This window comes from Planosporangium mesophilum (assembly GCF_016863255.1).
Lineage (GTDB): Bacteria > Actinomycetota > Actinomycetes > Mycobacteriales > Micromonosporaceae > Planosporangium > Planosporangium mesophilum.
Window position 1 is genome coordinate 56594 of the sequence record NZ_BOON01000017.1, and the last position, 56998, is coordinate 113591.

Here is a 56998-nt window from a genome sequence, read left to right on the forward strand (position 1 = left end):
CCTGGTCACTCCCGCGCCCCGCCCGAGCGAGAGCCTGCCGCCGTCGGACGTCATCCCGTACTCGACCGTCTCCAACCACCCCGCACCGACCCCGACCAGGTAACCCTCATGCGTGTACTCGTCATCGACAACTACGACTCGTTCGTCTTCAACCTCGTGCAGTACCTCGGACAGCTCGGCGTGGAGTGCGTGGTTCGGCGCAACGACGAGATCTCCCTCGAGGAGGTCGGCACCGTCGGGGCCGGCGGCGTTCTGCTCTCACCCGGCCCCGGCACTCCCGAGCGCGCGGGCATCTGCCTGCGGGTCATCGACGAGTACGCGGGGAAGCTGCCGATCTTCGGCGTGTGCCTGGGGCATCAGGCGTTCGGTGCGGCGTTCGGTGCGACGGTCGAGCGCGCGCCCGAGCTGCTGCACGGCAAGACCTCGGTCGTCCACCACGCCGGCGGCGGCGTCCTGGCCGGCCTGCCGGAGCCGTTCACCGCGACGCGGTACCACTCGCTGACCGTGCTGGAGTCGACCCTGCCGCCGGAGATCGAGGTGACCGGTCGTACCGACTCCGGCATCGTCATGGCCATGCGCCACCGGGAGTTGCCGATCGAGGGCGTGCAGTTCCACCCCGAGTCGGTGCTCACCCAGGGCGGCCACCTGATGCTGGCCAACTGGCTCGCCGCGTGCGGGTACCCGGAAGCCCTGGACCGGGCGCCGGAGCTCGCCGCCGAGGTCGAGGCGCGGCGGGTCGCCGCCTTCGCCTGACCGGCCCAGCCAGGGATCTTGGACGCTCAGGCCATCTGAAGCCCAAGTGTCCAAGATCCCGAAACCTACGGCAGCAGCGGCGGCCTGGACGGTGGCTGCGTCGGGGTCGGCGGGTTGCTCGCCGGTGGTGGCGCGGCGGCCCTGCCGACGAAGATCGTGACCGCCGTCTTCGTGGGGTCGGCGGCCTGATCGCCGTCCGGGTCCTGGTTGATCACCTTGCCGACCTGGCTCGGATCGTTGGTCTCCTGGGGGACCACGTTCGCCCGGAAGCCGGCGGCGCTGATCGCCGCCCTCGCCTCGGCCTCGGACTTGCCCACCACGTTCGGGACCTTCTTCTGGTCGCCCTTGGAGACGGTCACCTTGATGGCGCTGCCCGCGTCGACCGCGGTGCCCTCCGCCGGGTCGGACGCGATGACCTGGTCGGCCGGTTTGTCGCTGGACGCGGTGACGAAGGTCGGCTTCAGGTGCGCCTCGTCGAGCTGCTTCTGCGCCTGTGCCCTGCTCAGGCCGACCAACTGCGGCACCCGCACCTGCCCGGGGCCGACACATACCTTGTACTCCACCACGGTGCCCGGCTGGACCTGGGAGTTCGCGGCCGGGCTCTGGTCGACGACCGTGTTCTTGGCACAGTTGAGGTCGTTGACGTCGGTCTGCTTCGGCGTCAGGTTCTGCCTGGTCAGCAGGGTGCTGGCCTCGTCGGGGCTGTGGGTCTCCAGGTTCGGCACGGCGACCAGCTGCTTGTGGTTGGCCACCCAGAGGCCGACGGCGAGCGCGCCGACGGCCAGGACGCCTAACAGCGTCAGCGCGACGGCGACCCAGGTGTTGTTGCGGTGCGGCGGCTGGCCGACCCGGGCGACCGGCCGGGTCGGCGGGCCGGAGCGCGTCGAGGCCGGCGAGCTGATCATGGCTGTGCGCTCGTCGTCGCGCATCACCGGAGTTGCCATCACCGGCCGGCCGGCTGCCGCGCGGAGCAGGTCGGCGCGCATCTCGCCGGCGCTCTGGTACCGGTTGGCGGGGTTCTTCGCCAGCGCCTTGAGGACGATGGCGTCAATGGCCGGCGTGACGTCCCGGTTGCTCTCGCTCGGCGGCCTCGGGTCCTCCCGTACGTGCTGGTAGGCCACGCTCACCGGGTTGTCGCCGACGAACGGCGGGTGCCCGCACAGCAGTTCGTAGATCACGCAGCCGGTCGCGTAGACGTCGCTGCGCGCGTCCACCGCCTCACCGCGGGCCTGCTCGGGCGACAGGTACTGGGCGGTGCCGATCACGGCGGACGTCTGGGTCATCGTGCTCGCGCCACTGGCCAGCGCCCGGGCGATACCGAAGTCCATCACCTTGACCTGGCCGGTCTGCGTGAGCATCACGTTGCCCGGCTTGATGTCGCGGTGGATGATGCCGTGCCGGTGGCTGAACTCCAGGGCCGAGCAGATGTCGGCGACGATCTCCAGTGCGCGGCGGGGCATCAGCCGCCCCTCGGCCCCAAGCACCTCCTTGAGGGTCCGGCCGTTGACGAACTCCATGACGATGTACGGCAGTTCCTCGCCGCTCGGGCCGTGCTCCTCGCCCGTGTCGTAGACGGCGACGATCGCAGGGTGGTTGAGGGCGGCGGCGTTCTGCGCCTCCCGCCGGAACCGCAGCTGGAAGATCGCATCGCGGGCGAGGTCGGAGCGCAGCGTCTTGATCGCGACATCGCGCCCGAGCCGGAGGTCCCGGCCGCGGTGCACCTCGGCCATGCCCCCATAGCCGAGGAGCTCGCCGACCTGGTACCTCCCCCCGAGGGTGCGGGCCTGCGCGGTCATCTCGTCTGTCGTCCTTCGTCTGGTTGGTTCATCATCAGCGATCCTCACGACTGTGGCGGACAGCTGGCGAGGCCGGTCGGGTCACGCGGGTCGCACCCGCTCCCCGGACCGGGCGTCTTCGCATCCTTGCCGGTGAACACGTGCAGCGTCACCTCGGTCTCCTCGGGCTGCTGCCCACAGGGAGAGACCGAGGCGACCGTGCCCTTGCGTCCGCCGGGCCGGTCGTTGTCGATCTTCACCGTGTAGTTGCTGTCTTCCAGGGACGACTTCACGTCGTCGGCGTCCTTGCCGACCAGTTTGGCGCACTCGATGACGGGCGTCTTCTTCGTCGCCGTCGCCGCTACCGGGGTGGACTGCTTCGGCTTCGGCTTCGCCGTCGGACTGGGCGCCTTGCTGCTGGCCACCGGGCTCGGCGGAGCGGCGGTCGGATCGTTGGCGGACTTGTTCTGCAACAGTAACCACCCGCCGCCGACGCAGAACAGCAGCACGATGACGACGGCCAGCACCGCCCACGGGGCGACGCTCTTCTTGCCGGCGGACGTACGGTCGCCGGCGGGCGCCGTGGACGGCGACGACCCGCCGTACGTGTCGGCGTACGTGTAGTCCGCCGCCGCCGGGGCCGGGCCGGGCACGGCGGCGGCGCCCCGGACGTACTGCCCCTGGCGCTGGGCCGGCGCGCTCATCGCACCGGTCGCCGGGTAGGCGGCACCGGGCATCACCCGGGTGCCGGCCGGTGTGGCCGGGCCACTGCCCATCCGCGCGGGCGGGCCGCCGAACGGCGGGGACACCGGAGATCCGGAGACCGGGCGGGTCGGGTCGGCGGGGCCGCCCGACGTGGGGGCCAGTGCGGCGACGGACCCGTTCGCCAGTGACTGCGCCGTGTGCCGGGCCACCTGCGCCATGGCGGCCGCCGAGGCGTACCGGGCGGAGGGGTCCTTGGCCATCGCGCGGTCGACGATCTGACGAACGGCCGGGGGGATGTCACCGGGCAGCGGCGGCGGCGCGTCCCGTACGTGCCGCATCGCGATCTCGATCGGGTTGTCGCCCTCGAACGGGCGCCTACCGGCCAGGCACTGGTAGGCGACCACGCCGAGCGCGTACACGTCGGACATCGGGGACGCGGTCTTGCCTGCCGCCTGCTCGGGCGAGATGTAGGAGGCCGTACCGAGCACCGACCCGGCCTGCGTGAGCTGGGCACCGCCGGCTGCGCGGGCGATGCCGAAGTCGGTGAGCACGAGCGTGCCGTTCGGGCGTACCAGCAGGTTGCCCGGCTTGACGTCGCGGTGCACGACGCCTTTCTCGTGCGCGGCGTGCAGCGCGTCGGCCGCCTGCGCGATGAGCGCCATCGTGCGGGCCGGAGTCAGCCGGTGGACCCGCGCGAGCGTACGGGACAGCGCGTCGCCCTCCACGTACTCCATGACCAGGAACGCGGTGTTGTCCTCGCTGCCGTAGTCGTAGACGTCGACGACACCGGGGTGGTTGATGGTGGCCATGGTGCGGGCCTCGCCGCGGAAGCGCTCGGCGAAGCCGGGCTCCTCCATCAGCGACGGCAGCAGGATCTTGACAGCGATGGTCCGCCCGAGCACCTCGTCGGTGCCGCGCCATACCTCGCCCATGCCTCCACCGGCGATCCGCTCGTCCAAGCGGTACCGGCCGCCCAGGGTGTCTCCGGGGCTCACCATTGTGAATTCCTCACTTCAGCCCCGCTCCTGGATGATCGCGCGCATCACGTTCCCGGCGATCTGCGCCGCGTCGTGGCTGCCGCCCGAGCCGGCCTGCTCGAGGAAGACCGCCACCGCTGCCACCGGCTTGCCATCCTTGATCGCGAAGCCGATGAACCATCCGTGGTCGGGATTGTTTCCGTTCTGGGCCGTACCGGTCTTGCCGCCGACCTGCACACCCGGGATGCGGGCGGAGGTGCCGGTGCCGTCGTTGCTCGCGACGACGTTGATCATCATGTCGCGCAGGGTGCCGGCGTTCTGCTCGTTGAGCGGCCGGCGCTGCTCGTGCGGGCTGGCCACGTACGTCGGCGTACGGTCCGCCGCGAGCTCCTTGTCGATCAGGTACGGGCGCATCTGGCGGCCGCCGTTGGCGACGGTCGCGGCGATCAGCGCGCCCTGGAGGGGAGTCATCTGCACGTTGCTCTGGCCGATCGCGGACTGCGCGACGGTCGGCCGGTCGACCTGCCCGTTCGGGTCCTGCATCGTCCCGGTGTGGCTGGTAGCGACCCCCATGACGTTCTTGGGGTCCTGGTCGAAGCGGACGGGCTCCTCGAAGCCGAAGGCCTGCGCCATTTTCTTGATCGGATCGGCGCCGAGCTGCTCGGCTGCCAGCCGGGAGAAGGCGGTGTTGCAGGAGACCGTCAGCGCCTGCTTGAGCGTGATCTGCTCGGGGCAGAAGACCCCGGGCGCGTTCTGGATCACGTGCGTCGTACCCGGCGCGGTGTAGCTCGTGCCGCCCTGGAGCACGGTCTCGGGCTGCACGCCGTTGGCGAGGGCCGCGGCCGAGTCGATGACCTTGAACGTCGAGCCGGGCGGGTACAGCTCGGAGAACGCCCGGTTGAACAGTGGCTTGTCCGGGTTCTGCTCGAGCTGGTTGAAGGCCGAGGTGGCGGCCTTGGAGTTGTGGCTGACCAGCGGGTTGGGGTCGAACGAGGGCGCCGAGACAGCGGCCAGCAGCGCACCCGTGCTCGGATCGAGCGCGACGACGGCGCCCTTGCGCACCTTGCCCTTGTTCTGCAGCGCCTCGTACCCGGTCCGCTGCGCCCCCGGTGACAGCGTGAGCAGGACGTTGCCGCCCGAGGTCCGCTTGCCGGTGAGCATGGCCAGCCATCGGTCGGCCACCTGGGAGTCCGCGTTGCCCTGCAGGTACGCGTTCTCCAGCTTCTCGATGTCGGTGCTGGCGTTGCTGACCGGCTTGACCCCGACGATGTGCGCGTACTGGTCGCCCATCGGGTACATCCGCTGGTACTTCAGGTCGTCGTCGGTCTGCCGGCTCTGGGCGAGCACCACCCCGCCGGCGGCCTCGATCGAGCCGCGCTGGCGCTGGTACTCCGAGATCTGGACCCGGTGCGTGTTGTAGTCGCTGTTGCGGTAGTCGTCGGCCTTGTACGCCTGCACCCAGTTGAGGTTGACGAACAGGAGGCCGAACAGGACCAGGACGACGACGCCTACCCGACGTAACGGGGCATTCATGCCTTATCTCCATTGTGTCGGGTCGTCGTGCCCGCCTTGAGCATCTCCGTCGGCAACTCCTGCAGCTTGACCGGGCCGCCTGCGCTGGGTCCACCCCCGCGGCCGGAAGCGGAGCCGTCGGCCGGACGCCGCGCCGCGTCGGACACCCGCAGCAGCAGGGCGACGAGCGCCCAGTTGGCGACCAGCGAGGAGCCACCGGCGGACAGGAACGGCGTGGTCTGCCCGGTCAGCGGGATCAGCTTGCTCACCCCGCCCACGATGACGAAGACCTGCAACCCGAGCGTGAACGCGAGGCCGCCGGCGAAGAGCTTGCCGAAGGAGTCCCGTACGCCGATCGCGGCCCGCAGCCCCCGTTGGGCGATGAGCAGGTAGACCACGAGCAGGGCGCTCAGCCCGAACAGGCCGATCTCCTCGCCCATGCCCGCGAAGATGAAGTCGCTCTCCACCAGCGGCACGATCTCCGGGTGGCCCACGCCGGGGCCGGCGCCGAACAGGCCGCCGGTGCCCAGGCCCAGCAGCGACTGCACCAGCTGGTACCCGTTGCCGTCCGGCTCGGCGAACGGGTCGAGCCAGATGCCGACCCGCTGGTGGAAGTTGGCGAACGGACCGCCGATGATGCCACCCAGGACGTACGCGCTGAACGCCCCGCCGCTGAACAGGAGCAGACCGATGATCAGCCAGCTCACCCGCTCGGTCGCGATGTAGAGCGTCACGACGAACATGCCGAAGTACATGAGCGAGGTGCCGAGGTCCTTCTCGAACACCAGGACCAGCAGGCTGAGCAGCCAGACGGTGAGGACCGGCCCGAGGTCGCGGCCGCGTGGGAAGTCGATGCCGAGGAACCGCTTGCTCGCCAGCGACAGCACCTCGCGCTTGCGCACGAGGTAGTACGCGAAGAACACGAGCAGCAGGACCTTGGCGAACTCACCCGGCTGGATCGCGAAGAAGCCGAAGTTGATCCACAGCTTGGCCGGCGCGCCGTTGACGCTCGCGAGCCGGGCGGGCAGGACCGCGGGGATCATCACCAGGACGATGCCGGTGAGCCCGAGCGTGTACGCGTACCGCGACAGCGAGCGGTGATCGCGCACGATCGCAAGGACCAGCATCGCGCATGCGATGGCCAGCAGGCTCCACATGAGCTGGCGGCCGCCCTGGCCGCCGAAGACCGGGATGCTGGTACCGCCGTGCTCCTTGACGTCCGCGATGTCCAGCCGGCGCAGGAACATCACGCCGAATCCGTTGATCAGCGCCACGGCGGGCAGCATCACGGGGTCGGAGTGCGGCGCCAACCAGCGGATCATGAGATGCGCGACGAAGAACATCGCGCCCAGGGCGGCCACCGGGCCGAGGAACCAGAGGGTGACCCGGCCCATCAGAGCTGCCTCGGCGGCCGCCGCGTACAGCCCGACCACCGCCATCGCGAACACCAGCAACCCGAGTTCGGCGTTGCGGCGGCCGCCCGATCGCGAAGGCCGGGTGGGCGTTGCCCCGTCGCCCTGGTTGGTGGGCGGCGGGGCCGGAATGGCGGGGGCGGTCACGACGGTGGCTAGTCCTTGACAGGTCGGGTCAGCGCTTGCGGCAGCTGATCGTCGGCACGGGGGTCTGGATGGTGTCGGGGCTCGAGCTGGTCTCGACGGTCGGGGTGGCCGATGCGGGAGCGATCGGCGCCGGACTTGGACCCTGCGAAGCGCCGGACGGTTCCGTCGACGGGTGCGGCTGGCACGGCGGCAGCTTGTTGCTGTTGTTCGGGTCGTCGCTGGTCAGTTGGCTCAACTTGCGCCGCGCCTCGTCGGCGCTGGTCGCCGGGATGCCCTGCTTGACCGCGTCCTGCGCGCTCTTCGTCAGCTCCTCGAGCGTGGTGGTGCTGCGCTCCTGCTCCGACGACAGGCGCAAACCCGCCACCTGTCCCGGTACGCCGCGGAACACCGCCACCACCCCGTCGTCGGTCGCGCCGACGTAGTACTGCGACTGGGTGTACCGCCAGCCGAACCAGACACCGCCGCTGAGCAGGCCGAGCAGGGCTATCAGCAGCAGCGTGGTGAGCACCGGGTGGCGACGCGGCCGATCCTCCTCGTCCTCGTCGGCGGCGGTCTCCGGTGCGGCCGGGCGCGGACTGGTCAGCGCGGACGCCCGAGCGGCCGGGGTCGAGCTGTCCGCCGACGTCGTGTTGCCACGGTCCCGGGCGGCGGCACCCCCGACGATCGGCGCCTCCTCGACGATGTCCTCGTCGGTCACGTCCGCGACGATCACCGTGATGTTGTCCGGACCGCCACCGCGCAGCGCGAGCTGGACCAGGCGCTCGGCGCACTGGTCCGGGTTGGTGTACTCGCGCAGTGTCGACTCGATCGTCTCGGCGCTGACGACGCTGGACAGGCCGTCGCTGCACAGCAGGTATCGATCGCCGGGGATGGCCTGGCGGATCGAGTACTCCGGCTCGGCGTCCCGGCCGTCGAGGGCCCGGAACAGCAGGTGCCGCTGCGGGTGGGTGTCGGCCTCCTCCAGGCTGATGCGGCCCTCGTCGACCAGCATCTGGACGTACGTGTCGTCCTTGGTCACCTGGCCGAACTCGCCCTCGCGTACCAGGTACGCCCGGGAGTCACCGATGTGGACCATGCCGAACTTGCTGCCGCCGAACAGCATCGCGGTGAGGGTCGTGCCCATGCCTTCCATGGCCGGGTTGGCCTCGACGGTCTCCCGGATCTGCTGGTTGGCGTTGTCGACGGCACCGCGTAACGCGTCGATCATCGCGTTGCCCGGCACGTCCTCGTCAAGGGGCGCCATGGCGGCGATGACAATGTTGCTGGCGACGTCACCGGCGGCCATGCCGCCCATTCCGTCGGCGACCGCGAGCAGGCGCGGTCCAGCGTAGACGGAGTCTTGGTTTCCGCCTCGGATGAGACCGCGGTCGCTGCGGGCCGCGTAGCGCAGGGTGAGGGTCATGGCCGTAACTCGAATGATGTGCGGCCGATCCGGATCGGCACGCCGAGGGGTACGGGGGTCGGTGCGCTGACCTTAGCGCGGTCGAGGTAGGTCCCGTTGGTCGAGCCCATGTCCTCGACGTACCACTGCCCGTCCCGCGGCACGAGTTTGGCGTGCCGCGAGGAGGAGTAGTCGTCGGTGATGACCAGGGTGCAGTCCTCGGCACGCCCGATGGTGATCGGCGTTTCCCCGAGGGTGATCCGGGTACCGGCAAGCGCACCGGCGGTCACCACGAGCTGGCGGGCTGCTCGGCCCTTCTTCACCTTGGCCGGCCGGGCGCCACCCGTCACCGGCCCGATGCCGCGCGGTGCGGCGACGAGACGGCTGGAGCGCGCCCCGGCGAAGAGGTCTCGGCGGATCACGCCGACCACTGTGAACACGAAGATCCACAGCAGCACGAGAAACCCGTACCGAGCGACGGTAAGGACGATTTCAGGCATGCAGTTCTCTACCCGAGCCTGGTGTACTGATGGTCACCTCGCGCACGGCTCCTAACCGTCGGCTCGGAAGGTCAGCGTGGTCGTACCGAGCTGGATCATGTCGCCCGGGTTGAGCGCGACCGCGGAGACGCGCTGCCCGTTGACCATAGTCCCGTTGGTCGAACCCAGATCGGTCAGCACCACCTGCGCGCCGTCGAAGTCCAGCCGGGCGTGGCGCCGGGAGATGCCGACGTCGGGCAGGCGCAGGTTGGCCTGGTCGCCGCGGCCGATCACGGTCGAGCCGATCGACAGCGGGTAGCTGCGACCGTCGGCCGAAACCAGGCGCGCGCTCCGCGCTGGACCGCCGCCGCCGTGCGCCGGGGGCGCGCTGTGCGGGGCGTACGGGTTCTGGTCGTAGGGCGGGTAGCCCGGGGGTGCCTCGTACGAGGGGACCGGCGCCACGTCGCCGCCGGTGTAGACCTCGGCCGTCACCCGGAACATCCCGGTGTCGAGGCCGTCACCCCGCTCGATCTCGACGATGACGTCGCCGTAGACCGTCCAGCCCTGCTCACCGATGAACTCGGCCTGCGACTGCGCGAGCTCCTGGGCCAGCGCCGCGGCGTACGGCGCCAGTCGGCTGTGGTCGTACGGCGAAAGATCGATCACGTAGCGGTTCGGAACGAGAGTCCGGCCGCCGGCCAATATCGCCTTGTGCGCCTCCGCCTCCCGTTGCATGGCGTTGAGGATCTCCACAGGGTGGACCACACCCTTGAAGACCTTGGCAAATGCCCCTTCGACAAGGCCCTCCAAGCGCTTCTCGAAGCGCTGCAGCACACTCACCGGCTCCTCCTCGGGTCCCGAGGTCATGATGGTATCTGGCACGCGCTCTCTTGCGCCCGCACCAACCGGCCCAGCTCGTGCTACTCTTCCGGGGCGCCTACGGCAGCCTAGCCTCTACACGTGCGTTGTGCGCGGTTGGATTAGGCTAACGGATGGAGGAGCCAGATCTTCACCGGTCTGTCTCCCAGCGCGGTCGCCCGAAGCGACGTTGCCAGGGACTGTGGTAGGGTTCCGCACGCCTCGCTTTGAGCGATGCCACTCGGGGAAGTGGCGGAATGGCAGACGCGCACGGTTCAGGTCCGTGTGCCCGAAAGGGCGTGAGGGTTCAACTCCCTCCTTCCCCACCACGCGACAGGCGGCCTCCGGGCCGCCTGTCTTCGTTTGTGGCCACTATTACTTTCAGCCTTTCGGGCGACCTCGGCCGGATCGTCCCGGCTGCCCGTCGGCGGCGGCGCCCACTCTGTCCCGGCGCGGGCCGGCGCTAGACTCACTGGCCGTACTACGCCCCCGAAATCCTGGAGTTGCTCGTGAGCGTCGCCCTGGTGACCGGATCGGCCGGCCTGATCGGATCCGAGGCGGTGCGACACTTCGCCTCCCTCGGGCTCGACGTCGTCGGCATCGACAACGACATGCGTCAGCAGTTCTTCGGCTCCGAGGCCTCGACCGCCTGGAACGTGCTGCGGCTGACCAGTGAGCTGGGCGAGCGGTACACCCACCACAACGTCGACATCCGCGACCGCGACGCGATGGCGAAGATCTTCCAGCGGTACGGCCGGGACATCGCCGTCGTCATCCACACGGCCGCCCAGCCCAGCCACGACTGGGCGGTGCGCGACCCGTACACGGACTTCGACGTCAACGCCGGCGGCACGCTCAACGTGCTGCAGAACGTGCGCGAGCACTGCATCGAGGCGCCGGTCATCCACTGCTCCACCAACAAGGTCTACGGCGACCGTCCGAACTCGCTGCCGTACACCGAACTGGAGACGCGCTGGGAGCTCGACCCGGGCCACCCGTACTACGGCGGCATCACCGAGGACATGTCGATCGACCAGTGCCTGCACTCGGTCTTCGGCGCGTCCAAGGTCGCCGCGGACGTGATGGTGCAGGAGTACGGGCGGTACTTCGACATGAAGACCGCCTGCTTCCGGGGCGGCACCCTGACCGGCCCGGCCCACTCCGCCACCGAGCTGCACGGCTTCCTCGCGTACGTGATGCGCTGCAACATGGAGCGCCGCACGTACCGGATGTTCGGCTACAAGGGCAAGCAGGTGCGCGACGCCATCCACAGCCACGACGTCGTGTCGGCGTTCGAGGCGTTCTTCCGCAACCCGCGCAGCGCGGCCGTCTACAACCTGGGCGGCGGGCGCCACTCGCACACCTCGATGCTGGAGGCCTTCGCGCTCGCCGAGAAGATCACCGGCAACGAGATGATCACCGAGTACGTCGACCAGAACCGGGTCGGCGACCACATCTGGTGGGTCGGCTCCAACGCCGCGTTCCAGGCCGACTACCCGGACTGGAAGCAGGTGTACGACGTACCGATGATCCTCCAGGAGATCTACGAGGCCAACGTCGACAAGTGGGTACGGACCTCATGATCGACGGGGGCAAGCGGAGCGTCCTCGGCGTCCTCGTCAACGTCATCGACTACGAGGCGGCGGCCGCCAAGGTGCTGGCCGCCGCGCGGGAGCAGCGGCCCTTCGCGCTGACCGCGCTCGCGGTGCACGGCGTGATGACCGGCGTGCAGGACCCGGCGCACAACGCCCGGCTCAACGCGTTCGACGTCGTCACCCCCGACGGGCAGCCGGTGCGCTGGGCGCTGAACGCGCTGCACGGCGCCGGGCTGACCGACCGGGTCTACGGGCCGAACCTGACCCTGGAGGTGCTGGGCGGCTGCGCCGACGAGGGGCTTCCGGTGTACCTGTACGGCTCCACGGACGCCACCCTCGCCCGGCTGGTGCCGGCGCTGACCAAGCTCTTCCCCGCGCTGAAGATCGCGGGTACCGAGGCGTCGAAGTTCCGGGCGCTGAACCCCGGCGAGGACGCCGAGATCGCCGAGCGGATCAGGGCCTCCGGCGCTCGCGTGGTGCTCGTCGGGCTGGGCTGCCCGCGGCAGGAGATCTTCGCGTACGCGATGCGCCCGCTGATCGACGCGCCGCTGCTGGCCGTCGGGGCGGCGTTCGACTACCACGCCGGGGGGCTGCGCAAGCCGCCCGCGTGGATGCAGCGGTACGGCCTGGAGTGGCTGTGGCGGCTCGGCCTGGAGCCGGGCCGGCTGTGGAAGCGGTACCTGCTGCTCAACCCGGCGTACACGGCGCGGCTGGCGGCGCAGAAGTTGAAGCTGTGGCGGGCGACCCCGCCGGCGCCGGCGACCGAGCGACCGCCGACGTTCGCCGTCTGACCTAGCGATCTTGGACACTTGGCGGTGCCACGGCACGCCCAAGTGTCCAAGATCGCTACGTTTCTACTTCTCTTCGCCCTTGAGGGTTCTCAGGTGGGCGCGGCGCTGGCGCAGCTCCAGGCGCATCCGGATCGCCCGGTCGGCCGGCAGCAGCATGAGCGCGAACGGCGCGGCGATCCACCAGCGGCCGTAGAGAACCATGCCGACCACGGTGAGCAGCACGCCGAACGCGTACAGGCTGATCAGCCAGTCGACCCGCTTCAGCTGCGGGTGCCGCTTGTGCCACGCGTCGAGGACGCCGAACGCGCCGATGCTAAACATCAGCATCCCGATACCGCTCAATACCGCAAAACCGGTCTGTTGATCCATTGAGCCGCCTTTTTCGCCCATACAAAACGAAGCAGAGACTAGCCACGCAAATGGCTGAGTGACCACCAACTTATGTTGAAGCCCTACCAACCGGTCAGCCGATGGACAGGGCGCCCACCTGACGCAGGTGGCTGCGGGTCTGTTCGTCGCAGAGCGCGCCGGCCACCCCGGCCGCGTACGCGTCCGCGGGCGACACTCCGAGCTGCGCCGCCACCTGGTACTCACGGCCGAGGTCCGTACCGAACATCGCCGGGTCGTCGGTGTTGATGGTGCAGCGCACCCCGGCCTCCCGCAACAGCGGCAGCGGGTGCTCGGCCAGGCTGGGCACGACCCTGGTACGGAGATTCGACGTCGGACAGACGTCCAGTACGAGACCCCGGTCCGCGATCTCCTTGACCAGGGCGGGGTCCTCGACGGCGCGGATGCCGTGACGGATGCGGGCCGCGCCCAGGTCCATGACCTCCCGTACGGACTCCGGCCCGGCGCCCTCGCCGGCGTGCGGTACCAGCGCCAGGCCGCCGTCGCGGGCGATGTCGAAGGCGGTCCGGTACGCGGACGCCGGCGTGGCGGTCTCCATGCCGCCCAGGCCGAGCCCGACGACGCCCCGGTCGCGGTAGCGCACCGCGGTCCGCGCGCACTCCTCAGCCAGGTCCAGGTCCAGGCCACGGTACAGGTCCGGGGTGAACCGGATCTCCACGCCGTACCGCTCGCGCGCCTCCACCGCGCCCTCGACGTACCCGGTGAAGATCTCGTCCCAGCCGACCACGCCGCGCATGACCCGCTCCGCCGGCGAGAAGATCGCTTCCAGGTACACCGCGCCGAAGGAGGCCGCCTCGGCGGCGTAGCCGACCACGACCTCCCGGAAATCCTCCGCGGTGCGCAGGCAGTTGGTGGTGAGGACCCAGACCTCGAGGAAGTGCCGGAAGTCGGTGAACTGGTAGAGCTCGGCGAGCCCTTCGACCGTGTCGGCGGGCAGCGACACGTTGTTGCGCCGCGCGATGTCGAGCAGGGTCGCCGGACGGATCGCGCCCTCGAGGTGTACGTGTAGTTCGATCTTCGGCGCCGTCACGGGATCGGGGAGAGTTCGAGTCGTCGTCACGACTGAACTCTCCCCGATCACGCAGGGCGTTAACGACCGATCAGACGGTTAGCGTCCACGTGTCGAGGTACCCGGTGTCGGCCAGGTACCGGTCCTGCACCTGCAGCTTCCAAACGCCGTTCGCGGCCTCTCCCGAGACGTTGACCGTGTACGTGGTGTCGACGTTGGGTGCGGCGTCGTAGCTCTCCGTCTTCAGCCGGTACGTGCTGCCGTCCGGCGCCACCAGGTCGATGCGCAGGTCGCCGCGGTAGCTGTGCTTGATGTGCACCTCCACCTTCGTCGACGCCGAGGCGTTGCGCGCGCAGCCCGAGATCGTGATCGAGCTGGTCACCGCGGCGCCGCCGTCCGGGATCTGCACGTCGGTGCCGTTGGTGCCCGAGCAGCCCGCGGGCGGGGGCGGCGGGGGCGGCGGAGTGCTGCCGTTGCCCACGTAGAGCAGCCGGTTCGGCGAGCCGGATCCCGGGCTGCCGACGACGTTCGGCGTGGCGTTGTTCACCATCGCGTCGCGTACCTGCTGGGGCGTGTAGCCGGGGTTGGCCGAGGCGATCAGCGCGGCGGCGCCGACGACGTGGGGCGTCGCCATTGACGTACCGCTGATCGTGTTCGTGGCCGTGTCGTTGGTGTTCCACGACGAGGTGATGTTCACACCGGGCGCGAAGATGTCCAGGCAACTGCCGTAGTTGGAGAACGACGCCTTCTTGTCGGTGTTGTCGGTCGCGCCGACGGTGATCGCCTCGGATACCCGCGCCGGCGAGGTGTTGCAGGCGTTCTGGGCGATGCCGAGGGCGTTGCCGTTGCCGGCCGCGATGCCGTAGGTCACGCCGGAGGCGATCGAGCGCTGGACCGCGGCGTCCAGGGTCGAGTCGACGCCGCCGCCGAGGCTCATGTTGGCCACGGCCGGCTTGATCGCGTGGGCGGTCACCCAGTCGATACCGGCGACGACGCCCGAGGTGCTGCCGCTGCCGTTGCAGTCGAGCACCCGTACGGCGACCAGCTGCACGCCCTTGGCCACACCGTAGTTGGCGCCGCCGATGGTGCCGGCGACGTGCGTACCGTGGCCGTTGCAGTCGTTGGCGTTGCCACCACTGGTGACGGCGTCGAAACCGGGGGTCGCCCGGCCGCCGAACTCGCTGTGGCTGGTCCGGATGCCGGTGTCGATGACGTACGCGTGCACGTTCGACGCCGTTGTCGAGTACGTGTAGTTGCCGTCGAGCGGCAGGTTGCGCTGGTCGATCCGGTCCAGGCCCCAGGTCGCGCCGGCCTGGGTGTCGAAGGCCTTGACGACGCCGTCCTTCTGCACGTACGCGACGGACTGGTCGGCGGCGAGCCGGCGGGCCTGCGCCTCGCTGAGATTCCGCACCGCGTAGCCGCGCAGCGTGCTGCGGTACTTGTGCTTGACCTGTCCGCCGTAGCCGCTGGACAGGGTGCTCACCAGCGCGTCGACGCCGTGCGTGCGGGCCACCGAGTCCTTGAGGACGACGATGTAGCTGTTCGGTACGACGACGGCGCTTCCCGCGTCGCGGATGACGCCCTCGAGCGGCGTCGCCGCCGAGGCGGCACCCCCCGTCGACAGCGCCGCGGCCGTCGCCGCGACCGTGGCGAGACCGAGCAGCGCTGCTCGGCGCCCCGGGCCGGCCGCACCCGACCCGGGCCTCGCGTTCCCTGGGAGTCTCATCTCCCGCTCCTCCCTCTGGTGGACCGGTCCGCGCCGAACGCTTCTCACCTGCGGAGAACAGCGTGGACGATCCGGTTGGAGAGAGGGTATGGGGCAAGCTCTTACATGCCTAGATATAGCGATTGAATAATTTGATCACGATAGTGAGACGGGTTTCCAGGCGCCGATGCGCTGAGTTACCGATCGGTAAGCGCAGCCGCAGGTCCGGCGCGCGGGCCGCCACGGTGCGTCATCTCGTGACGGGCAGCGCCGGACGAGCGGCGCTGGGTAGTCACGGTCAGGCAACCAATCAGCAAGGGTGCCGTCGAGGGTCCTACGGCGTGTAGGACGGCTCTCAGCGCCGACCGGCGTGCTGGGCGTAGAGCAGTTCCAGGATCGAGCGGGCGGCCTCGAACCAGCGGTCCAGCCACTCCTGGGGAGGCATGCTGCCCTTGGGCGGCAGTTCCAGCAGCAGCCCCCGGAGCAGCGGATGGTCGGCGAGGGACTCGCTGGTGACGTCGTCGTACCACCTGTCGGAGTCGTCGAGCTCCGGCTCCGCGAGCTGCGGGGCCCGCATCGACGACGCGATCGGGTTGCCCATGTCCAACGAGCCGTTGACCCGGTGGATGGTGGGTACCGACCCGTTACGCCGGCCCGGGCCGTCGCCGTCGCGGTCGTTGATCGGCAGCACGGCGCCGCTGTCCCGGCTCGCCGGACGGTACCCGCTCAGCTGCGCGGCGAACCTGTCGTCGGAGTTCGCCCCGCCGTTGCCGTAGTTTTCCGGGACTGTCGTCATCGCGTCTCGCCTTACTGTCTTGGATCTGCGTCGTCGCCGGTGGACGCACCGGTCCCGGCGGCGGTACGGCCATGGCCGCACCGCCCGGTACAACGACGCACGAGGGCCGCACGACGCGGGACGCGTCTGCCGGAACCCTGGTCAGAGGTCGAACTCCCCATCCCTGGCGCCCCCGACGAAGGCGTCCCACTCGCTCCGGGTGAACAGCAGCACCGGACCGGCCGGGTTTCTGGAGTCGCGGACCGCGATGGCGTCGCCCACGAACGCCACCTCGACGCAGCCGTCCGAGTACGGGCCGCTTCGGTCGCTGCGCCGCCACCGTGCGCCGTCGAGATTGACCCGCAGCCCCTTGGCCTCGATCTCCACCACAGCTCCTCTGCCAGTCCGGACCACCGGAACCGTCACCGTTGAAGCTCATTCCCACGGAAGAGACCCTTACCGCGGCCGAGACGACGACCACCCTCCCGGCTAGTGGCGTCGGTCAACCCGACTCTATTACTCCAGGTGGGCCGGCCCGGCACCTAACGGACGAACGTGCGTACCGGGCGTGGAATGCGCGACCTGCAACTTGCATTGATCATGTTTGTCGTGCAACCTGTGGGTGCGGCACGGGTTACTCACCGTTCATCATCGGTCGATCTCTCGGCCAGCGGTCCGGAAAGACCGCCGGTTCGGATGACGCGGTGGCGCCGGCCGGACGACGCAGAGAACAGGAGTCGGTGTGCTACCCAGGGCGGGTGACGTACTGCGCGTGACCAGGGCCGCGAGCGTGCAGTTCATCGAACCGATGCTCTTCCGGGTGATCCGCGTACACGACTGGCCGACCTACGACGGCTGGGCATGGCTGGACGGATACCAGCTGAACGCCGCCGGTGACGCGGTCGAGCGCCGGTCCATCTTCGTTCAGCTCAAAGGTCTTCAGCCCGCGAACGTGACCCCGCTGGGTCTGCGGTCGCGGGCGAACGTCGCCTAGGCGCCCCCGCCAGCCGGCCGCGAGGCCGGCGGCGTCGGCTGCGTGGTGGGCGGTCGCGTCGGAGTCTGCGTCCGCGTACCGGTCGTCGCGGCCGGGGTTGGAGCCGACGCCACGACCAGGGTCACCCGGCTACCCGCGCTGACCATCGTCCCGGCCGCCGGTTCGGTGGCCGCGACCGTACCGGGACTCACGCCGGCCACCGGCCGCCTGGTCACCGTGTACGTCAGCCCGACCGCGGTCAACTGCTCCCTGGCCGCCGCCTCGCTCTGGCCCACCACATCCGGTACCGCCACCCGCCCGGTCGCCGTCGCGGACGGCGCCGGCGACTCCGCCTGCGACTCCGGCTGCGACGCGGTCTCCGTCGGCGCCGGAGCCGCCGACGGCGTCGCGCTCGTCGCGGGCGTCGACACCGACGGCCTGCCGAGGCCACTGAAGATCAGCCATAACCCGGTGCCCAGCATCGCCAGCAGGATGACAACGATCAGGGCGATCACCGCCGGGCGCGCCCAGAAGCCGGGCGGCTCCGCCTCGGCGGACTCCTCGCGCCACCCCACCGGTGCCGGAGCCGGTACCGCGTCGGGCACGGGTACCGGCGCACGGGCGGCCCAGATCTGCGGCGTCACCCGACGGGTCGCGTCGGCGTCGGCCGGTGTCATGGGCCGCGTCTCGTCGGCCAGCGTCATGGGCCGCGTCTCGTCGGCCGGCCCGTTCGACGCCACCGGCCGGGTGGCATCGGCGTCGAGCGGCACCGTACGCGACTCGTCCGCGTCGGAATCGTCGTCGGAATCGTCGTCGAACGGGTTGAACGTCGATGTCGGCTCGTCCACCGGCATCCGTCGGGTCGCATCGTCCCCCGGGGTCACCTGGGGCGACGGCTGCGTCCCGTCTCCGCGGGGGCCCTCGTCGGCTGGATCGTGCTCATCGGCCATGGCTCTATCTCATCAGAAGGCGTCGAACGACAGGCGGCTGGCGGTCGCCGCGGACCGGCCGGGCGTGATCGACGGGGCTCGCACCCTCCGGCCACTCGGCTGTACTCTGCGCGGCATGGCGGCGCGCGGATGGGCTAAGGCTACGGTGACCGCGATCGGTGTGGCGGCCGGCGCCGGCGCGGCACAGTGGGGCCTGGCGTACGGGCTCAGCGTCGTCGCCTGGCAGCCGGTACGCGCCGGGATCGGTGAAGGCCTCTGGTCGTCCGGGCTGGCCTGGGTGCTGTGGATCGGTGCCACCTCGACGGTGCTCGGTGCCGTCTGCGCGGCTCGCCTCGGCACCCGCGCCGCGGCGGCCGGCCAGGTGGCCCACGGTCCAGGCTTCGTCCTGCGGACGGTGATGGCGCTGGCGGCGGCGATCGGCGCGCTGGTGACCGTACCGCTGGTGATGCTCCCGGCTCGCGCGGCGCAGCGGGCCGACACCTTCCAGCCGGAGGTGACCGCCGGGGCGTACGCGGTCATCGGGGTCGTCGTCGGCCTGGTCGTCGCCGTCGTGGCGGTCAATGTCCGGGTCATCGCGGCCAACATCATGGCGACGACCGCGTGGGTGTGGGTGCTGGTGGCCGTCTCGGTGGTCGACGCGGTGCGCGCCGGCAGGACGGTCGGCACCGCGCAACTGGCCGCGTGGCAGTTCACCGACCGGGGGTGGTTCCGCGACACGGTGTACCTTCCCGGCGCGCTGCTGATGCTCGGTGGGGCCCTCCTGATCGGGGTGGTCAGCGCACTGCCCGCCGACCGGCGTACCGACAACCGGGTGGGCATCGCCATCTCGGGTACCTTCGGCCCGCTGCTGGCGGCCGCGGCGTACTTCCTCACCGCACCGCGCCCGGCCGCCTGGGCGGAGCAGTTGTCCGCGTACCTGTTCGCCCCCTACGCGGTGATCGGGGGCCTTGCCGGGTCCGTACTCGTCGCGGTGCTGGGGCCGTTGCGGCCGCGCAGGCGCCCCGCCGTCGATTCGCCCGCGCCCGCCCCGGTGGACGCCACCGCCGACGAGCCGGAGCTGACGGAGTGGACCGCCACGCTCTCCGGCCGTTCGGAGCCGACCCCGGCGTCGTCGTCCCAGGAGCCCCAGGCTCTCCAGAGGCCGGCAGCGGCACCGGCAGCGGATGAGACGACGGTCGAGATCACCCCGGCTGCGACCGGCCGGGCCACGGCCACCCGGCCGACGGCGACCGAGCCGACTGCCACCGAGCCGGAGGTGCCCAAGCCGCGGAAGCGGCGCGGATCCGGCGCCCGCTAACCGATCGGCCAGGTGTGCACGGGCTCGTTGTCCGCCAGGTTCTCGCTGTAGCGGCGCAGCATCTCGCGCAGTGCCGTGGGGCGGTCCAGGTTGCGGTCCCGCTCCAGTCTGCGGACCGTCTCGGTCTGCCAGACCGCACCGTTGCGCCGGCTCACGCAGCGCCCCTCGATGACGCCGAGCAGGCGGTCGCGGGTCGCCGGGTCGACCCCGAAGCGGTCGAGGCCGTCGTACGCCTTGGGTAACAGCTTTTCGAGTACCAGATCGGTCACGCGGGTCTCACCCAGGCGCGGCCACCAGACGCTCGAGGTGATGCCGCCACGGGCCGCCGTGTGGAAGTTCTGCTCGGCCGCCGAGAAGGTGAGCTGTGTCCAGACCGGACGGTCAGCCTCGGCCAGCTCGCGTACGAGTCCGAAGTAGAACGCCGCGTTGGCGAGCATGTCAACCACGGTCGGCCCCGACGGCAGTACCCGGTTCTCCACCCTCAGGTGCGGGCGGCCGTTCATGATGTCGTACACCGGGCGGTTCCACCGGTAGACGGTGCCGTTGTGCAGCCGCAGCTCACCCAGGCGCGGTACGCCGCCGTCGTTCAGGACCTCGACCGGGTCCTCCTCCTCGGTGATCGGCAGCAGCGGCGGAAAGTACCGGACGTTCTCCTCGAACAGGTCGAAGATCGAGGTGATCCAGCGCTCGCCGAACCACACCCGCGGGCGTACCCCCTGGGCCTTCAACTCGTCCGGCCGGGTGTCGGTGGCCTGCTCGAACAGGGCGATCCGGGTCTCCGACCACAGGTCACGGCCGAACAGGTACGGCGAGTTGGCGCCGATCGCGACCTGCACGCCGGCGATCGCCTGCGAGGCGTTCCAGTGGCAGGCGAAGTTCTCCGGCGCGACCTGGAGGTGGAACTGCACGCTGGTACAGGCCGCTTCGGGAAGGATCGAGTCGGTGGAGGACTGCAGTCGCTCGACGCCCCGGATGTCGAGGGCCATGTCCTCACCGCGAGCGGCGGTGATCTGCTCGTTGAGCACCCGGTACCGGGGGTTGGCCGAGATGTTGTCGAGCACCGTGTGGGCCTGGGTGAGGGTCGGCAGGATGCCGATGAGGACCAGTTGGGCGTCGTGCTTGCGGGCACGCTCGTCGGCGTGCGCGAGGCTCGCCGAGACGTCCCGCTCGTACTCGTCGAAGCCGTGCCCCGCGATCAGCCGTGGCCGGACGTTGACCTCCAGATTGAACTGCCCGAGTTCGGTCTGGAACGAGGAGTCGGCCAGGTCGGCGAGGATCTCGGCGTTGCGCATCGCCGGCTGTGCGTCCCCGTCGATCAGGTTGAGCTCGATCTCCAGACCCGTCGTCGGGCGGTCGGCGTCGAACCGGAAGTCGCTGAGCATCAACGCGAAGACGTCCAGGCAGCGGCGGACCTTCCGCCGATAGCGCGCTCGATCTTCGCGGCTGAAGGAAGCCTGCGAAACGTCCTTGCCCATCGACGAATCCACCCCTGCCGTGTCCTCGGACCTCAACCGTATGAGCGCGTCCACCGGTCCCGCTAGGGGCAAACGGTCCTCGGTTCAGCGCAGGGTGAGCAGTGAGGTGCGGACAGTCGGTGGAATCGGAGGTCACGAACGAGACTATTTGATTACGCAGTTATAACTTTGACAACAATCCCTCCGTCAAGTACCCGCTGGTAAGGTGGTCTTGTGAACGAACTGTTCGATGACCCGCGGATCACCGCCATGGGCCTGCTGACCGAGGCCTTCACCGGACTGACCGCCCGGTTCTCGGAGCAGTTGGCCAGCCACGGCATGTCGATCGTCGAGTTCGAGGTGCTGATCCGGCTGTCCCGGTCGCCCGAGAGCCAGTTGCGGATGACCGACCTCGCCGCACAGACGCAGTTGACCACGAGTGGGATCACCCGCGTGGTCGATCGGCTGGAACGGGGCGGCCTGGTTCGCCGCGAGGCCTGCGCGGCCGACCGGCGCAGTTCGTTCGCGGTCATGACCGACGCCGGCCGGGCCCGGATGGAAGAAGTGCTCCCCGGGCACATCGAGGTCATCAAACACTGGTTCACGAGCCGGCTCACCCCCGAGCAACTGGAGCAGTTGCTCGATTCGCTGCGGACGGTGCGCGACGCGGTACGGCCGGGGGCCGTCTCGGGCGCGATCCGGAGCACCGGCCCGGCTGACACCGACGATGCCGACAAGACCGGTAACGGTTCGGTCGCGCCGTCGGCATGACCGGCAGAAGTACCGGCAGAACTTGATCTAAAAATCGGCCAAACACCTCTATAACGGGCCTGGTTTGTCGACCCGGATCGGTAGTCTTCGCTCTCGGGAGGCACCACAAAGGGATCGGCACGGACGAAGAGGTGGGGCATTTTGGGGGGCCTTCGTCCGTGCCGGACCCGCCCACGCTGGACTGGCTCCCGTCGATGAGTGGTTGGCCCGCGCCCTACCCGCGGACCACCACTTTTCGGCGAATTTCCGAGCAGGACGCGTCAGCGCCGCAGCAGGGCCCGGTCGCGCGGCAGCAGGACCAGGCCACCGCGCTGGCACACCTCGTCGAGCTGGGCCAGCAGCGGCTCCCGGCCGGCCGGATCGTCCGTGCTCGCCGCCACCCCGACCAGCGCCTCAACCACGTCGCGGGCGTCGTGGTGGCCGAGCAGGGCGCCGGCCGCCGACTCGAACAGCTTCGCCGCGTGTGCGCGTTCCCCGCGCGCCAGCGCGAGATATCCACCGATCATCGCGCGGGTACCGTCGGCGGCCTGCCCGGCGTCCGCCAGCGCCGCCCGGATCGCCTCCGCCTCGGCCGCCCCGCCCGACTCGGCCAGCGCCAGCCCGACCGTGCCCTGTACCCGTACCCGCTGTCCCGGGTCGCCCACCTCTGCCAGTAGCTCCAGTGCCCGCCGTCCGATGTCGACGGCGGCCGCGTACCGGCCGTCGAGCCGCGCGACCTCCGCCAGTTTGGCCAGTGCCACCGCCCGCAGCCGGGCGTCGTCGGCCTCGCCCGCCAGCCGCTCCACCGTCTCCAGGCGCTGACGGGCCGTGTCCAGGTCACCGACCCGGATGTCGTGCCACGTCAGGTCGTTGTGCGCGGTCAGGACCTGGCGCCGCCGACCGGTACGGGTCGCCAGGAACAGGCCCGCGTCGGCGTGGCGGCGCGCGTCGTCGTACCCGCCGACCGCCTGCCACAGCCGGCTCAGGCAGGTGTGGGCGGCGATCTGGCCGCCCACGTCGTTCAGCCGGGTGAACGTCTCCAGCGACTGGCGGGCCCCGGCCAGCTCGGCGAGGCCTTCGCCGTGCTCGATGGCGAGCGTCGCGGCGCCGAGTTGCGCCCAGGCCCGTACCGCGGGGTCCGCGCCGGCGTTGCGCGGATCGTCGAGTAGGCGGCGCAGCCACCCCCGGCCCTCCCGGTCCCGACCCCGGAACCGCCACCACCGGGTCAACGAGCCGGCCAGCAGCAGCCCCGTCGACGGGTCGGCGCCCGCCGCGTGGTGCAGTGCCGCGTTCAGGTCACTGAGCAGGTGGTCGAGCATCAGGACGGCCACCGGCATGGCGGGGCCGGCCAGGTCGTCGGCGGTCCTGGCGGCGAGCCGGGCGAAGAGCCGGGCGTGCCGGGTACGCACCTCCTCCAGGTGGCCGCCCTTCGCGCAGCGCTCGAGGACGAAGTCGTGTACGACGTCGAGCAGCCGGAACCGCAGCGGCCCGGTGGCCCGCACGCCGACCAGGCCGAGCCCGACCAGGCGGTCCACGACCGCCTCGACGTCGTGGACCGCGCCGCTGAGCAGCTCTTCGGCCAGGTCTAGTGACCACCGGCCGGCGAAGGCCGCCAGCCGTTCCAGCGCCAGTTGGTCGGTGTGGCCGAGCAGCCGGTAGCTCGCGGCGACCGCGTCCCGCAACGTCTGGCCCTCCGGCCGTCGCTCGCCGAGGTCGAGCACCCGGTGCCCGTACCGGTCGAGGATCTCGGTGAGCTCCAGCACCCGCCCGCGCGCGGCGGCCAGCTCGATGGCGAGCGGAAGCCCGCCCAGCCGGCGCACCAGCTCACCGAGGACCGGCACCTCGGCCGGCTCGACCGGGTGGCGGCGGACCTGCCGCAGCCGCTCCAGAAAGAGCGACACCGCGGGGTACGCGGAGAGCTCCCCGAGGCTGGACGCCGCCCCGGGCGGGGGTACGTCGAGCGGCGCGACCGGCCAGGCGACGACGCACGGCAGGTCGACCGGTTGGCGGCTGGTCACCAGTAACCGAAGTCGCGGGGCGTTGGCGCGCAGCCAGGTGAGCGCGGCGGTGGTGGCCCCGGGCGCCCGGTCGGCGCCGTCGACCATCAGCAGGCAGGGCTCCCCCGCGCACCGTTCGCCCAGCTCAGCGGCGCGGGCGACGCCGAACACGGACGCGGTGCCGGCGAGGATGTCGTCGGCCGCCGAGATGTCGGAGATCGAGATGCCCGCCACCCCGCCGGGGAACAGCCCCGCGACGTGGTGCGCCACGGCCAGGGCGAGGCAGCTCTTGCCCACTCCGGCGAGGCCGATCAGCAGGACGACGTCGTACGCGGCGAGCAGGCCGGCCACGTCGCGCAGGTCCTCGTCGCGCCCGACGAGCGGCAACGGCGGCGGCAGGGCGATCGTACGGTGGAAACGCTCCGCCACCTCGGCGCGGCCGGCCTCGGCACCGGGGTCGTGCAGCCGGCCGCGGGCGGTCTCGATGAACCGGGTACGCGCCGTCGCGGTCAGCCCGAGCGCCTCGGCCAGCAGGTCGACGGTGCCACGCTGCGGCCGTACCGCCCGGCCGCGCTCCAGCTCGCGAACGGTCCGGACGCCCACCCCCGCCCGGGCGGCGAGCTCCTGCTGGGTCAGCCCGGCGGCACGACGGTGAGCACGCAGCACGGCGGCGAATCCGACACCCGCGGCGGGACGGTCATGATCCGGGCTCACGGTCGGAACGCTACGCAGCCGACCAATCGATGCGAACCACTTCGTCCCTGTTACGACGGCAGGATCGACAAAACACGACAGTTTATGAACCCCGCCGCTACATGCCCAGCTCGCGCGCGATGATCATCCGCTGTACCTCGGACGTGCCCTCGCCGATCTCCAGGATTTTCGAGTCGCGCCAGAAGCGGCCGACCGGGAACTCGTTCATGAACCCGTACCCGCCGTGGATCTGGGTCGCCTCCCGGGCGTTGGCGACCGCCGCCTCGCTGGCGTACAGCTTGGTGATGGCGGCCGCCCGCTTGACGTTCTCCCCCGCCACCAGGCGTGACGCGGCGTCGTAGTAGGCCAGCCGGGCCGTGTGCGCCCGCATCTCCATGTCAGCGATCTTGAACTGGATCGCTTGGAAGTCGCCGATCGGGTGGCCGAAGGCGTGCCGCTGCTTCGCGTACTTCACCGACTCGTCGACGCAGCCCTGGGCCAGCCCGACCGAGAGCGCGGCGATGGCGACCCGGCCCTCGTCCAGGGTGCGCAGGAACTGCGCGAAGCCGCGACCGCGCTGGCCGAGCAGGTTGCCGGCGGGTACGCGTACGTCGTCGAAGGTGAGTTCGTGGGTGTCCGAGGCGCACCAGCCGACCTTCGAGTACCCGGGCGCGACGGTGAAGCCCGGCGTGCCCGACGGGACGATGATGGCCGAGATCTCCTTGCGCCCGTCCGGCGTCTCGCCGGTCACCGCGGTGACCGTGACCAGCGCCGTGATGTCGGTACCCGAGTTGGTGATGAACGCCTTCGAGCCGTTGATGACCCACTCGTTCGTCGACTCGTCCAGGTACGCCCGCGTCGCGGTGCCGCCGGCGTCGGAGCCGAAGCCCGGCTCGGTCAGCCCGAACGCGGCGAGGTTCTCGCCGCTGGTGAGCTTCGGCAGCCACTCGCGCTTCTGCTCTTCGGTGCCGAACCGGTAGATCGGCATCGCGCCCAGCGAGATCGCCGCTTCGAGGGTGATCGCCACGCTGGAGTCGACCCGGGCCAGCTCCTCCAGGGTCAGGCAGAGGGCGAGGTAGTCGCCGCCCATCCCGCCGTACTCCTCTGCGAAGGGCAGGCCGAACAGGCCCATCTTGCCCATCTGCCGGACGATCTCGTACGGGAAGGCGTGCCGCTCGTAGTAGTCACCGATCACCGGTGCGACCACGTCGACGGCGAACTCGCGCACGGTCTGCCGCAGCGCCTCGTGCTCGTCGTTGAGCCGGAAGTCGGGCATGGCGTCCACCTGTCTCTCGTCGATCTAGGAGTAGTGGTTGTTCTGCCTTCCCTTTTGTCCCGCCATTTCTCCTGGATCGGCGGGAGGTCGGCGGCGGACCTACGGGGGGTGGCGGGACGGCGGGGTCAGACCGGGGTGACGCCGTGGCGGCGCCGGGAGAAGTGCCGGTCCTTGCCGGCTGCCGCCGCGAACCGGCGGACCAGTTCGCCGCGCAGGTCGTGCGGCTCGACGATCGTGTCGACGACGAGTTCGCTGGCCAGCCGGACGATGTCGATGTCGCGCTCGTACTCCTCGCGCTTCGCCGCGACGAACGCCGCCCGCTGCGCCTCGTCGGAGATCGCGGCGATCTTGTTGGCGTATACCGCGTTCACGGCGGCCTCGGCCCCCATCACGGCGATCTTCGCGGTGGGCAGCGCGATCGTGGCGTCCGGTTCGAAGCCGGGGCCGGCCATCGCGTACAGCCCGGCCCCGTAGGCCTTGCGCACCACGACACAGATCTTCGGTACCGTAGCCTCGCTGATCGCGGTGATCATCTTCGCGCCGTGCCGGATGATCCCCTGCTTCTCCACGACCGTACCGACCATGAAGCCGGGTACGTCGGACAGGAACAGCAGCGGCACGTTGAACGCGTCGCAGAGCTGCACGAAGCGGGTCGCCTTGTCGGCCGAGTCGACGAAGAGCACGCCGCCCTTGAACATCGAGTTGTTGCCGACGACGCCGACCACCTCGCCATTGAGGCGGCCGAAGCCGACTGTGAGTTCCTTGGCCCACAAGGGTTGGATCTCGAAGAAGCTGTCGGAGTCGAGCAGGCCCTTGATGTACCGGCGCATGTCGAACGCACGCCGTTCGCTGGCCGGCACCAGGGCAGCCAGGTCCACGTTGGACGGAGCGTCCGCCGCTTCGGTCTTCGGGGGCTGCTGCGTCCAGTTCGAGGGCAGGTACGACAGGTACCGCTTGATCGTGTCGATCGCGTCGACCTCGGTCTTGCACAGGAAGTGCCCGACGCCCGACTCGGTGCAGTGCACCTTCGCGCCACCCATCGCCTCCAGGGTGGTCTTCTCGCCGGTGACCATCTCGACCATGCGGTCGGAGCCCAGGTACATGCTGGCGTTGCCCTCGACCATCGCGACGACGTCGCAGAACGCCGGGATGTACGCCCCGCCGGCCGCGCTCGGGCCGAAGAGCGCGCAGGCCTGCGGAATGCTGCCGGACGCGCGCACCTGGTTGTAGAAGATCTTTCCGGCCCCACGCCGGCCGGGGAACAGCTCGACCTGGTCGGTGATGCGGGCACCGGCGGAGTCGACCAGGTAGACCATGGGCACGCCGGTGGTGTACGCGCGCTCGATGATCCGGATGATCTTCTCGACGGTACGCGCGCCCCACGAGCCGGCCTTGACCGTCGAGTCGTTGGCCATCAGGCAGATCGGCCGTCCGTCGACCGTGGCGGTGCCGGTGACCACACCGTCCGCGGGCAGCCCGTCGGCGAGGACGTTGGCGTACATCCCGTCCTCGACGAACGAGCCCTCGTCGACCAGCAGCGCGACCCGCTCACGCGCGAACAGCTTGCCCTTGGCCGCGTTGGCGGCGTGGTACCGCTCGGCGCCGCCGGCACGTACCCGCTTGCGCAGCTGCTCCAGCGCTTCACCGTCGAGCGTCACGGACACCTCCCGAGACCGTTACCTGAACGATCGTTAGGGTAACGCATCCGCGGGTGGTTGGCGAGGCGGCGGGCCGCTGTCCGGATACGGCAGGGGGCCGGCGTCCCGATGGACGTCGGCCCCCTGGCGAGGGTGCGGGTCAGTGCCCTACGGACACCGGCCCCGCGGTACGGGTCAGGCGCTCGTGGCCGAGCCCAGGATGCTGACCGCGTTGCCGCTCACGTTGATCGGCGCCTGCACCGACGTCACGATCTGGTTGCCGGTGAGGGCACCGCCGTTGCCACCGGTGGTCATCGCACCCCCGGCGCCGTTGGCCGACGCGCCGCCGGCCGAAGCACCGGTCGACGAGGCGCCGCCCGCCGAGGCGATCCCCAGGATGCTGACCGCGTTGCCGGTCGCGTTGATCGGCGCCTGCACCGACGTCGCAACCTGGTTGCCGGTACCGAGGCCGTTGTTGCCACCGGTGGTCATGTCGCCCCCGGCAGAACCGTTGGCCGAGGCACCGCCGCGGGCGCTGCTGGCGTGCAGCCCGGCCGCCTCGTTGGTCTTCTTGGCGAAGGCGGCCTTCTTGACGTTGTGCGTCTTGGCGAGGTGAGCGGACTGCGTCACGTGCTGCACCGCGTTCATGGTGTTGACCGTGCCGGCGCCGGCGCCGTAGGCCGAGCCGCCGGCGCCGCCACCGGTGTAGCCGCCACCCGCGCTGCCACCCGCGCCACCACCGGTGTAGCCGCCACCCGCGCCGCCGCCGGTGTAGCCACCGCTACCGCCACCGTTGTAGCCGCCACCGCCGCCACCGTTGCCACCGCCGTCACCGGCGCCGGCGCCACCGGCGCAACTGGCCGAGGCGTCGCCGAGGACCGCGATCGCGTTGCCGCACAGGTTGATCGGCGCCTGGATCAGGTTGCCGATCTGGTTCCCCGTGACCGCGCCGCTGTTGGTGCCGGTCGTCATGCCACCGTTGCCGGCCGCCGAACCGCCGGCCGCCGCGCCACCGGCGCAGGAGGCGTCGGAGACGCCGAGCACGGCGATCGAGTTACCGCAGGCGTTGACCGGGACCTGCACCAGCGAGGACGCCTGGTTCCCGGTGAGCAGGCCGCCGTTGTTGCCGGTGGCCATCTCGCCGCCGTTGGCCTTCGCCCGGGCGCCGTTGGCCTTCGCGGAAGCCGCGTTGGTGCCGGCCTTGGCGGCCGAACCACCGGCGGAGGCGGCCGACGAGGACCCGAGCACGCTGACGGCGTTGCCGCTGACGTTGACCGGCGCCTGGATGTTCGTCGCCACCTGGTTGCCGTTGCCCAGGCCGCTGTTGTTGGCGGTGGTCATGGCCTCGGTGGCGGCACCGGTCGCGGTCGCGCCGGCCGAACCGCCGCCGCCCTTGGCCTCACTGAGACCGAGGAAGCCGACGCTGTTGCCGTCCACGGTGACCGGCGCCTGGCCGTTGGTCCCGAGCTGGTTGCCGTCGCCGGCCCCGGTGTTGTTACCGGTGACCGTGTCGGCCTGCGCCGCACCGCTGGCGACGAGCAGGAAGCCGGCGGAGAGCACACCGACGTTGAGCGACTTACGAACCCACGTCTTCATGTTAAGAATGGCCTTTCGGTGATTGTCGTGTCTGTTCGATCCGGATCCACGGAGTGACACCGGCAAACTCCGTACGGGCGCGGAGCATCGCCCGACGACACGCCGGTTGTGGACGTGCGCCCCGATGTTGTTCGAGTTGTGTCAGCGAGGCTGATCCGGACGACCCGACCAGCGGGCCTCCCGGTATCCCGTGATCCCGCCGGCACCGTTCCCGCCGAGGCCGCTGACGTGGTTCGTCACGGCGTCGGTCGAGTCGGACCCGGCGAGCCGGCGACAGGTACGGGCATGCGGCGACGCCGTCTGACGCTCGTCGCGCCCGACAATCGACCCAGTCATTTCCGCCCCCCGTCCGGTCACGTGCGATATGTGGCCGATGCGGGATCCGTCCCGCGTCCAGCAACTATCACCGTATTTACGAACGAACTATCATCCATTCGGACACGCCGGACAATACGAATTGTCCCCAGGACGGGTGGATCAGCGTGCTGGCGGTCGATGGGATCAGCGCGCGAGCGGCAACCTGGGTCCGGCCCGCAGCACGCCGGAGGGCAGCTCCCGGCCCACGATCTCCTGGGCCATGCGGGCGACGTCCAGCAGCGCGCTCAGGTCGATACCGGTGTCGATGCCCATGTCGTGCAGCATGTGCACGACCTCCTCGGTCGCGACGTTGCCGCTGGCCCCGGGGGCGTACGGGCAGCCGCCGAGCCCGCCCACGCTCGCGTCGAACTCGGTCACGCCGAGTTGGAGCGCCGTGTAGACGTTGGCCAGCGCGGTGCCGCGCGTGTTGTGGAAATGCAGCAGCATCGGCAGGTCGGGGTGCTTCTCGCGGACCCGGGAGACGACAGCGGCCACCCGCGGCGGCGTCGCCATGCCGGTGGTGTCGCCGAAGGCGATCCGGTCGGCGCCGTCGGCTACGACCCGGTCGACGATCGCTGCCACCCGGGCCGGCTCCACGTCACCCTCGTACGGGCAGCCGAAGCTGGTGGCGATGATGACCTCGACGCGCGCGCCCGCCGCGTGCAGCGAATCGATCAGCACCGCGATGTCGTCCAGGGAGTCCGCGGTGGACCGGTTGAGGTTGCGCCGGTTGTGGGTGTCGGAGGCGGAGACCACGACCTCGATCTCGGTGAAGCCGGCGTCGAGGGCGCGCTGCGCACCGCGGCTGTTGGGGATGAGCGCGGAGTAGCGCACGCCGTCTTCCTTGGTGGCCGACTTCCACACCTCGTCGGCGTCGGCCATCTGCGGGATCGCCTTGGGGTGCACGAAGCTGACCGCCTCGATGCGCCCGACGCCCGTCCGGGACAGCGCGTCCAGCAGCCGTACCTTGGCCTCGGTCGGCACGGGCGCCTCGTTCTGCAGCCCGTCCCGCGGCCCGACCTCACGGATCGACACGGCGCTCGGCATGGCGGACATCTGGCTCCTCCTCATCTCCAGTCGATGCTGCCGCCTGCCGGCGGGGCAAGCCTCCGGGGGCCGGCAGACGCCTACGAACGCATCCGGGCGATGATGCCGGTGTCGTAGTCGCCGCCGGTGAACTCCGGGTTGTCCAGCAGTTCGGCGAAGAAGGGCAGGTTGCACTTCGGGCCGGCGATCTCGAACCCGGCGACGGCGGCGCGAGCGCGGGCGAGCGCCGACGGACGGTCCGGCCCCCACACGACCAGCTTCGCCATCAGCGAGTCGTAGAACGGCGTGACGGTCGTGCCGGCCGCGTACCCGCTGTCGACACGTACCCCCTCGCCGGTCGGCTCGTTCCACACGGTGATCGCCCCCGGACCGGGCAGGAACCGCTTCGGGTCCTCCGCGTTGATCCGCAGTTCGATCGCGTGCCCGTTGGGGGCCAGGTCGCCGAATGTCGGGGGCAGGCCGGACGCGACCCGCAACTGCTCCTCCACCAGGTCGACGCCGTAGACGAGCTCGGTAATCGGGTGCTCGACCTGCAGCCGCGTGTTCATCTCCAGGAAGAAGAACTCACCGGTCGACGGGTCCAGCAGGCACTCGACGGTACCGGCGTTGCGGTAGCCGACCGCCTCACCTGCGCGTACCGCCGCGGCGAGCAGGCGGTCCCGCAGCGAGGGCGACACCGCCGGCGACGGGGTCTCCTCCGCCACCTTCTGGTTGCGGCGCTGCACCGAGCACTCCCGCTCGCCGAGCGCGACGACCCGGCCGTCGGCCAGGCCCAGGATCTGCACCTCGACGTGGCGTACCCGGGGGAAGTACCGCTCCAGCAGCACCGACCCGTCGCCGAACATCCGCTCGGCGAAGGCGCGCACCTTCTCGTACTCGGTGCGCAGCGCCGCCTCGTCGTTCGCCACCCCCATGCCCATGCCGCCACCACCGGCGGCGGCCTTGACCATGATCGGGTATCCGATCCGAGCGGCGGCCGCGGCCGCCTCCTCGACGCTGGCCGCGGGGTCGGTGGTCCCCGGCGCGACCGGCACCCCCGCCGCCGCCATCAGATTCCGGGCATTGATCTTGTCGCCCATCGCCGTGATCGCGTCGGCGCCGGGTCCGACCCACACCAGTCCGTTGGATTCGACGGTACGGGCGAAGTCGGCGTTCTCGGACAGGAAGCCGTAGCCGGGGTGGATCGCCTCGGCCCCGGTCGCCTTGGCAGCGGCGAGGACGGCCTCGACACTGCGGTAGGACTGCAACGGGTTGGCCGGGCCGAGCAGCACCGCCTCGTCGGCCTCGGCGACGAACGGCAGGTCCGCGTCGGCCTCGGAGTACACCGCGATCGTGCGGACGCCCAACCGCTTCGCCGTACGGATGACGCGGCGGGCTATCTCACCCCGGTTGGCGACGAGAAGCGACCCGATCACTTGTGGCCTCCTGTGTACTCAACTCACCCACAGCCGCCTGTGGACAAACCTGTGGATCAACGCCGCCCGCCTGTGGACAGCGCTGGTCGGTCGTTCACCGGTAAGCCTTGCCCACCTCGGCCGACCTGTCACCCTGGAGCGCGGCCAACGTCGCGGCCCGCAACAGGTCCGCCCGGCGCTGCCGGTCGACCTCGCCGCCGAGGAACGGCGTGGAGTTCATCAGGCCGAAGGCGGCGTGGGCGAGGACCCGCGCCTCGTTCGGCGACAACTCGGGGCGCAGCCCCGTCAGGGTGCTCACCCACTCCTCGACGTAGAGGCGCTGCAGCCGCCGGATCTGGCGGCGCGACTCGTCCGGCAGCCGGTCCAGTTCGTGCAACTGGAGCGCGATGACGGCCGGGTTGGCCAGGGCGAAGTCGACGTGGAACTCGACCAGGGCGGCGAGGGCGTCCCCCGGACTGGCCCCGTGCGCACCGGTACGCTCGCGCCCGCCGGCCAGCAGTTTCTCGCTCACCGGGATCAGTGCCGCGACCAGCATCGCTTCCTTGCCGGCGAAGTGGTGGTAGAGCGCCGGGCCGGTGACACCGGCGGCCGCGCCGATGTCGTCCATGGAGACGCCGTGGTAGCCGCGGGTGGCGAAGAGCCCGACGGCAATCTCCAGGATCTCGTCCCGGCGTGAGCGGCGCCGCGCCGGCGTCGCGGGAGCTACCTGCTGATCGGCGGTCATGCGTGAAGCCTAACGGTTGTCGCAACCTAACTGAACGATCGTTAGGCCTCGTCCAGGCCGTACTCCTCGCGCAGCGCCGCCGCCTCGGCACCGCGGTCGAGCGCCTCGAGTACCCCGGCCAGCAGCCACGCGGCGTTCTGCCGCACCGGCCAGTCCCGGGGCGCGGTGCCGAGGACCGCGCGCAGCACAGGCTCCGCCTCGGCCGGCCGGTCACAGCGGAATAGCAGCTCGGCGTGGAGAACGTCGGCCTGCAGCGCCTCACCGAACGCCCCGATCGACCGGAACCCCGTACCGGAGGCGGCCGCCCGGTCCAGCGCCGCGTCGAACCGCTCGGCGGCGATGAGTACGCGCGCGCCGTCGAAGGCGAGCATCGCCCGCTCCCAGGTGGCGGCCGGCTCGTCGGTCGGCAACCCCTCCGCCCTGGTTTCGGCGGACTCCAGCGCCGCCACCGCCTCGTCCAACCGGTCGGCCCAGCGCAGCGCGAGCGCCGCCCAGCGGCGGGCCCGTACCTCGTCCAGGGTCAGGCCGGCGTCCCGGTACCCGTCGGCGGCCGTGCCGAAGCGGACGGCCGCGGCGGCATCCCGGTCCCGGTGGTACAGGATGTGCCCGGCCTCCTCGTGCATCTGCGACCGGCCGGCCAGGTTGTCGTACCCGTCGAGGTTCGTCACGAGCTGATCGAGCTGCGCCAAGGCCTCGTCGGGCTGGTCGAGGTCGCGGTAGACGGCCGCCAACAGGTACCGGCACCTGTCGGCGGCGTCCCGGGCGCCGAGCCGCTCCAGTACGGGCAGCGCCTCCTCGGCGGCCTCCGCCGCGTCCAGCGCCTGGCCACAGCCCTGGTACGCGGCCGCGAGGTCGTACCGGGCGAACGCCGCGGTGGCCTCGTCACCGGCCGCCGCGAACCCGGCCACCGTCTCGACCAGCGGCTCGACCGCGCGGCGGGGATCGCCGGCGGCCAGCAGTGCCCGCCCCCGACCGTGCTGGCCGGCCAGGATCACCTCGTCGTCGGTCGAGCGCCCCACCACCGTGCCGAACGTCTCCGCCGCCGCGGCGTACTCGCCGAGTTCGGCCTGCGCGTGCGCGCGCAGCAGCCAGGCGATCGCGGCGACCGGCGGATCACCGGCCGCGCCGAAGCACTCCAGCGCGGTGGTGGCCGACTCGGCCGCCTCCGGTACCCGCCCGAGGGTGAGCAGGAACTGGGCCCGGCGCATCGCCACCTCGGCGGCGAGCAGTGCGTCACCGGCGATCGTGGGCGCCTGCCCGGCGGCCCGCTCCACCGCCGCCAGCCCCTCGGCCGGCCGGTCGCCCAGGCCGAGCACGTACGCCAGGCGCAGCTCGGCGCCGACCCGGCGCTCGACATCACCCAGCTCCATCAGCCGGCGGTTGGCCTCCTCGACCATGGCGAGGCCCTCGTCGTACCGGTCGGAGCCGCAGAGCAGCGCGCCCAGGCGGCTCATCGTCACCTGCCGGCGGACCTCGTCGCCGACCTGCGCGTACCCGTCCGCCGCCTCCCACCAGGCGCGCTCGGCCTCGGCGTGCCGGTCGGCGGACGCGGCCAGCATCCCCCGCCCGTCGGCCCGCCGCGCGGCGACCAGCGGCGACAGCGCGTCGGCCGGGTACCGCTGGTCGAAGTGGCGCCAGACCGCCCCCGCCGCCGCGGTGCGGTGCTCGCGGAAGAACCGCTCGGCGAGGTCGAGCAGGCCGGCCGGGTCGTCGGGGTAGTCGGCCGGGTCCACCGCCGGAGCGTCCGGCTGGGGCGCCGGTACCGGCGTCATCCGCCGGCGGCGGCCGTCGACGTCCGACAGCGGCAGGTACTCCACCAGCGGCTCGGCGGCCAGCATCTCCGCCACCCGCTGACCCTGCCAGCCGGTGCCATTGCGGGCGTCGAAGCGGGCGGCGAGCTCACGGGCCTGGTCCGCCAGCTCGCCGGCGAGCCTGAGTACGGGCACGTCGGCGGCCTCGCGGCCGGCGGTGGCGGGGCGGTGCACGGTCAGGCCGCCGCGGCCGGATGCCGCGAGCCCGTCGAGGACGCGGGCCGCCGCGGCACTGAACCGCATCGTGGCCCAGGGCGACGGCGAGCGGTCCAGCCAGCCCAGGTGCCGCTGGACGATCTCCAGCCCGCGCGCGACGTTGCCGGTCCACGCGCAGAACATGAGGTGCTCGGCGATATATCCCAGGTCCGCCAGGTTGCCCCGCATCAGGCGGTATCCCCGGCGGTGCGCGTCGGCCGCCTCGGCCAGCCGGCCGGTGCGCAGGTAGGGCAGCAACAGGTCGGTCAGGATGCTCTGCGGCTGCTCGTGGCAGGACAGCTGCCCGGTCAGGAGCGGCGCGGCCAGCGCGACGGCCTCCTCGTCGGTGCCGTACTGGATCAGGTGCAGGGCCTTCGCGCCCGGGTCGCAACCGGGGCAGTCGGAGTTCTCGTCCCGGGGCGCGGCGTTCCAGCGCTCGTACCACTCGCGGGCGCCGTCCGCGTCGCCGACGTGGTACGCGAGCCCCCAGCGCTGCCGGTACACCGCGTGCAGGCTGTGCCCGCCGGCCTGGTAGCGCCGCTGCATGTCGTCGACGACCGCGTACGTCCGCTCCAGCGGCACCTCGGGGAACTTCGTCAGCGCGTTGATCACGTACTTGAAGTGCCACAGCAGCAGGCGCTCGTCCTCGCGGCTGCGGCTGGCCGGGTCCCGGTCGTACTCGGCCAGGCACCAGGAGAACGTCACGAACGCCTTCGCCGGCTCCCCGCCGTAGGTGTAGGCGTTCGTGGCCATCATGCGCGCGGCGAATCGCAGCCGGTCGGAGCCGGCGGCGTCGGCGTGCTGGACGACCTGCTCGACCAGGGCGATCTGGCCCGCGCCGTACGGCACGCCACGGGCCTCGACCAGCAGGTGCCACAGGTCGTCCTCGGTGTAACCCATCAGCGGTCCTTGTCCGGAACGGCCTGGTTGAGCAGGCCGAGGAGCGAACTGTTCAGCAGCGCCGCGTCGACGGGCCGGATCGGGTGGTACCCGAGCAGCAGCGCCTGCCCGTACAGCGCCTCGACCGCGAGCCTGATCAGCGCGGGGTCGTCGAGGGCGGTCACCCGGCGCACGATCGGGTTGCGGTAGTTGAGGACGAGCTGCGGCCGGTCGTCGGTGGTCGTGCGCGCCAGCGCGTCGAGCACCCCGGCCCACACCTCGTCGACCTGTTCCCGGGTGCTGCGAAGCTGCTCGTTGAAGGCGGCGGCCCGGTTGACCAGGTAGAGGGCGGGCAGGGCGATCGGCTCGTACGCCCGCAGCACGACCTCGCACCCCAGCCGGTCGACCGCCCGCTGCGCCTCGGTGAGCACCGGCCGCAGTGCCAGCTCGACGTCCCCGTCGAGGACGTCGAAGCGGGTGGTCAGGTCGCTGGGTTCGAGGCGCTCGATCAGCGCCGAGCGTTCGATGCCCGGCAGCCGTTCGATGATCTCGGTCTCGTACACGTACCCGCCGTTGACCAGGGGCAGGTCCTGCGCCGCGGCCACCGACGCGAGCTGCCGGAACTCCTCGACCTTGACGGTGTACCGGACCAGGCCGTACCGCTCGCGGAACTCCGCGAGCGTCATCCGGCCGACGTTGGTCTCCATCGGCCACCACGCGTCGACCAGGCGAAGCATCTCGTCGTCGTGCAGGGCGAGGGCCTTGACCCCGACGTGGTGGATGGCGAGGAACTCGGCGAGCCGGCCCGGGTGGGTGGCGGCCAGTCCGACCAGCCATCCGCGCAACCGCTCCCCCAGCGCCTCGCGGGTCGCCTCCAGCAGGCTGTCGGAGTACAGGGCCTCCCGGCTCGCGGTCGGCTTGAGCTCGCTCGTGTCGACCACGCACCGGGCGAAGAACGCCCAGTCGGGCAGCAGCCCCTCCGCCCCCTCGGAGAGCAGCATCCGCTTGAGGTAGACCCGGTGGCCGGCCCGTGCGGTCGGGTTGGCCGGCTGGGGCAGCACGAACGCGACGCCGGTCAGACCGGCCTCGGGCACGCTCAGGTCGATCACGTCGAACGGTGTGAAACCGAAGACGCTCCGCGCGTACTCGAAAAGGGCTTCCCGGCGCTCGGGGCCGGAGGAAGCCCAGGGCAGCCGGTCCTCGGCGGTCCGGACCGGCCCGCTCGGGGTGGCCACGGTGACGTCGATCGGCAGCAGCGAACCGTACAGGCGGGCCAACTCGACGACGGTCGGGGCGGCGAGCAACGGCTCGGCACCGCGGCGGGGCAGCAGCGTGACCGTGGTGCCGGTCTCCGCCCGGTCCGCCGGCTCGACCGAGTACCGCCCGTCGGCGTACCCGGTCCAGCGCACCGCGGACGCGCCGGCGGCGCGGGTCTCCACCCGGATCTCGTCGGCGACGAGGAAGCAGGAGAGCAGGCCGATGCCGAACTGGCCGAGGAACTCGTGGCGGGCGAAGCCGAGATCGTCGCGCTTGGAGCTGCGACCGATCGTGGCGAGCAGCTCGTGGACCTGCGCCTCGGTCAGCCCGATCCCGGTGTCACTGACCCGCAGCGTCCCGTCGCCGGTGACCTCGGGTGGCTCGATGAGGACGCGGCCGGGCTCACGTGAGTGCCGGGCCGTGATCGCGTCCGCCGCGTTCTGCAGCAGTTCCCGTACGTACACCCGCGGGCTGCCGTACAGGTGATGGCTGAGCAGGTCGACCACGCCCCGAAGGTCGACCTGGAAGGTCCGGTCCACGTCTGGCTGCTCCCGATCACACTTGTCGAGCGCTCACCGTACCGGTGCCGGCCCACCGTCGAGGTCCCTTGGATCGTGACAACTTCGCCGAAGTCGTGGCCTCAGTACCGTGCCGAGGCCACGACTTCGGTGTCAGTTGTGTCGATCAGGAACGCGATCAGGAACCGAGCTTGCCCGGCTCGGCGCCCCTGGCGATCGGCGCCCGGACCAGGTTGCCCCACTCCGTCCACGAGCCGTCGTAGTTGCGCACCCGCGGGTACCCGAGCAGGTGCGTCAGCACGAACCAGGTGTGCGAGGAGCGCTCACCGATCCTGCAGTACGCGACGATGTCGTCGTCGCTGTTCAGGCCCAGCTCGTCGGCGTAGATGCGCTGCAGCGCGTCGGCCGGCTTGAACGACCCGTCGTCGTTGGCCGCCTGCTTCCACGGCTTGCTCACCGCGCCCGGGATGTGGCCGCCGCGCAGCGCACCCTCCTGCGGGTAGTCCGGCATGTGCAGCAGCTCGCCGGTGTACTCGCCGGGTGAGCGCACGTCGACCAGCGGACGACCGGCCGTGACGTGGGTCAGCACCTCGTCGCGGAACGCCCGGATCGGGGTGTCGTCGCGCTGCACCACCGGGTAGTCGGTGGGGGTGCGCCGCGGCACGTCCCGGACCAGCTGCCGCCCCTCGGCGACCCACTTCTGCCGGCCGCCGTCGAGGATCCGCACGTCGGCGTGGCCGAACAGGGTGAACACCCACAGCGCGTACGTGGCCCACCAGTTGAAGTTGTCGCCGTAGAACACGATCGTGTCGTCGCGGCTGATGCCCTTGGCCCGGCACAGCTCCGCGAACCCCTCGGCGTCGAGGTAGTCGCGGGTGACCTGGTCATTGAGTTCGGTGTGCCAGTCGACCTTGACAGCGCCCGGGATGTGCCCGGTGTCGTAGAGCAGGACGTCCTCGTCGCTCTCCACCACCACCAGACCCTCGTCATCGAGGTGGTGCGCCAGCCAGGACGTGGTAACCAGTCGCTCCGGATGCGCGTACGCCTGCAGCTCTGGTGCGGAATCGTTAGGTACGGCCATGGCACTTAGTCTCTCATCGGCCCGTCCGGCACCGAGCGGGCTACCGCTCGACGACGAACGTTCCGCGCGCATGGATCGTGACGACCAGTCCGCGATTGCGCAGCTCCGCCACCGCGGCGCGGGCCGTGCCGCGAGCCACGCCGTACTCCCCACGGATCTGGGACTCACTCGGGATCGGCTTGCCGGCCCGAAGCTCTCCGCTCTCGATCCGCGCAGCCAGCAGATCAGCGACCTGCATGTACAGCGGTGTGGGCGAGAGCGGATCAACCATGAGCTGGACGGTAAGCACGTGCTGGACGTTGTCGTCGTGCGGTACGTCCTAGACGTTCTACACGTTCAAGCGTACGGTCGGTCATAGGACGCCAGCGGCCAGTGATCTACCAGCTACCCAAGGGGTGGGGCCCGCCAGCGCTGCGCACGTTGACCGGCATCTTGATCGGAGGGAGCCCCGACCCATGAGCCAACCTATGCGGGCACGCCATTTCACTCCCATAGCGCCACTGCACGACGCACCTTTGGGGCCGTCCGTCAACCGGTCCGATATCGAGGACGCGATCTCCGACGCGCTACGCGGCGTCGTGCTCGGTGGATACGACGAGATCGTGTGCGGGCGACTTGTGCGCCAGCTCGACGTGACCTCGCTCCGGACGCTGGTAAGCATGACCGAGCGCGTACGCACGGCCGGCATGGTCGAGGCGCTCGACCTCGAGAACGCCATCCACGCGCGCACCGACCGCGCCCGGCAGGAGATCCGCGAACTCGAGCATCCCGGCCACTGACCTCACTCGCCCAGAGAGACGGACACCAAGCGAACGGTCCGGCGCGTGTCGCTGACGATCAGGCGTTCCGCTGTCCGTCCTCGGTCGGTGAACCGAGCGGCAGGACCGGCGCCAGTTCCGGGCGCTTGGCCACCACGAGGTCGCCCGACGAGCGCCCCTGCAGCCGGCGCTTGATCCAGGGCGCCAGGTACCGCGCGGCCCAGCGGGCGTCGGCCGCGCGCGCCATCGGCCAGGGCCGGCGCGCCGGCGCCGGCACGTTGTCCAGCCAGGTCGGGTCCGGTACCAGCCCGAGCGCGGTGAGGACGTGGCCGGCGACCCGGCGGTGCCCGACCGTCGACAGGTGCAGGCGGTCCTCGCTCCACATCGCGGTGTTCGCCGCCAGCTCCTCGTCTGCCCACATATCCACGAGGTAGGCGCCCTGCCGCGTGGCGACCTCGATGACCGCGTCGTTGAGGAACGACGTGCGGGGCAGGATGATCCGCTTGCCGGGCAGCCGGCGGGACATGTCCGCGAAGCGGAACAGGATCACGTCGGCCCCGTTGCCGCGCAGCGACGCGACGATCTCCTCGAAGCGGGTGATCAGCGTCGGGCCGTCGAAGTTGCGGCGCAGCGCGTCGTTACCGCCGGCCGCGAAGCTCACCAGGTCGGGCTTCATCGCGAGGGTCGGCGGCAACTGCTCCGAGACCACGCCGTGGAACAGCCGGCCGCGGATGGCCAGGTTGGCGTAGTGGAACTCCTCGCCGCGCGCCACCGCCTCGGCCGCCAGGTGGGCCGCGACCAGGTCGGCCCAGCCCCGGTACCCGTCCCCATTCGGATCCGGGTCGTCCATGCCCTCGGTGAAGCTGTCACCGAGGGCCACGTAACTGCGCCAGGCCATTTCGCATCCCTCCAGTGAGGAATCTTGACAAAAGCTAAGCATCGACGGGAGTGGCCCGGCCGCGGGTGCGATCTACGACACGGCGCGAGGCGACCCGTGACACGGCGCGGGGGCTGGCCGATGCGGCCAGCCCCCGCGCCACGATCACCCGTCACCTGGTCAGCAGCGTCAGGTTCTTCAGTCCGGCTGGCTCGTCGCGCCGGTCCAGCTCGGTGCCGTCCGCGGCGACCAGTAGCAGCTGGTTGTGCTGGTCGCCCTTGACCCGCAGCAGCATGCCTCCGTCGGGCCGGAAGACCACCTGGAGCAGCCCGGTCGTGACCGGCAGCTTCACCTTCTGACCGGTCCGGGTGTCGATCACCGCGTTGCTGTACAGATTCCGGGCCGCGTCACCGGCCGGCATCGAGCCGTCGTTCCATCGCAGAGCGATCCGGCGGCCCTGCCCGGAGACGCTCTCGAGATCGAAGCCGTACGGCGGCTTCCCGTCACCGAGCCCCGGTACCGCGCGCCGGCCGGAGCCGTCCGCGTTCGCCACGAAGATTTTGCCGGCTCCGTCGGCGTACGCGATCGCGGTGTCGTCCGACGACCACGCGAAATGGCAACCGGTGACCTGCTCGGGGAACGGCGTGAACGTGTCGGTGTACACGTCCAGGACGCCCGGGCGGCTGCTCGGCCCGTTGGCGGGCCGGTTCGACGTGTCGCCGATGATCAGGCGGCGATTGTCGGGAGCCCAGACCGGCTCGTTGCACAACCCGTCGACATTGCCCCGGATCATTCTGTCCCGCCCGGTACGCAGGTCGACCAGGTGCAGCCCGCCGTCCTGCGTCACGTAGCTCAGTTGACGCCCGTCGGGCGAGACGTTGGCGTTGAGGTAGGCGGTCTCGGCCGGGAGCGTGGCGAACGCGCTTTCCGGCAGGGCCACGCCGACCAGCCACGACGTCACCGGGGAGGGGTTCGTAGAGTCCGGGCGGTCCACGTAGTACAGCCGGCCGAACGACGTCGCCTGCGATGTCGACGCCCCCGTCGGCGCGGACGAGGTGTCCGGCGTAGGCGTCACCGACGGGGTCGTCGACGGTTCCGGCGACGGGGTGGCGGAGGAACTGGTCGCCGGCTGCTGTGGCAGGCCGGTGTGCTTGGGCAACACCTGGCTGACGCCGGCGGCACTGACCCCGATCAGCGCCACGACCGCCGCTGCCACGGTCACCGCCCGCCGGATCGCGAGCCGCCGCGAGGCGCGCAGGGCACGGTCACGCAGGTCGACGGGGCGTACCGTCTCGGCGAGATCTGCGAGGGCGTCGTGCAACGGCTCTGGAGCGAAGTCGTTCATCGGACGCTCCCCTTCCGGAAGTAGAGGTCGGCGAGGTCCGGGGCGACGGTGCGCAGCCGGGCCAGCGCCTTGGCGGTCTGGGACTTCACGGTGCCGACGGTGACGCCGAGCAGTTCGGCGGCCTCCGCTTCGGTGCGGTCCTCGAAGTAGCGCAGGACCAGTACCGCGCGTTGCTTGTTCGACAGCTTCAACAGCGCCGCGCGCAACGTCAGCCGCAGGTCACTGCGGTCGTGCGGGTCCCGGTCACCGGTCCGCGGCTCCGGTACGTCGCCCGGGAACGCCTCCGCCACGCGCCCGCGCCGCCACCACGAAACCTGCAGGTGGTACATGACCTTCCGGGTGTACGCCTCGGCGTTCCCGGTGGCGTGCAGCCGGCTCCAGGCCCGGTGGGTGCGGGCGAGCGCCGACTGCACAAGATCTTCGGCGAGGTGCTGGTCGCCGGTGAGCAGGTACGCCGAGCGCAGCAGTGCCGCGCTTCGCCCGCGTACGAAGGCGTCGAAATCATCGACGAGGACGTCCATGCTTGCCAGCCTCTGTGGGTGGTCGACGGGGTCGGGTGGCGCCTGCGGACCCTCGGCGATGAGCCGTGGTGTCGTCATAGTTGTCTCCGGGGTGCTTCAGGGGATCCGGGCGCCGGCGAGCCGAGGATCGGTCGGGTTATGTCATCCGAGACGCGCTCCTGCCCCCGCATGGTTGTCGATGGATCTGTCAACCGTCCGACAAACCCGCGCGTGCGGCCCGGACGGGAGGACGTACGCTGCGCGAATGCTGATGCGCATGTCGAGCCTGTTCGTCCGTACCCTCCGCGAGGACCCGGCCGAGGCCGAGGTCCCGAGCCACAAGCTGCTGGTACGCGCCGGCTATGTCCGCCGGTTCGCGCCGGGCGGGTACGCCTGGCTGCCGCTCGGCCAGCGGGTACTCGACCGCGTCGCCGCGGTGGTACGCGAGGAGATGGCCGCGATCGGCGCGCAGGAGGTGTCGTTCCCGTCGCTACTGCCGCAGGAGAACTACGAGACGAGCGGTCGCCTGAGCGCCTTCGGCGACGACGTGTTCCGGCTGCGCGACCGGCGCGGCGCCGGGTACGTGCTCGGCCCGACCCACGAGGAGCTGTTCACGCTGCTCGTACGCGACCTCTACGGCTCGTACCGCGACTACCCGGTGACGCTCTACCAGATCGGCACCAAGTTCCGGGACGAGGCGCGGCCCCGGGGCGGGCTGCTGCGCGGCCGGGAGTTCCTGATGAAGGACGCGTACTCGTTCGACCTCGACGACGAGGGGCTGCGCCGCTCGTACCAGGCGCAGCGGGACGCGTACATCCGGATCTTCAACCGGCTCGGTCTGGACTACACGATCGTGGCGGCGATGTCCGGCTCGATGGGCGGCTCGGTCTCCGAGGAGTTCCTGGCACCGGCCCCCGTCGGTGAGGACACCTTCGTGGGCTGCACCGCCTGCGACTACGCCGCCAACACCGAGGCGGTGACGACGCCGGCGCCGGCGGTCAACGGCGAGCTCACCCACCCGGCGGCGGAGGTCATCGACACGCCGGGTACCCCCACCATCGCGTCGCTTGTGGAGTACGCGAACTCGGTCGGGGCGGGTGGCCGTACCGACTGGACCGCCGCGGACACCCTGAAGAACGTCGTGCTCCGGGTCGGCGACTCGATCCTGGTCGTCGGCGTACCGGGCGACCGCGAGGTGGACCTCAAGCGGGTGTCGGCGGCGCTGCACCCCGCGACGGTGGAGATGTTCGACGACTTCGCCGCGCAGCCCGACCTGGTGCGCGGGTACATCGGCCCGCAGGTGCTGGCCAAGCTCGGCATCCGGTACCTGGTCGACCCGCGGGTGGTACCCGGTACCGCCTGGCTGACCGGCGCGAACGAGGCCGACCGGCACGCGGTGAACGTCGTCTGCGGCCGCGACTTCGTCCCCGACGGCACGATCGAGGCGGCCGACGTACGGGAGGGCGACGCGTGCCCGGCGTGCGGCGACGGCTCACTCACCCTGCGACGCGGTATCGAGATCGGCCACATCTTCCAGCTCGGACGCCGGTTCGCCGACGCGTTCGGCCTGGACGCGTTGGGCCCGGACGGCCAGCCGGTACGGATCACCATGGGCTCGTACGGGGTAGGCGTGTCGCGCGTGGTCGCCGCCATCGCCGAGCAGCACCACGACGAGCGTGGCCTGGCCTGGCCGGAATCGGTCGCGCCGGCCTTCGCGCACGTCGTCGCGACCGGCAAGGGCGAGCAGGGCGAGACGGCGGAGCGGTTGGCGTCGGAGTTGACGGCACGCGGCATCGACGTGCTGCTGGACGACCGGCCTGGGCTGTCCGCGGGCGTACGGTTCGCCGACGCCGAACTGCTCGGCATGCCGGTCGTCGTCGTGGTCGGTCGACGCCTGGCCGACGGTTACGTCGAGGTCCGCTCGCGCATCGACGGTTCCCGCACCGACGTACCCGTCGACGACGTGGTCGAACTGATTGATCGACGACGGCGTGGGTAAATCTCCTCCGAAGACGCCGATCCCCTTCCGGAGGCCTCCATGCCGATGCAGACCGTCGCGGACGTGATGACCGCACGCGTGGTCACCCTGCCCCGCGACACGACCCTGGCCGAAGCCGCCCGCACCATGCGCGAGGAGGACATCGGCGACATCGTGGTGGCCGGCGGTGACGGTACCGCCGGCCTGGTGACCGATCGCGACATCGTGGTACGGGCGGTCGCGGAGGGACGCGACCCGGCCAGCACCACGATCGGCGAGATCCTCACGCAGGATCTCGTGACCGTACGACCGGAAGACACCGTGCAGTCGGCGGCGCTACTGATGCGTGACTACGCGGTCCGGCGGGTGCTGGTATGTGACGAGGAGCAGAACCTGGTGGGCATCGTCTCCATCGGCGACCTGGCCGAGGAGATCGATCCCGAGTCGGTACTCGGCGGCATCAGCCGGGCCGAGCCCAACAACTGAGCCGTGCCAGCCGCCCCGGAGTATTCCTCCGGGGCGGCTGCGTTGACCGCCTGCGGGGTGGTCGTGATCGGAACCCGGCGCTCAGCGCGGATAAGCTTGACGTAATGAACATGCCTACCCGACTCACCGAGATCATCGACGAGTTCGCCTCCGCACCGCGCGACGTGGTGCTGGAGATGCTGCTCGAGTACGTCGACGCCCTGCCCCCACTGCCGCCGGACATGGTCGGCCACGACGGCATGGAGCAGGTGCCCGAGTGTCAGACCGCGTTCTTCCTGCGCGCCGAGGTGAAGTCCGACCGCCGCGTCGAGATGTGGTTCGACTGCCCGCCCGAGGCGCCGACGACCCGCGCCTTCGCCGGCATCCTGGCCGAGGGCCTGGCCGGCGCCAGCGCCGACGAGGTACTGGCGGTCCCCGGCGATCTCTACCAGCGGATGGGCCTGGCCGCCGCGATCAGCCCGCTGCGGGTACGTGGTGGCAGCGCGATCCTGGGCCGGCTCCAGCGACAGGTGCGCGAGCAGTCCTGACGCGTGGTTTCACGTGCAACGGTATTGATCTACCTCACCGCGCGAGATCCTCGATCACCTCGGCCCCGGGTAGCCTGACCAGCGCCGTACCGGGCAGAGCGATCTTGCTGTGCCGCACCCCGCTCCCGATGATCACGTAAGGGGTGGCCGCGACGCGGGCGTCGATCAGGATCGGCCAGTCCGCCGGCAGCCCGATCGGCGTGATCCCGCCGTACTCCATACCCGTCTCCGCCACCGCCACGTCCATCGGCGCGAAGCTCGCCTTACGCACGTCGAGGCGCCGGCGCGCGACGCCGTTCACGTCGGCGCGAGTGGTCGCAAGCACCAGGCACGCGGCGTAGCGCGTCTCGCCCTCCCGCTTGCCCGCCACCACGACACAGTTGGCCGACTCGGCCAGGCCCACCCCGTACGCCTCGCAGAACTCGGCGGTGTCGGCGAGCGCCGGGTCGATCGGCGCGACGAGCACCTCCGGCTCGGTCCAGGTCTCCAGGGCGGCCAGCACCGGGGGCGCCAACAGGTCGGGGCGTTCCCGGGCAGGCTCGGTCTTCAGCGTTCCCATCACCAGCCCATCCTGTCCGCGCCGGTGGCGATGGTCAAAAGCGTGTGCCACGAAAGCGCACGGGGTACGACGTCGCCATGACCGAACCGACAGACGAACGCGTCGAGAGCCGGGCCGCCGATCTGCTCCCCGAGGAGCTGGCGGCCGGTAGTGACGACCCGCGGGCCCAGGCGGCCGCGATCCTCCAGGACTCCGACCGTCGCGAGAACGATCTCGAGGCCGCGCCCGACTCGTTCCTGGAGCACCGCACGTCCGAACAGACCGTCACACCGCCGCTGCCCTGATCGATCGATCGCCCCCAACGCCCCTCCCGATTTCGGTACCGTGACAGGCCGGAGAATTCGTACTGGGGGGGTTGATAGCGGTTATGGCAATGCCATTCAGTACCGCGGGGGACGATGCGGACGCCTGGGTGGACTCCTGGGCGGCGGGCATCTCGGCCCACGCCCGCGCTGCCCAGGAGCTTTCCGAGCGGGTGTCGATGCTGTCGGTGTCGGCGTCCGGCCGGGACGGCGCCGTACGGGTGACGGTCGCCGGCTCCGGGGTGATGACCGACCTGACGCTCGACGACCGGGTGCTGCGCTGGTCGGCCGACGAGATCGCGGCCCAGGTCATGTCGGTGATGCGACGCGCGCAGGGATCGCTGGCGGCGCGGGTGGCGGAGGTCGCCGATGAGACCGTCGGCGCCGACTCCGAGACCGGTCGGGCCGTCGTGGACGGCTTCGCTCGGCGGTTCCCGGCGCTCCAGGAGGGCGAGGACGGCTGACGGGTGCCTGAGCGTCACCGGAGGTGGCGCTCAGGCACCGAGTACGAGGATCCCCACCTTGGAGGGGTACCGGCCGGCGAGGGTCCGGGCGACCTCCACATTGGTCGGCGCCGCCGAGCTGCTGCCCGGCTCCGCCGCGAAGAACCGGGCGTCCGGATCCCGTACCACGAACCGCACGGGTACCGGACTGTCGCGCACCCTCGCCTCCAGGTCGGCCAGGGTCGGCCGGTGCGGCGCGCTCGGCGACAGGAAGACGTACCACGCCTCGCCCACCCGGTAGTTGCGCTGCATCACCGCGGTGAACAGGGTGGCGTAGAAGTTGGCGTACGGCGTCGCGGTCAGCACGACGTCGACCGTGCCGTTCGCGTCCGGGTAATCCCGGACCAGGTTGACGGCCTGGCGGCCACCGGCCGGGGACCCCTTCTCCAACCCGAGCCCGTACCGCAGGCCGGCGCCGGCCAGCGGCTTGGCGTGCCAGGGGCCGCCGAACGCCGCGAGCGCGAACGCGACGACGAGTACGCCGGCCAGCGCGGTGGCGTACCGCCCCGCGCTCGGACGCGCCACGCGCGACCACGGCAGCAGGCGCGCGGTCGTGCCGAGCGCGACCAGGCCCACCACCAGCAGCATGTGCAGCAACTTCTCGAAGTAGTAGACCGAGTGCCCGACCATCGCGTACTGGTACGCCCACAGCGCCACGACCATCCCGGCTGCGACGGCGAGCTCGACGGCGAGGACGCGGCGAGCCGGCGAACGCCACCCGTACCGGGCCGAGATCCCGGCCAGGGCCGCGATCAGGACCAAACACAGGACCGGCCGGTCGACCGGCAGCGCGGTACCCGGGATCAGCAGCTGGTTGCCGGAGCCGGACGGCCGGTTCGCCAGTGGGGTGATCACCACCAGGGGGGCCAGCACGACGGCGACGGCCAGCGTGAAGCGCCAGGGCAGCGCGCGGCGGCGGCGCCAGGCCCACACGGCAGCGACCACCAGCGCGTACGGGAGGTACAGGTGGTACGTGAACGAGACGCCGATCAGCAGCGACGCCACGGTGACCACCTGGTCGCGTACACCGGCCAGCGGGCGCGCCACCACCGCGGTCAGCATCGCGACCAGCGCCAGGCCGAGCAGCTCGTTCGGGAAGCCCCGCAGGAACACGGTGATCAGGTCGCCGAAGTAGAGCACGCCGGCGACGCCGCCCAGCACCGCGAGCAGGGCGGCCGGGGCGGGAGCCGGACCGGCCACCCGGCGCACCGCCCACAGCAGGGCCAGCGCGAGGAAGACGTAGCTGCCGAGGTGGCACCACAGCGCCACGTCCATGGCCGTCACCGCGTCGGCGTTGCGGTCCGACGACCGGACGAACCGGTCCAGCACGGCGTAGAGCAGGTGGGTGCCCTGCGGGTACCCGAAGCCGTAGTCGTCGGGGGCGAAGACCCCGGCGGCGGGGCGGTGCAGGAACGCGTACCCGCCGACCTTGCCGATCATGTCGTAGAGCATGAAGTGCCGGGCGAAGTCCTCGCCGGGCGCGACGATGCCCATCCGGCCGCCGAGGTCGCGCAGGGCGAAGGGCCCGAACGCCAGTACGGCCACCGCGAGCCCGGCCAGCCAGGTGACCACGTCCGCGGCCGGCGGCCGGCGCGGGAGCCGGGGACGGCGGCCGGTCACCAGGGCCAGGACGACCAGCCCGGTGAACGCACAGCCGGCGATCGGCACGGGGTGCAGGTGCCAGGGCCAGACCGAGATCACCAGCCCGGCCGCGCAGAGCGCCCCGAAGAGCTGGGCCGCCGCGAGGACGAACCGGTCGAGGAGGGTACGTCCGGGACGCTGGAGCGACATCAGCCCGACGAGCAGGATCGGCGGCAGCAGCCAGTCGGCGCCGAGCAGATGTGTACCGGCCGGGAGCAGCCAGGAAGCCGCGAACGCGGCGGCCCATCGCCACAGCGGGGTCGACGTCGACGGCCCGACGGGAGGCGGCGTCGTGACCGGACTCTGACTGGTTGTGGTAGACAAGCGCGACCTCGAAACGGTCTCGGCGGGTTTTGCCCTGTGCATGATACGGCCGCCGGGCGCGGGGTCCGAACGGCTGCGTGGCCGGCCACCGACGACAGCCGGACGCGGTACGACGCGGGAGACCAGCGCGCTACGGCGTGGCCGGCAGCGCCACGGCGACGTTCCCGTGGTGGTGGAGCTGCCACCCCGGCGGTACGTGGGCGGCGCAGTCCGGCGGTGGCGGCGCGAAGCAGACGATCGCGTTCACGCTGGTCGACGGCGGGGCTGGCTGGCCGGGTACGGTCGAGGAGAGGTTGACCAGGCGCAGTCCGCGCAGCAGCACCCACATCGGGTACTCGAACCTGGTCCCCGTGGCGGTGTCGTTGTTCACCAGGCCGACCCGCTCCGCGCCGGCGGCCCGTACCGTGCCGGCGGCCCACCGGTAGTCAGCGAGGTACTCCGGCATGCGCGAGAACCGGCTCTGCCACGCTCCGGCATACAGCACCGAGTGTGTTCCGTAGAGCGGGCGGGGCGAGCCGAAGAGGATGGCGTGGACCCCGGTGTACCCGGCGACGACCACGACGAACGCCAGCCCGGCAGCAGCGATGGCTCGTACCCGCCGGGCCAGAGCGTCCGCGGCCAGCCCGGCCAGCGGCGCGGCGACGACCAGCCCGGGCAGCAGCAGCCGGGTCACGTACCACTGCCATCTGATGGTGGCGGCGAACGCGATCGCGACCACGAGGCAGGTGAGCGCATACGGCAACGCCCGGCGACGCACCAGGCAGAAGAGGAGCCCGGCGCCGACGGCGACGGCCTGTACGGGTAGGCCGGAGATGTCCTCGTCGTCGCCCACGTAGGGCGCCGGGTACCCCGCCGCCCGGGTCGTCAGCGGGTCGGTCACGTCCTCGCCCAGGCTGCTGGCGAAACGCCGCACCGCCTGGGCAGCGACGCCGTTCAGGTCCTTGTCTGGGACCATCGTCGCGGTCTGCAGCAGCCGGGCCGCGTTGACCGCGACGGCGGGCGGGTCCTGTCGCCCCATCGCGTGCGCCGCCACCTCGGGCGGCCCGAGCGGGTTCGCGTACGTGACCGCCATCCGGGCCAGGAACGGTCCGGTGATCGCCAGCGCGGCCACGGTGACGGCCAGCCCCGACCCCGCCAGCCTCGCCGCCGCCCGGGACGACCGCACCCGGGCGGCGCGGACCGCGAACCACAGCGCCACCATCAGGCCCGCGACCACCATCCCGGTGGACTTCGTCAGCGTCGCCAGGCCCAGGGCCGCACCGAGCAGCAGCGTGTCCGACGCGCCGGACCGGCTCCAGGCGACGCCGACCGCGAGCGTCGCCGCGCAGGCGCACCAGGCGGCCGCGAGCAGGTCGGTCTGGGTACTCGTGGCCTCCAGCACGACGGCGGGTGCGGTCGCGACAACGAAGGCGGCGGCCAGTTGCCCGAGGCGCCCGGCGCCCAACTGCGCGGCCACCCGCGAAGCGGCCAGGGCGCACAGCAGCCCACCGCCCCACTGGACCAGGTTGTACAGGAGGTCCCCGCCGGTGAGCAGCCGAAGGTGCAGCAGCAGGTACTCGGCGCCCGGCGCGAGCGCCGACTGGAGGAAGAAGTTCGTCGGGTACATGCCGACCGAGCCGTTCGCGGCCCACTGCTCCACCTTGGGCAGGTGGTACGCCTGGGAGTCCCAGTTGTTCGGCTCGGCGGCGAGCGCCACCACCAGGGTTCCGGCGGCGATCAGCGCCAGGCCGGCGACGACGAGCCACTCGACCGTCCCGAGCCGCGCCCACCTGCGCCGCTCCGAGCGGGGCGGGTCGGTCCGGTGCCGGAAAGCGGCCCCGGCGCCCGCGACGGCGAGCCCGGCCAGCCACGCGACGCAGAGCCCGGTACGGGCCAGCGCGCCGACGGCCGACAGCAGTTCGACGGTCATCACGGCGTACGCCCCGACGACCACCCCGGCCCTGACCGCGGCCAGCCGCCAGGCTCCGACGGCCGGCCCTGCCGGGCGGAGCGCGTACCACGCGGCGGCGAGGGTGGCGGCGGGGAGCGCGGCGAGCAGCAGGGCGAGGTGCCGCATGCGATTTCCACTTCCGTCGACAACACCTGACCGGAAGGGATGGGTTGGCGCGCGTGGGATCCTCGACAGGTTGACGCCCCGGCGGACCGGCGCCCTCGCTAGGACCTGGCCCACCCGTTCCGGACAGGGCCCCTTTCCAGCGATGGCCGTCTTCACGCGCCCGGACCAGTTTTTTGCCCGAGAAGCCAATCGTTGCGAATCGGCTACGGCGTGCGCGGTCCGGCACCGACACGAGAGGGGGCCGGGCTCATCGAGCCCGGCCCCCTCTCAGTGCGACCGTGGTCGCTAGGCCTTCGTGCCGGCCGGCAACAGCGCGGGATCCTCGGCGCTCGACTCGGTCGAGTCGGCCTTCTCGGCCGACCGGCCGGCCGGCCCACCCCGGCGCAGCCGCGGCGTCCAGCCCTTGAGCGACAGGGCGTGGCGCTCGACCAGGTGCCAGGACAGGTACGCGGCCACGAACGCGGCGATAACCGAGATCGTCGCGAACGGGATGTAACCCCAGCGGTTCCAGCCGAGACTGGCGAAGACCTGCTGCCCGACGAAGCCGTAGATGTAGATCCCGTACGAGTAGTCGTTCTTGCGGCCGACCCAGTGCAGTTTGCGCGGCATCCGTACCGACAGCCAGACCAGCAGGTACGCGAAGGCCGGCAGGCCGAGTACGAAGAAGCCGCCGGTGACCAGCGTGCCGACGAAGGCGATCGCCGAGGCGATCCCGAGGCCGTCGTGGACCGGGATCCGCTCCCGGTACAGGTCCATGACCCCACCGAGCAGGAACAGGAATCCGAGGTAGACGATCCACTGGAAGGACAGCCCGCCGAGCAGGGGCGCCACCGAGGTGCTGTAGCTCCCGGTCACCGGCCCGGTCCAGCTCGAGGACTCCCAGTAGTCCATGACGATGATGGCGTAGGTCCCGACGGTGAGGACCACGACGAACCGTCGCGCGTTCTGCAGGACGCATGTCACGGCGAGCATGCCGATGACGATGTAGCAGAGCATCTCGTACGCCAGCGACCACAGTGCGCCGTCGAAGACGCTCGTGTTCGTGTGGCGGCCCCAGGGCGTCGTCGAGGCCAGCAGGTCGTGGATGCCGAACTGGCGCAGCCCCGTCCACATGTTGGCCCAGATGTAGTTGAACGGACCGCTGGGGCCGTGCCAGAAGCCGTTCAGGTTGCCGTGCTCACGCAGGGCGACCAGCGGTGCGACGACCAGCGCCGTGACCGCCAGGCAGACCCAGAGGGCGGGCAGGATCCGCAGCGCCCGGTGCCAGGCGTACCGGCCGATCGAGGTCCGGCGCGCGCTCCGCGTGATCAGCATTCCGGACAGGACGAAGAACCCGTACACCGATAGGGTGCCGACGTTCGTCTGCCGGTTGAACAGGTAGTAGCCCAGATCGTGCGCGCCGAAACCGAGCGGCTTGGAGTGCGAGAGCACGACACCGATGGCGAGCAGCAGGCGGACCAGGCCGATGCCGTTGTCCCGCCCCGAGTACAGCTCCGCGAGGGTGCCGCGTGACTTCGTCAACGTGAGGCCGCCCATCAGCTGCGGGCGTTCTCGGCGTGGTGCTCCCACAGCTCCTTCATCCCATCACTGAGGTCGCCTACGGGCGACCATCCGAGCAGTTGGCGGGCCCTGTCGATGCGCATCTGCTGCCACGTCGACTCGGTCGGGGCCGTCGGCGGCGCCTCGACCAGTTCGGTCGGTACGCCGCTGACCTCGATCAGCAGCCGTACCATGTCACGCGCGCTGGTCGCCCTACCCGTTCCGATGTTGAACACCCGGGCCGGCAGCTCGGGAAGGGCCGCCACCGTCGTGATCGCACGGACGACGTCGGAGAGGTTGACGAAGTCGCGCAGAGACCCGAGCGGCCCCATCTTCAGTACTGCCGGCCGGCCCTCCTGGTGGGCCTGCCAGAGCTGCTCCAGCACCACTCCGAGCAGGCTCACCCGGGGCTGGCCCGCGCCGGTGACGTTTCCGATGCGCAGCGAGACGCCGTCGACGATGCCGCGCCCGGCCGCCTCGATCACCGCCTCGGTGCAGCGCAGCTTCAGCTCGGCGTACGTGTTGACCGGCTGGGCCGGCGTGTCCTCGTCCATCGAGACGCCGACGGGGACCAGGCCGTACTCGTGGACACTGCCGAGCTGCACCAGCCGCGGCGGCTCCGGCAGGGCGGCCGCGGCCTCGATGACCCGCTCCACGAGGGTGAGGTTCGCGGCGACCATCTGCTCGTCGGTCAGGCCCCACATGCCGCCGGCGGCGTTCACCACGACCCGGACGTTCTCCTCGCGGAAGACCCGCGCCACGTCGTCGACCTCGGCGTACGCCAGGTCGAGCGGCCGGACCCGGTACCGGTCGTCCGGCCTGGGCGCGCGTCGCGCGATGACGACGACCTCGTAACCGAGGTTGTCCAGCGCCCGGCACACCGGACGGCCGACGAACCCCGTGCCGCCTAGTACGGCGACCCGCCGCCCGTTACCGACCTTGAGTACGGAATCCACCGAGTCCATGCGGTCTTTCCCCGTCTCAGTTCGACCGGCTGCTGGGGCCGAACGCGTGCCGGGTGAGCTTGCGGACGCCGTCCATGTGCCCGGCGCGGACGGCCGCCGGCAACAGGGTGGCAGCGTGCAAGCGCGACGCCACGTACCAGTGCGCGGCGCGGGCCGCGCGCGGCCAGCCCTGCGCCGTCATCTGCTCGTTGGCGTCGAGGAAGTAGTTGCGCGCCTCGGTGAACCGGCTACCCGACAACGCGGCGGCGGCGGAGACGCTCACCGTGTGCCGCCGGTACTGGAAGCAGACGGTCGAGTCGACGACCATCTGCTCGCCCTCCTTGATGAGATCGATGACCAGGGCCAGGTCCTGGATGATCTTCAGGTCCTCCCGGAGCTCGACCTTCCGGAGGGCGTCGGTACGCCAGCAGATGGACGGCCAGTAGAACCAGCAACCGCGCAGCAGGCTGGTGGCGAGCTCCTCGCCGCCCATCAGCCGCCGGGTCTGCACCTTGGGCGCGTACAGCCGCCGCTTCACCTGGTCGGCGAGGGTATTGATCACGTGGCCGTCACCGTCGATGATCTCGACCCCGGGCTGGATCATGCCGACGCCCGGGTACTCCGCCAGCGCGGAGCGCACCACGGACAGATAGTTCGGAAGCATGATGTCGTCGGTGCCCATCATGACCAGGTACTCGTGCTCGGCGAGCCCGATGCACTTCTGGTAGTTCCTGGTGACACCGAGGTTGTGCTCGTTGCGCTGGTACCGCACCCGGTCGTCGCCCAACGTGGCGAACCACTCGGGCACCCCGGGCTCCTGCCCGTCGTCGACGACGGTGAGCCGCCAGTCCGGGTCCGACTGCGCCAGCACACTACGGACCGCCGCCTGCATCAGGGCGACGTCGCCGTAGTACGGCAGCATGATGTCGAACGTCATGACGACTGGCCAGACCTATCCGCTTGGAGAGCCGCTACGGGCAGACGATAACCCGGCGACCCTAGCAAGGTCCCGAGATGCGTTGCAACGCCGACGTATACCGGTATGACCTTGCTGTCCGGACTTGCACGACCCCGTTCGAGGCTGCGCGGCGGTGATGACGATCCGGTCCCCGGCGAGTTGACACAACGGCTCAGGGAACACCTAGCTTCCGCTGCCGCACTATCCTAGGCTTCCCGCAGCCTAACCCGATAGATCGGACCGCATTGTCAGACGACGCCGTCACAGTCGTCTCGGACCCTCCCGGCTCCGAGTCGGACCGTGAGCCGCCCCCGCCGCGCGAGCAGCCACTGGTGATCCGGACGCTCCGCGGTGTCTGGCTGTGGCCGTCGCTGTTCATGGCGGGGATCGCGCTGTGGCGCATCCGGTACGCGGAGATGTGGCAGGACGAACTCGTCACCATCAGCGTCATCTCCCGGTCGACCCGGCAGATCCTCTCGCTGCTGGCGCACGTCGACGCCGTGCACGGCACGTACTACCTGTTCATGCACTACTGGGTGCAGGTCTTCGGCGACGGGCCGCTCGCCGTCCGGTTGCCGTCGGTGCTGGCCATGGTCGGCGCCGTGGCGTGCGTCGCCCTGATCGGGCAGCGACTGTTCGGCCCGATCGCCGGCATGGCCGGCGGGTTCGTGCTCGCGATCGTCCCCTCCGTCACCAGGTTCGCGCAGGAGGCCAGGTCGTACGCCCTCGTGGTGCTGCTGGTCTCGCTGGCGACGTTGCTTCTCCTCCGGGCGCTGGGACGGACGACCGTCACGGGCTGGGTGGGGTACGGGGTGTGCCTGGCCCTGATCGGCTGCCTCAACCCGGTCGCGCTGTCGGTGGTGGCCGGCCACCTGATCGGCATCCTGGCGACGACAGGCCGGGGCGCCCGCCTGCGGACCGTCGGGAAGTTCAGCCTGGCCGCGGTGCTGGGAGTCCTGGTCGCCGGCCCCGTCATCTACCAGGGGACGCAGCAGGCCACCCGGCAGATCAACTGGATCAACCTCGAAGCGCGCGAGGTCTGGGTGGTGTGGCCGCGGACCTTCGCCTCCGCCTGGGTGGCGTGGGCGGTCACGGTGCTGCTGGTCGTCGCCCTGATCGCCTACCGGCGGCGGGCGGCCTTCGCGGCCGCGGCGGCCCTGGTGCCGCTGCTGGTGATCTGGCTCGTCTCGCTCGGCGACCTCAACTACTTCTTCTCCAAGTACCTGCTCTTCGTCGTCCCGCTGTGGGCGGTGCTGGCGGGCGCGGGACTGGCCGCGGTGCCCTGGAATTCTCCGGCGCTGCGTGCCGCCGTACCCGCCGTCGGTCTGCTCGTCCTGACGGCGATGGCGATCCCCGGCCAGAAGGCCATGCGCGGCGCCCTGTCGCACTCGTACTACACGTATCCCGACCCTCGCGTGTCGGAGCCCTACGCATACCGGGAAGCGGCGTCAATCATCGCCAAGAAGTACCAGCCGGGTGACGCCATCGGCTTCCCTCTACTGCCGAAGGTCTGGTGGTTCATGCATGACAAGGGCGTCTTCTACTACCTGCCGCAGAATGTCTTGCCGCACGCCATCTTCCTGGAGAAGTCGGCGGCCCAGAACGACGAGCTGTACGCGACCGAGTGCCCCGTACCGGAGGAGTGCTTCGGGAACGAGCAACGGATCTGGGTGGTCATCCCGTACCACACGGGCAACGCCGTCGGACAGTTCCCCGACGAGCAGCGGAAACTTCTCGTGCCCGGCTACACCCAGGTGTACGCGGAGTTCCCGCCCGGTCTGACTGTCGCGCTGCTGCAACGCCAATGACCGCTCCGCGGGCAGCCTCGGACAGCCGTCACACCCGCTCCGGATCGTGGTGCGGGGCCACGAAACCGCGGCGGCGCCGGAGCGGTCGATCGCGGCGAAACCCGCGCGGTGCGTGACCGTCGTGGTGGTCCCGGTGAGGTCATGCCGCCAAGCGTCTGACGCGCGCCGGGATGACCGCCCAGCGTAGTATCTGCCGGGATCGCCTAGCGCTGGCAGGACCGTCAGTGCGTATCGACAGGGGCTGGTAGCACTGTGAGTAAGGGATTGCAGACTTCCCGGTTGAAACCAGCCGGGGGTCGCAAGCAGTGGATCCTCGTGTTCCTCGGCTTCTTCCTGGTCTTTAGCGCATGGTCGGTGGCCGCACCGTACGACGCTCCCCCGGACGAGGTGCAGCACGGAATCCGCGCCGTCGGTGTCCTGTCCGGTGAGATCGTGCCGAAGCCCGCGCAGATCATCTGGGGCGTCAACAACGCCGGCGCCGGCGCCTACCAGCGCGTTCCCGAGGGCCTGTTCCACCCCGCGAGATGCTGGGGCTTCTACCCGGACCAGCCCGCCTCGTGCCAGGAGCCGCTCAGCGGCGGAAAGCTCATCGACGCGCCCACCAGCGCGGGCCGCTACAACCCCCTGTACTACGCCGCGGTCGGACTGCCGCTGAAGCTGTGGCCGAGCTGGGGCGGCCTCGTGCTGTCCCGCCTGATCAGCTCCGCGCTCTCGGCCGCGCTGCTGGCCTGGGCGTTCATCTCGCTGCTCCGCTGGTCGCGGTACGGCCTCATGCTCGCCGGCCTGCTGGCGTCGGCGACGCCGATGCTGGCGCACCTGGCAGGCGCGGTCAATCCCAACGGCCTGGAGATCACGGCCGGCATCGCGCTCTTCTGCGGCGGCATCCCGCTGCTGCTGGGCGCGCCCGGCAGCCGATCGAAGTCTTCCCTGGTATGGCTGGCCGGGACGGGCGCCGTGTTGTTGGCACCGCTGCGCTCACTGGGCCCGCTGTGGCTCGGGTGCGCGCTGGTCGCCCTGCTCATCCCGCAGAGCCGCACCCACCTGCAGCACCTGTGGAGCCAGCGGCTGGTACGGCGGTGGACGTACGGGATCGCCGCGTCGCTCGCCTTCGCGGTCGCGTGGGTCTTCATCTCCAAGGCCGGTGAGCTCGTGCCGCCCGCCGACGGCCGGTTCCACTACGGCCTCGCGCAGGCAGCCCTGATCTACTTCGCCAGCTGGGAGATCTTCCTCCAGGGCATGGTCGGCGTCGCGGGCTGGTTCGACATCTTCATGCCGTTGCCGTTCTACTGGATGTGGGTCTGTCCGGTCGCCGCGCTGGTCATCTTCGCGCTGACGGTCGGCACCTGGAAGGACCGTTGGCGGTTCTTCGTGCTCTTCCTCGGCGGCTTCGTCGCCCCCGGCATCCTGCAGGTCTCGCAGGCGAACGTCACCGGCTTCATCATCGGCGGCCGGTACATGCTGCCGTTGCTCGTCGGCATGCCGCTGCTGGGCGCGTACATCGTGGAGCGGCGGATCCTGAACGCCAAGCAGTCGCACTCCATGACGAAGCTGTTCTGCCTGCTGCTCGTCCCGTCCCACCTGGTCCTGCTGATCTACGCCATGGTGCGGTGGCAGCGCGGGGCCTACCGGGGGGCGCACCCGCAGCCGGGCCTGGGCCGGCTGAACCCGTTCGTCGGCAGCTGGCACCCCCCGACCGGATCCGTC

Annotated in this window: 49 protein-coding genes and 1 tRNA gene (2 of these 50 cut by a window edge); 16 read left to right on the forward strand and 34 right to left on the reverse strand. The window is 70.9% G+C overall.

Annotated features, from left to right (window positions below; genetic code table 11):
- On the forward strand, positions 1 to 103 hold the 3' end of the coding sequence (locus Pme01_RS08995) for a hypothetical protein (protein WP_168113603.1). The gene continues 182 nt to the left of window position 1, outside the view; only the last 103 of its 285 coding nucleotides appear in the window; its start codon lies beyond the left edge, outside the window; it ends in the stop codon at positions 101 to 103.
- Positions 104 to 108: 5 nt separating this feature from the next.
- Positions 109 to 753: an aminodeoxychorismate/anthranilate synthase component II gene (locus Pme01_RS09000; protein WP_168113604.1), complete on the forward strand. Its 645-nt coding sequence runs from the start codon at positions 109 to 111 to the stop codon at positions 751 to 753.
- Between the two features lie 65 nt (positions 754 to 818).
- Here the strand turns inward: Pme01_RS09000 and pknB are convergent, their stop codons facing one another.
- From pknB to Pme01_RS09035, 7 genes are read right to left on the reverse strand one after another with little or no spacing between them, the layout of a single operon-like run.
- Positions 819 to 2549, reverse strand: a complete 1731-nt coding sequence (gene pknB, locus Pme01_RS09005; protein WP_168113605.1) for a Stk1 family PASTA domain-containing Ser/Thr kinase — start codon at positions 2547 to 2549, stop codon at positions 819 to 821.
- 44 nt (positions 2550 to 2593) lie between these two features.
- Positions 2594 to 4231 (reverse strand): serine/threonine-protein kinase, encoded by a 1638-nt coding sequence (locus Pme01_RS30810; RefSeq protein ID WP_239088100.1) that lies wholly within the window; start codon positions 4229 to 4231, stop codon positions 2594 to 2596.
- 15 nt (positions 4232 to 4246) lie between these two features.
- On the reverse strand, positions 4247 to 5743 hold the full coding sequence (locus Pme01_RS09015; protein WP_168113606.1) for a peptidoglycan D,D-transpeptidase FtsI family protein: 1497 nt from the start codon (positions 5741 to 5743) through the stop codon (positions 4247 to 4249).
- Positions 5740 to 7281, reverse strand: coding sequence for an FtsW/RodA/SpoVE family cell cycle protein (locus tag Pme01_RS09020; protein WP_168113607.1), 1542 nt, complete (start codon positions 7279 to 7281; stop codon positions 5740 to 5742). Before Pme01_RS09020 ends, Pme01_RS09015 begins: the two co-directional genes overlap by 4 nt.
- A gap of 28 nt (positions 7282 to 7309) precedes the next feature.
- Positions 7310 to 8683 carry a BofC C-terminal domain-containing protein gene (locus Pme01_RS09025; protein WP_168113608.1) on the reverse strand — a complete coding sequence of 458 codons (1374 nt, stop codon included), beginning with the start codon at positions 8681 to 8683 and terminating at the stop codon, positions 7310 to 7312.
- Entirely contained in the window at positions 8680 to 9162 is a 483-nt protein-coding gene (locus Pme01_RS09030; protein WP_168113609.1) for an FHA domain-containing protein FhaB/FipA, read from the reverse strand. The genes Pme01_RS09025 and Pme01_RS09030 overlap by 4 nt, the downstream gene beginning before the upstream one ends.
- 51 nt (positions 9163 to 9213) lie before the next feature.
- On the reverse strand, positions 9214 to 10008 hold the full coding sequence (locus Pme01_RS09035) for an FHA domain-containing protein (RefSeq protein ID WP_168113610.1): 795 nt from the start codon (positions 10006 to 10008) through the stop codon (positions 9214 to 9216).
- A gap of 234 nt (positions 10009 to 10242) precedes the next feature.
- Between Pme01_RS09035 and Pme01_RS09040 the strand changes: the two genes are divergently transcribed.
- The 3 genes from Pme01_RS09040 to Pme01_RS09050 all read left to right on the forward strand — a co-directional run bounded on the left by Pme01_RS09040 (position 10243) and on the right by Pme01_RS09050 (position 12385).
- Positions 10243 to 10328, forward strand: a tRNA-Leu gene (locus Pme01_RS09040).
- Between the two features lie 180 nt (positions 10329 to 10508).
- Complete coding sequence (locus tag Pme01_RS09045) at positions 10509 to 11582, forward strand: NAD-dependent epimerase/dehydratase family protein (protein WP_168113611.1); 1074 nt, start codon at positions 10509 to 10511, stop codon at positions 11580 to 11582.
- Positions 11579 to 12385, forward strand: coding sequence for a WecB/TagA/CpsF family glycosyltransferase (locus Pme01_RS09050; protein ID WP_168114056.1), 807 nt, complete (start codon positions 11579 to 11581; stop codon positions 12383 to 12385). The genes Pme01_RS09045 and Pme01_RS09050 overlap by 4 nt, the downstream gene beginning before the upstream one ends.
- A 63-nt stretch (positions 12386 to 12448) precedes the next feature.
- On the opposite strand, the gene Pme01_RS09055 is transcribed toward Pme01_RS09050, so the two are convergent.
- The 5 genes from Pme01_RS09055 to Pme01_RS09075 all read right to left on the reverse strand — a co-directional run bounded on the left by Pme01_RS09055 (position 12449) and on the right by Pme01_RS09075 (position 16669).
- Positions 12449 to 12712: a hypothetical protein gene (locus tag Pme01_RS09055; RefSeq protein ID WP_168113612.1), complete on the reverse strand. Its 264-nt coding sequence runs from the start codon at positions 12710 to 12712 to the stop codon at positions 12449 to 12451.
- Between the two features lie 136 nt (positions 12713 to 12848).
- Positions 12849 to 13853 (reverse strand): adenosine deaminase, encoded by a 1005-nt coding sequence (gene add, locus Pme01_RS09060; protein WP_239088101.1) that lies wholly within the window; start codon positions 13851 to 13853, stop codon positions 12849 to 12851.
- A gap of 40 nt (positions 13854 to 13893) precedes the next feature.
- Positions 13894 to 15528, reverse strand: a complete 1635-nt coding sequence (locus tag Pme01_RS09065; protein ID WP_168113613.1) for a S8 family peptidase — start codon at positions 15526 to 15528, stop codon at positions 13894 to 13896.
- A 334-nt stretch (positions 15529 to 15862) separates the two neighbouring features.
- A complete protein-coding gene (locus Pme01_RS09070; RefSeq protein WP_168113614.1) occupies positions 15863 to 16303 on the reverse strand; it encodes a hypothetical protein in 441 nt (146 codons plus the stop codon).
- A 141-nt stretch (positions 16304 to 16444) separates the two neighbouring features.
- Positions 16445 to 16669, reverse strand: a complete 225-nt coding sequence (locus Pme01_RS09075; RefSeq protein WP_168113615.1) for a DUF397 domain-containing protein — start codon at positions 16667 to 16669, stop codon at positions 16445 to 16447.
- A gap of 355 nt (positions 16670 to 17024) precedes the next feature.
- Between Pme01_RS09075 and Pme01_RS09080 the strand changes: the two genes are divergently transcribed.
- On the forward strand, positions 17025 to 17276 hold the full coding sequence (locus tag Pme01_RS09080; RefSeq protein ID WP_168113616.1) for a hypothetical protein: 252 nt from the start codon (positions 17025 to 17027) through the stop codon (positions 17274 to 17276).
- On the opposite strand, the gene Pme01_RS09085 is transcribed toward Pme01_RS09080, so the two are convergent.
- Positions 17273 to 18103 (reverse strand): PASTA domain-containing protein, encoded by an 831-nt coding sequence (locus tag Pme01_RS09085; RefSeq protein WP_203935507.1) that lies wholly within the window; start codon positions 18101 to 18103, stop codon positions 17273 to 17275. The two genes, Pme01_RS09080 and Pme01_RS09085, sit on opposite strands and share 4 nt — an antisense overlap.
- Before the next feature lie 217 nt (positions 18104 to 18320).
- On the opposite strand from Pme01_RS09085, the gene Pme01_RS09090 reads away from it, so the two are divergent.
- Positions 18321 to 19502 carry a hypothetical protein gene (locus Pme01_RS09090; protein WP_168113618.1) on the forward strand — a complete coding sequence of 394 codons (1182 nt, stop codon included), beginning with the start codon at positions 18321 to 18323 and terminating at the stop codon, positions 19500 to 19502.
- Here Pme01_RS09090 and Pme01_RS09095 read toward each other — a convergent pair.
- Positions 19499 to 20977, reverse strand: coding sequence for a glutamate-cysteine ligase family protein (locus Pme01_RS09095; RefSeq protein WP_168113619.1), 1479 nt, complete (start codon positions 20975 to 20977; stop codon positions 19499 to 19501). The two genes, Pme01_RS09090 and Pme01_RS09095, sit on opposite strands and share 4 nt — an antisense overlap.
- A 249-nt stretch (positions 20978 to 21226) precedes the next feature.
- Here Pme01_RS09095 and Pme01_RS09100 point away from each other — a divergent pair, with 249 nt between their 5' ends.
- Complete coding sequence (locus Pme01_RS09100) at positions 21227 to 21727, forward strand: MarR family winged helix-turn-helix transcriptional regulator (protein ID WP_168114058.1); 501 nt, start codon at positions 21227 to 21229, stop codon at positions 21725 to 21727.
- Between the two features lie 260 nt (positions 21728 to 21987).
- Here Pme01_RS09100 and Pme01_RS09105 read toward each other — a convergent pair whose 3' ends face one another.
- From Pme01_RS09105 to Pme01_RS09155, 11 genes are all read right to left on the reverse strand, one after another.
- On the reverse strand, positions 21988 to 24417 hold the full coding sequence (locus tag Pme01_RS09105; protein ID WP_168113620.1) for an ATP-binding protein: 2430 nt from the start codon (positions 24415 to 24417) through the stop codon (positions 21988 to 21990).
- Positions 24418 to 24514: 97 nt separating this feature from the next.
- Positions 24515 to 25672: an acyl-CoA dehydrogenase family protein gene (locus tag Pme01_RS09110; protein ID WP_168113621.1), complete on the reverse strand. Its 1158-nt coding sequence runs from the start codon at positions 25670 to 25672 to the stop codon at positions 24515 to 24517.
- 125 nt (positions 25673 to 25797) lie between these two features.
- Positions 25798 to 27330, reverse strand: a complete 1533-nt coding sequence (locus Pme01_RS09115) for an acyl-CoA carboxylase subunit beta (protein WP_168113622.1) — start codon at positions 27328 to 27330, stop codon at positions 25798 to 25800.
- Positions 27331 to 27504: 174 nt separating this feature from the next.
- The gene (locus Pme01_RS31430) at positions 27505 to 28905 is read right to left on the reverse strand and encodes a chaplin family protein (RefSeq protein ID WP_168113623.1); all 1401 of its coding nucleotides are present in this window, start codon (positions 28903 to 28905) and stop codon (positions 27505 to 27507) included.
- A gap of 501 nt (positions 28906 to 29406) precedes the next feature.
- Complete coding sequence (locus Pme01_RS09125; RefSeq protein ID WP_168114059.1) at positions 29407 to 30309, reverse strand: hydroxymethylglutaryl-CoA lyase; 903 nt, start codon at positions 30307 to 30309, stop codon at positions 29407 to 29409.
- Between the two features lie 80 nt (positions 30310 to 30389).
- Positions 30390 to 31724, reverse strand: coding sequence for an acetyl-CoA carboxylase biotin carboxylase subunit (locus Pme01_RS09130; protein ID WP_168113624.1), 1335 nt, complete (start codon positions 31722 to 31724; stop codon positions 30390 to 30392).
- A 94-nt stretch (positions 31725 to 31818) separates the two neighbouring features.
- On the reverse strand, positions 31819 to 32448 hold the full coding sequence (locus Pme01_RS09135; RefSeq protein ID WP_168113625.1) for a TetR/AcrR family transcriptional regulator: 630 nt from the start codon (positions 32446 to 32448) through the stop codon (positions 31819 to 31821).
- Between the two features lie 41 nt (positions 32449 to 32489).
- Complete coding sequence (locus tag Pme01_RS09140) at positions 32490 to 35354, reverse strand: hypothetical protein (protein WP_168113626.1); 2865 nt, start codon at positions 35352 to 35354, stop codon at positions 32490 to 32492.
- Positions 35354 to 37129 (reverse strand): HSP90 family protein, encoded by a 1776-nt coding sequence (locus Pme01_RS09145; RefSeq protein ID WP_168113627.1) that lies wholly within the window; start codon positions 37127 to 37129, stop codon positions 35354 to 35356. Before Pme01_RS09145 ends, Pme01_RS09140 begins: the two co-directional genes overlap by 1 nt.
- Before the next feature lie 157 nt (positions 37130 to 37286).
- The gene (locus tag Pme01_RS09150; RefSeq protein ID WP_168113628.1) at positions 37287 to 38189 is read right to left on the reverse strand and encodes a sulfurtransferase; all 903 of its coding nucleotides are present in this window, start codon (positions 38187 to 38189) and stop codon (positions 37287 to 37289) included.
- Between the two features lie 40 nt (positions 38190 to 38229).
- Positions 38230 to 38460 (reverse strand): GntR family transcriptional regulator, encoded by a 231-nt coding sequence (locus tag Pme01_RS09155; RefSeq protein ID WP_168113629.1) that lies wholly within the window; start codon positions 38458 to 38460, stop codon positions 38230 to 38232.
- 244 nt (positions 38461 to 38704) lie between these two features.
- Here Pme01_RS09155 and Pme01_RS09160 point away from each other — a divergent pair, with 244 nt between their 5' ends.
- Positions 38705 to 38968, forward strand: coding sequence for a hypothetical protein (locus tag Pme01_RS09160; protein WP_168113630.1), 264 nt, complete (start codon positions 38705 to 38707; stop codon positions 38966 to 38968).
- A 58-nt stretch (positions 38969 to 39026) separates the two neighbouring features.
- Here the strand turns inward: Pme01_RS09160 and Pme01_RS09165 are convergent, their stop codons facing one another.
- The 3 genes from Pme01_RS09165 to Pme01_RS09175 all read right to left on the reverse strand — a co-directional run bounded on the left by Pme01_RS09165 (position 39027) and on the right by Pme01_RS09175 (position 41690).
- Entirely contained in the window at positions 39027 to 39845 is an 819-nt protein-coding gene (locus Pme01_RS09165; protein ID WP_168113631.1) for an SGNH/GDSL hydrolase family protein, read from the reverse strand.
- Positions 39846 to 39996: 151 nt separating this feature from the next.
- Positions 39997 to 41169, reverse strand: coding sequence for a TolB family protein (locus Pme01_RS09170; protein ID WP_168113632.1), 1173 nt, complete (start codon positions 41167 to 41169; stop codon positions 39997 to 39999).
- Entirely contained in the window at positions 41166 to 41690 is a 525-nt protein-coding gene (locus Pme01_RS09175) for a SigE family RNA polymerase sigma factor (protein ID WP_168114060.1), read from the reverse strand. The genes Pme01_RS09170 and Pme01_RS09175 overlap by 4 nt, the downstream gene beginning before the upstream one ends.
- Before the next feature lie 244 nt (positions 41691 to 41934).
- Here Pme01_RS09175 and Pme01_RS09180 point away from each other — a divergent pair, with 244 nt between their 5' ends.
- From Pme01_RS09180 to Pme01_RS09190, 3 genes are all read left to right on the forward strand, one after another.
- On the forward strand, positions 41935 to 43668 hold the full coding sequence (locus tag Pme01_RS09180) for a proline--tRNA ligase (protein WP_168113633.1): 1734 nt from the start codon (positions 41935 to 41937) through the stop codon (positions 43666 to 43668).
- 45 nt (positions 43669 to 43713) lie between these two features.
- On the forward strand, positions 43714 to 44133 hold the full coding sequence (locus Pme01_RS09185) for a CBS domain-containing protein (RefSeq protein ID WP_168114061.1): 420 nt from the start codon (positions 43714 to 43716) through the stop codon (positions 44131 to 44133).
- A gap of 110 nt (positions 44134 to 44243) precedes the next feature.
- On the forward strand, positions 44244 to 44660 hold the full coding sequence (locus Pme01_RS09190) for a SufE family protein (protein ID WP_168113634.1): 417 nt from the start codon (positions 44244 to 44246) through the stop codon (positions 44658 to 44660).
- A 34-nt stretch (positions 44661 to 44694) separates the two neighbouring features.
- On the opposite strand, the gene Pme01_RS09195 is transcribed toward Pme01_RS09190, so the two are convergent.
- Entirely contained in the window at positions 44695 to 45219 is a 525-nt protein-coding gene (locus Pme01_RS09195; RefSeq protein ID WP_168113635.1) for a YbaK/EbsC family protein, read from the reverse strand.
- 77 nt (positions 45220 to 45296) lie between these two features.
- Between Pme01_RS09195 and Pme01_RS09200 the strand changes: the two genes are divergently transcribed.
- Positions 45297 to 45503, forward strand: a complete 207-nt coding sequence (locus tag Pme01_RS09200; RefSeq protein WP_168113636.1) for a hypothetical protein — start codon at positions 45297 to 45299, stop codon at positions 45501 to 45503.
- 89 nt (positions 45504 to 45592) lie between these two features.
- Entirely contained in the window at positions 45593 to 45985 is a 393-nt protein-coding gene (locus tag Pme01_RS09205) for a YbaB/EbfC family nucleoid-associated protein (protein ID WP_168113637.1), read from the forward strand.
- 30 nt (positions 45986 to 46015) lie between these two features.
- On the opposite strand, the gene Pme01_RS09210 is transcribed toward Pme01_RS09205, so the two are convergent.
- From Pme01_RS09210 to Pme01_RS09230, 5 genes are all read right to left on the reverse strand, one after another.
- Positions 46016 to 47989, reverse strand: coding sequence for a hypothetical protein (locus Pme01_RS09210; RefSeq protein WP_168113638.1), 1974 nt, complete (start codon positions 47987 to 47989; stop codon positions 46016 to 46018).
- Between the two features lie 130 nt (positions 47990 to 48119).
- Positions 48120 to 50045, reverse strand: a complete 1926-nt coding sequence (locus tag Pme01_RS09215; RefSeq protein WP_168113639.1) for a hypothetical protein — start codon at positions 50043 to 50045, stop codon at positions 48120 to 48122.
- Between the two features lie 285 nt (positions 50046 to 50330).
- Complete coding sequence (locus Pme01_RS09220) at positions 50331 to 51614, reverse strand: acyltransferase family protein (protein ID WP_168113640.1); 1284 nt, start codon at positions 51612 to 51614, stop codon at positions 50331 to 50333.
- Entirely contained in the window at positions 51581 to 52549 is a 969-nt protein-coding gene (locus Pme01_RS09225) for an NAD-dependent epimerase/dehydratase family protein (protein WP_168113641.1), read from the reverse strand. Before Pme01_RS09225 ends, Pme01_RS09220 begins: the two co-directional genes overlap by 34 nt.
- Before the next feature lie 16 nt (positions 52550 to 52565).
- Positions 52566 to 53465, reverse strand: a complete 900-nt coding sequence (locus Pme01_RS09230; protein WP_168113642.1) for a glycosyltransferase family 2 protein — start codon at positions 53463 to 53465, stop codon at positions 52566 to 52568.
- Positions 53466 to 53818: 353 nt separating this feature from the next.
- On the opposite strand from Pme01_RS09230, the gene Pme01_RS09235 reads away from it, so the two are divergent.
- Together Pme01_RS09235 and Pme01_RS09240 are read left to right on the forward strand one after the other, a co-directional pair.
- Positions 53819 to 55294, forward strand: coding sequence for a glycosyltransferase family 39 protein (locus Pme01_RS09235; RefSeq protein WP_168113643.1), 1476 nt, complete (start codon positions 53819 to 53821; stop codon positions 55292 to 55294).
- A 279-nt stretch (positions 55295 to 55573) separates the two neighbouring features.
- On the forward strand, positions 55574 to 56998 hold the 5' portion of the coding sequence (locus tag Pme01_RS09240; protein ID WP_168113644.1) for a DUF2142 domain-containing protein. Its footprint extends 213 nt past the window's final position; 1425 of the gene's 1638 nt are visible here — the first part of the coding sequence; it begins with the start codon at positions 55574 to 55576; the stop codon falls past the right edge of the window.

Excerpts from the sequence above, each read along its gene's own strand:
- Pme01_RS09090 (WP_168113618.1), top strand. The coding sequence starts at position 18,321 with ATGGCGGCGCGCGGATGGGCTAAGGCTACGGTGACCGCGATCGGTGTG.
- Pme01_RS09190 (WP_168113634.1), top strand. The coding sequence starts at position 44,244 with ATGCCTACCCGACTCACCGAGATCATCGACGAGTTCGCCTCCGCACCG.
- Pme01_RS09200 (WP_168113636.1), top strand. The coding sequence starts at position 45,297 with ATGACCGAACCGACAGACGAACGCGTCGAGAGCCGGGCCGCCGATCTG.
- Pme01_RS09185 (WP_168114061.1), top strand. The coding sequence starts at position 43,714 with ATGCAGACCGTCGCGGACGTGATGACCGCACGCGTGGTCACCCTGCCC.
- Pme01_RS09165 (WP_168113631.1), bottom strand. The coding sequence starts at position 39,845 with ATGGCCTGGCGCAGTTACGTGGCCCTCGGTGACAGCTTCACCGAGGGC.
- Pme01_RS09150 (WP_168113628.1), bottom strand. The coding sequence starts at position 38,189 with ATGGCCGTACCTAACGATTCCGCACCAGAGCTGCAGGCGTACGCGCAT.
- Pme01_RS09195 (WP_168113635.1), bottom strand. The coding sequence starts at position 45,219 with ATGGGAACGCTGAAGACCGAGCCTGCCCGGGAACGCCCCGACCTGTTG.
- Pme01_RS09000 (WP_168113604.1), top strand. The coding sequence starts at position 109 with ATGCGTGTACTCGTCATCGACAACTACGACTCGTTCGTCTTCAACCTC.
- Pme01_RS09155 (WP_168113629.1), bottom strand. The coding sequence starts at position 38,460 with ATGGTTGATCCGCTCTCGCCCACACCGCTGTACATGCAGGTCGCTGAT.
- Pme01_RS09110 (WP_168113621.1), bottom strand. The coding sequence starts at position 25,672 with ATGCCCGACTTCCGGCTCAACGACGAGCACGAGGCGCTGCGGCAGACC.
- Pme01_RS09015 (WP_168113606.1), bottom strand. The coding sequence starts at position 5,743 with ATGAATGCCCCGTTACGTCGGGTAGGCGTCGTCGTCCTGGTCCTGTTC.
- Pme01_RS09230 (WP_168113642.1), bottom strand. The coding sequence starts at position 53,465 with ATGACGTTCGACATCATGCTGCCGTACTACGGCGACGTCGCCCTGATG.
- Pme01_RS09175 (WP_168114060.1), bottom strand. The coding sequence starts at position 41,690 with ATGGACGTCCTCGTCGATGATTTCGACGCCTTCGTACGCGGGCGAAGC.
- Pme01_RS09140 (WP_168113626.1), bottom strand. The coding sequence starts at position 35,354 with ATGGGTTACACCGAGGACGACCTGTGGCACCTGCTGGTCGAGGCCCGT.
- Pme01_RS09035 (WP_168113610.1), bottom strand. The coding sequence starts at position 10,008 with ATGACCTCGGGACCCGAGGAGGAGCCGGTGAGTGTGCTGCAGCGCTTC.
- Pme01_RS09055 (WP_168113612.1), bottom strand. The coding sequence starts at position 12,712 with ATGCTGATGTTTAGCATCGGCGCGTTCGGCGTCCTCGACGCGTGGCAC.
- Pme01_RS09205 (WP_168113637.1), top strand. The coding sequence starts at position 45,593 with ATGCCATTCAGTACCGCGGGGGACGATGCGGACGCCTGGGTGGACTCC.
- Pme01_RS30810 (WP_239088100.1), bottom strand. The coding sequence starts at position 4,231 with ATGGTGAGCCCCGGAGACACCCTGGGCGGCCGGTACCGCTTGGACGAG.
- pknB (WP_168113605.1), bottom strand. The coding sequence starts at position 2,549 with ATGACCGCGCAGGCCCGCACCCTCGGGGGGAGGTACCAGGTCGGCGAG.
- Pme01_RS09095 (WP_168113619.1), bottom strand. The coding sequence starts at position 20,977 with ATGGGCAAGGACGTTTCGCAGGCTTCCTTCAGCCGCGAAGATCGAGCG.
- Pme01_RS09050 (WP_168114056.1), top strand. The coding sequence starts at position 11,579 with ATGATCGACGGGGGCAAGCGGAGCGTCCTCGGCGTCCTCGTCAACGTC.
- Pme01_RS09025 (WP_168113608.1), bottom strand. The coding sequence starts at position 8,683 with ATGACCCTCACCCTGCGCTACGCGGCCCGCAGCGACCGCGGTCTCATC.
- Pme01_RS09070 (WP_168113614.1), bottom strand. The coding sequence starts at position 16,303 with ATGACGACAGTCCCGGAAAACTACGGCAACGGCGGGGCGAACTCCGAC.
- Pme01_RS09100 (WP_168114058.1), top strand. The coding sequence starts at position 21,227 with ATGGGCCTGCTGACCGAGGCCTTCACCGGACTGACCGCCCGGTTCTCG.
- Pme01_RS09135 (WP_168113625.1), bottom strand. The coding sequence starts at position 32,448 with ATGACCGCCGATCAGCAGGTAGCTCCCGCGACGCCGGCGCGGCGCCGC.
- Pme01_RS09215 (WP_168113639.1), bottom strand. The coding sequence starts at position 50,045 with ATGCGGCACCTCGCCCTGCTGCTCGCCGCGCTCCCCGCCGCCACCCTC.
- Pme01_RS09030 (WP_168113609.1), bottom strand. The coding sequence starts at position 9,162 with ATGCCTGAAATCGTCCTTACCGTCGCTCGGTACGGGTTTCTCGTGCTG.
- Pme01_RS09170 (WP_168113632.1), bottom strand. The coding sequence starts at position 41,169 with ATGAACGACTTCGCTCCAGAGCCGTTGCACGACGCCCTCGCAGATCTC.
- Pme01_RS31430 (WP_168113623.1), bottom strand. The coding sequence starts at position 28,905 with ATGAAGACGTGGGTTCGTAAGTCGCTCAACGTCGGTGTGCTCTCCGCC.
- Pme01_RS09225 (WP_168113641.1), bottom strand. The coding sequence starts at position 52,549 with ATGGACTCGGTGGATTCCGTACTCAAGGTCGGTAACGGGCGGCGGGTC.
- Pme01_RS09180 (WP_168113633.1), top strand. The coding sequence starts at position 41,935 with ATGCTGATGCGCATGTCGAGCCTGTTCGTCCGTACCCTCCGCGAGGAC.
- Pme01_RS09125 (WP_168114059.1), bottom strand. The coding sequence starts at position 30,309 with ATGCCGAGCGCCGTGTCGATCCGTGAGGTCGGGCCGCGGGACGGGCTG.
- Pme01_RS09065 (WP_168113613.1), bottom strand. The coding sequence starts at position 15,528 with ATGAGACTCCCAGGGAACGCGAGGCCCGGGTCGGGTGCGGCCGGCCCG.